The sequence below is a fragment of the Mycobacterium sp. 1164966.3 genome, from assembly GCF_001665395.1.
GTDB lineage: Bacteria > Actinomycetota > Actinomycetes > Mycobacteriales > Mycobacteriaceae > Mycobacterium.
In genome coordinates, this window is the sequence record NZ_LZSG01000029.1 from 1 (window position 1) to 57671 (window position 57671).

Annotated in this window: 48 protein-coding genes and 2 tRNA genes (1 of these 50 running past the window's edge); 25 read left to right on the forward strand and 25 right to left on the reverse strand. The window is 66.2% G+C overall.

The annotated features are described in order from the left end of the window. The first annotated feature begins 35 nt into the window (after positions 1 to 35). Positions 36 to 1025, forward strand: a complete 990-nt coding sequence (locus A9W99_RS09890; RefSeq protein WP_371514943.1) for a MinD/ParA family protein — start codon at positions 36 to 38, stop codon at positions 1023 to 1025. A gap of 11 nt (positions 1026 to 1036) precedes the next feature. Here the strand turns inward: A9W99_RS09890 and sigI are convergent, their stop codons facing one another. Beyond that, on the reverse strand, positions 1037 to 1936 hold the full coding sequence (gene sigI, locus A9W99_RS09895; protein ID WP_067376305.1) for an RNA polymerase sigma factor SigI: 900 nt from the start codon (positions 1934 to 1936) through the stop codon (positions 1037 to 1039). A gap of 125 nt (positions 1937 to 2061) precedes the next feature. Here sigI and A9W99_RS09900 point away from each other — a divergent pair, with 125 nt between their 5' ends. Both A9W99_RS09900 and A9W99_RS09905 read left to right on the forward strand, forming a co-directional pair. After that, positions 2062 to 2907, forward strand: coding sequence for an NAD(P)H-binding protein (locus A9W99_RS09900; RefSeq protein WP_067376553.1), 846 nt, complete (start codon positions 2062 to 2064; stop codon positions 2905 to 2907). Positions 2908 to 2920: 13 nt separating this feature from the next. Further along, the gene (locus tag A9W99_RS09905; protein WP_067376307.1) at positions 2921 to 3367 is read left to right on the forward strand and encodes a nitroreductase family deazaflavin-dependent oxidoreductase; all 447 of its coding nucleotides are present in this window, start codon (positions 2921 to 2923) and stop codon (positions 3365 to 3367) included. 82 nt (positions 3368 to 3449) lie between these two features. Here A9W99_RS09905 and eccA read toward each other — a convergent pair whose 3' ends face one another. The 11 genes from eccA to A9W99_RS09960 all read right to left on the reverse strand — a co-directional run bounded on the left by eccA (position 3450) and on the right by A9W99_RS09960 (position 16956). Then, positions 3450 to 5303: a type VII secretion AAA-ATPase EccA gene (eccA, locus tag A9W99_RS09910; protein WP_067376308.1), complete on the reverse strand. Its 1854-nt coding sequence runs from the start codon at positions 5301 to 5303 to the stop codon at positions 3450 to 3452. Then, positions 5300 to 6838 carry a type VII secretion protein EccE gene (gene eccE, locus A9W99_RS09915; RefSeq protein ID WP_067376310.1) on the reverse strand — a complete coding sequence of 513 codons (1539 nt, stop codon included), beginning with the start codon at positions 6836 to 6838 and terminating at the stop codon, positions 5300 to 5302. Before eccE ends, eccA begins: the two co-directional genes overlap by 4 nt. Next, positions 6835 to 8484 carry a S8 family serine peptidase gene (locus A9W99_RS09920; RefSeq protein WP_067376312.1) on the reverse strand — a complete coding sequence of 550 codons (1650 nt, stop codon included), beginning with the start codon at positions 8482 to 8484 and terminating at the stop codon, positions 6835 to 6837. The genes eccE and A9W99_RS09920 overlap by 4 nt, the downstream gene beginning before the upstream one ends. Next, positions 8481 to 9980, reverse strand: coding sequence for a type VII secretion integral membrane protein EccD (eccD, locus tag A9W99_RS09925; RefSeq protein WP_082929936.1), 1500 nt, complete (start codon positions 9978 to 9980; stop codon positions 8481 to 8483). Before eccD ends, A9W99_RS09920 begins: the two co-directional genes overlap by 4 nt. Further along, positions 9980 to 11008: a MinD/ParA family protein gene (locus A9W99_RS09930; protein ID WP_067376313.1), complete on the reverse strand. Its 1029-nt coding sequence runs from the start codon at positions 11006 to 11008 to the stop codon at positions 9980 to 9982. Before A9W99_RS09930 ends, eccD begins: the two co-directional genes overlap by 1 nt. Positions 11009 to 11042: 34 nt before the next feature. Next, positions 11043 to 11885 (reverse strand): ESX secretion-associated protein EspG, encoded by an 843-nt coding sequence (locus A9W99_RS09935; protein ID WP_067376558.1) that lies wholly within the window; start codon positions 11883 to 11885, stop codon positions 11043 to 11045. Between the two features lie 60 nt (positions 11886 to 11945). Further along, positions 11946 to 12233 (reverse strand): WXG100 family type VII secretion target, encoded by a 288-nt coding sequence (locus A9W99_RS09940; RefSeq protein ID WP_067376315.1) that lies wholly within the window; start codon positions 12231 to 12233, stop codon positions 11946 to 11948. Between the two features lie 52 nt (positions 12234 to 12285). Continuing rightward, complete coding sequence (locus A9W99_RS09945; RefSeq protein WP_067376317.1) at positions 12286 to 12612, reverse strand: WXG100 family type VII secretion target; 327 nt, start codon at positions 12610 to 12612, stop codon at positions 12286 to 12288. A 174-nt stretch (positions 12613 to 12786) separates the two neighbouring features. Next, positions 12787 to 14826, reverse strand: coding sequence for a serine/threonine-protein kinase (locus A9W99_RS09950; protein ID WP_253869723.1), 2040 nt, complete (start codon positions 14824 to 14826; stop codon positions 12787 to 12789). 150 nt (positions 14827 to 14976) lie between these two features. Next, positions 14977 to 15486, reverse strand: a complete 510-nt coding sequence (locus A9W99_RS09955) for a pullulanase (protein WP_067376320.1) — start codon at positions 15484 to 15486, stop codon at positions 14977 to 14979. A 24-nt stretch (positions 15487 to 15510) separates the two neighbouring features. Then, positions 15511 to 16956, reverse strand: coding sequence for a CCA tRNA nucleotidyltransferase (locus A9W99_RS09960; protein ID WP_067376322.1), 1446 nt, complete (start codon positions 16954 to 16956; stop codon positions 15511 to 15513). Positions 16957 to 17186: 230 nt separating this feature from the next. Here A9W99_RS09960 and A9W99_RS09965 point away from each other — a divergent pair, with 230 nt between their 5' ends. The 8 genes from A9W99_RS09965 to A9W99_RS10000 all read left to right on the forward strand — a co-directional run bounded on the left by A9W99_RS09965 (position 17187) and on the right by A9W99_RS10000 (position 28344). After that, positions 17187 to 17921 carry an NUDIX hydrolase gene (locus A9W99_RS09965; RefSeq protein ID WP_067376323.1) on the forward strand — a complete coding sequence of 245 codons (735 nt, stop codon included), beginning with the start codon at positions 17187 to 17189 and terminating at the stop codon, positions 17919 to 17921. Further along, positions 17918 to 20308: a DUF6049 family protein gene (locus tag A9W99_RS09970; protein ID WP_067376326.1), complete on the forward strand. Its 2391-nt coding sequence runs from the start codon at positions 17918 to 17920 to the stop codon at positions 20306 to 20308. The genes A9W99_RS09965 and A9W99_RS09970 overlap by 4 nt, the downstream gene beginning before the upstream one ends. Before the next feature lie 149 nt (positions 20309 to 20457). Continuing rightward, the gene (locus tag A9W99_RS09975; RefSeq protein WP_371514944.1) at positions 20458 to 23961 is read left to right on the forward strand and encodes a lipid II flippase MurJ; all 3504 of its coding nucleotides are present in this window, start codon (positions 20458 to 20460) and stop codon (positions 23959 to 23961) included. A 65-nt stretch (positions 23962 to 24026) separates the two neighbouring features. After that, positions 24027 to 24614, forward strand: coding sequence for an RNA polymerase sigma factor SigM (gene sigM / locus A9W99_RS09980; protein WP_067376332.1), 588 nt, complete (start codon positions 24027 to 24029; stop codon positions 24612 to 24614). Between the two features lie 46 nt (positions 24615 to 24660). Next, entirely contained in the window at positions 24661 to 25410 is a 750-nt protein-coding gene (locus A9W99_RS09985) for a hypothetical protein (RefSeq protein ID WP_067376335.1), read from the forward strand. A gap of 112 nt (positions 25411 to 25522) precedes the next feature. Beyond that, positions 25523 to 26533: a thioredoxin-disulfide reductase gene (trxB, locus tag A9W99_RS09990; protein ID WP_067376338.1), complete on the forward strand. Its 1011-nt coding sequence runs from the start codon at positions 25523 to 25525 to the stop codon at positions 26531 to 26533. Next, a complete protein-coding gene (trxA, locus tag A9W99_RS09995; protein ID WP_067376341.1) occupies positions 26530 to 26880 on the forward strand; it encodes a thioredoxin in 351 nt (116 codons plus the stop codon). The genes trxB and trxA overlap by 4 nt, the downstream gene beginning before the upstream one ends. A gap of 246 nt (positions 26881 to 27126) precedes the next feature. Continuing rightward, positions 27127 to 28344, forward strand: coding sequence for an N-acetylmuramoyl-L-alanine amidase (locus A9W99_RS10000; protein WP_067376344.1), 1218 nt, complete (start codon positions 27127 to 27129; stop codon positions 28342 to 28344). Here the strand turns inward: A9W99_RS10000 and A9W99_RS10005 are convergent. From A9W99_RS10005 to rpmH, 9 genes are all read right to left on the reverse strand, one after another. Next, positions 28341 to 29087 (reverse strand): acetyltransferase, encoded by a 747-nt coding sequence (locus A9W99_RS10005; protein WP_067376347.1) that lies wholly within the window; start codon positions 29085 to 29087, stop codon positions 28341 to 28343. The two genes, A9W99_RS10000 and A9W99_RS10005, sit on opposite strands and share 4 nt — an antisense overlap. A gap of 296 nt (positions 29088 to 29383) precedes the next feature. Next, complete coding sequence (locus tag A9W99_RS10010; RefSeq protein ID WP_067376350.1) at positions 29384 to 30376, reverse strand: ParB/RepB/Spo0J family partition protein; 993 nt, start codon at positions 30374 to 30376, stop codon at positions 29384 to 29386. Next, positions 30373 to 31380 carry a ParA family protein gene (locus A9W99_RS10015; protein WP_371514942.1) on the reverse strand — a complete coding sequence of 336 codons (1008 nt, stop codon included), beginning with the start codon at positions 31378 to 31380 and terminating at the stop codon, positions 30373 to 30375. The genes A9W99_RS10010 and A9W99_RS10015 overlap by 4 nt, the downstream gene beginning before the upstream one ends. Then, positions 31377 to 32084, reverse strand: a complete 708-nt coding sequence (gene rsmG, locus A9W99_RS10020) for a 16S rRNA (guanine(527)-N(7))-methyltransferase RsmG (protein WP_067376352.1) — start codon at positions 32082 to 32084, stop codon at positions 31377 to 31379. Before rsmG ends, A9W99_RS10015 begins: the two co-directional genes overlap by 4 nt. A 79-nt stretch (positions 32085 to 32163) precedes the next feature. After that, positions 32164 to 32772 (reverse strand): R3H domain-containing nucleic acid-binding protein, encoded by a 609-nt coding sequence (locus A9W99_RS10025; RefSeq protein WP_067376355.1) that lies wholly within the window; start codon positions 32770 to 32772, stop codon positions 32164 to 32166. Between the two features lie 49 nt (positions 32773 to 32821). After that, positions 32822 to 33955 carry a membrane protein insertase YidC gene (yidC, locus tag A9W99_RS10030; RefSeq protein WP_156623040.1) on the reverse strand — a complete coding sequence of 378 codons (1134 nt, stop codon included), beginning with the start codon at positions 33953 to 33955 and terminating at the stop codon, positions 32822 to 32824. Beyond that, positions 33936 to 34235, reverse strand: coding sequence for a membrane protein insertion efficiency factor YidD (gene yidD / locus A9W99_RS10035; RefSeq protein WP_067376361.1), 300 nt, complete (start codon positions 34233 to 34235; stop codon positions 33936 to 33938). Before yidD ends, yidC begins: the two co-directional genes overlap by 20 nt. Further along, a complete protein-coding gene (gene rnpA / locus A9W99_RS10040) occupies positions 34232 to 34594 on the reverse strand; it encodes a ribonuclease P protein component (RefSeq protein WP_067376364.1) in 363 nt (120 codons plus the stop codon). The genes yidD and rnpA overlap by 4 nt, the downstream gene beginning before the upstream one ends. Before the next feature lie 23 nt (positions 34595 to 34617). Continuing rightward, complete coding sequence (rpmH, locus tag A9W99_RS26015) at positions 34618 to 34761, reverse strand: 50S ribosomal protein L34 (protein ID WP_082929939.1); 144 nt, start codon at positions 34759 to 34761, stop codon at positions 34618 to 34620. Positions 34762 to 35337: 576 nt separating this feature from the next. Here rpmH and dnaA point away from each other — a divergent pair. The 10 genes from dnaA to A9W99_RS10085 all read left to right on the forward strand — a co-directional run bounded on the left by dnaA (position 35338) and on the right by A9W99_RS10085 (position 47702). Further along, positions 35338 to 36894: a chromosomal replication initiator protein DnaA gene (dnaA, locus tag A9W99_RS10045; protein WP_067376368.1), complete on the forward strand. Its 1557-nt coding sequence runs from the start codon at positions 35338 to 35340 to the stop codon at positions 36892 to 36894. A 471-nt stretch (positions 36895 to 37365) separates the two neighbouring features. After that, complete coding sequence (gene dnaN / locus A9W99_RS10050) at positions 37366 to 38562, forward strand: DNA polymerase III subunit beta (protein WP_067376371.1); 1197 nt, start codon at positions 37366 to 37368, stop codon at positions 38560 to 38562. Continuing rightward, positions 38563 to 39711, forward strand: a complete 1149-nt coding sequence (gene recF / locus A9W99_RS10055) for a DNA replication/repair protein RecF (protein WP_067376377.1) — start codon at positions 38563 to 38565, stop codon at positions 39709 to 39711. After that, on the forward strand, positions 39708 to 40262 hold the full coding sequence (locus tag A9W99_RS10060) for a DUF721 family protein (RefSeq protein WP_253869725.1): 555 nt from the start codon (positions 39708 to 39710) through the stop codon (positions 40260 to 40262). The genes recF and A9W99_RS10060 overlap by 4 nt, the downstream gene beginning before the upstream one ends. 254 nt (positions 40263 to 40516) lie before the next feature. Next, positions 40517 to 42550 (forward strand): DNA topoisomerase (ATP-hydrolyzing) subunit B, encoded by a 2034-nt coding sequence (gene gyrB / locus A9W99_RS10065; RefSeq protein ID WP_067376563.1) that lies wholly within the window; start codon positions 40517 to 40519, stop codon positions 42548 to 42550. 24 nt (positions 42551 to 42574) lie between these two features. Further along, positions 42575 to 46357: an intein-containing DNA gyrase subunit A gene (gene gyrA, locus A9W99_RS10070; protein WP_067376380.1), complete on the forward strand. Its 3783-nt coding sequence runs from the start codon at positions 42575 to 42577 to the stop codon at positions 46355 to 46357. Positions 46358 to 46422: 65 nt separating this feature from the next. Next, a complete protein-coding gene (locus tag A9W99_RS10075; RefSeq protein WP_067376385.1) occupies positions 46423 to 47343 on the forward strand; it encodes a DUF3566 domain-containing protein in 921 nt (306 codons plus the stop codon). 64 nt (positions 47344 to 47407) lie between these two features. Beyond that, positions 47408 to 47481 (forward strand) — tRNA-Ile (locus tag A9W99_RS10080). A gap of 26 nt (positions 47482 to 47507) precedes the next feature. After that, the gene (locus tag A9W99_RS27545) at positions 47508 to 47639 is read left to right on the forward strand and encodes a hypothetical protein (RefSeq protein ID WP_256389946.1); all 132 of its coding nucleotides are present in this window, start codon (positions 47508 to 47510) and stop codon (positions 47637 to 47639) included. Then, positions 47630 to 47702 (forward strand) — tRNA-Ala (locus tag A9W99_RS10085). The genes A9W99_RS27545 and A9W99_RS10085 overlap by 10 nt, the downstream gene beginning before the upstream one ends. A 91-nt stretch (positions 47703 to 47793) precedes the next feature. Here the strand turns inward: A9W99_RS10085 and A9W99_RS10090 are convergent. The 3 genes from A9W99_RS10090 to A9W99_RS10100 form a co-directional block, all read right to left on the reverse strand. After that, on the reverse strand, positions 47794 to 50484 hold the full coding sequence (locus A9W99_RS10090; RefSeq protein ID WP_067376388.1) for an adenylate/guanylate cyclase domain-containing protein: 2691 nt from the start codon (positions 50482 to 50484) through the stop codon (positions 47794 to 47796). A gap of 64 nt (positions 50485 to 50548) precedes the next feature. Further along, a complete protein-coding gene (locus A9W99_RS10095; RefSeq protein ID WP_067376392.1) occupies positions 50549 to 51712 on the reverse strand; it encodes a PPE family protein in 1164 nt (387 codons plus the stop codon). A 7-nt stretch (positions 51713 to 51719) separates the two neighbouring features. Further along, the gene (locus A9W99_RS10100; RefSeq protein WP_067376395.1) at positions 51720 to 52019 is read right to left on the reverse strand and encodes a PE family protein; all 300 of its coding nucleotides are present in this window, start codon (positions 52017 to 52019) and stop codon (positions 51720 to 51722) included. 448 nt (positions 52020 to 52467) lie between these two features. On the opposite strand from A9W99_RS10100, the gene A9W99_RS10105 reads away from it, so the two are divergent. From A9W99_RS10105 to A9W99_RS10115, 3 genes are all read left to right on the forward strand, one after another. After that, entirely contained in the window at positions 52468 to 52770 is a 303-nt protein-coding gene (locus A9W99_RS10105; RefSeq protein ID WP_067376398.1) for a hypothetical protein, read from the forward strand. 267 nt (positions 52771 to 53037) lie between these two features. Further along, complete coding sequence (locus tag A9W99_RS10110; RefSeq protein WP_067376401.1) at positions 53038 to 55653, forward strand: LuxR C-terminal-related transcriptional regulator; 2616 nt, start codon at positions 53038 to 53040, stop codon at positions 55651 to 55653. Between the two features lie 103 nt (positions 55654 to 55756). Beyond that, positions 55757 to 56992 carry a cytochrome P450 gene (locus tag A9W99_RS10115; RefSeq protein WP_067376403.1) on the forward strand — a complete coding sequence of 412 codons (1236 nt, stop codon included), beginning with the start codon at positions 55757 to 55759 and terminating at the stop codon, positions 56990 to 56992. Positions 56993 to 57005: 13 nt separating this feature from the next. Here A9W99_RS10115 and cwsA read toward each other — a convergent pair whose 3' ends face one another. Continuing rightward, the gene (gene cwsA / locus A9W99_RS10120) at positions 57006 to 57431 is read right to left on the reverse strand and encodes a cell wall synthesis protein CwsA (protein WP_067376406.1); all 426 of its coding nucleotides are present in this window, start codon (positions 57429 to 57431) and stop codon (positions 57006 to 57008) included. A gap of 95 nt (positions 57432 to 57526) precedes the next feature. Here cwsA and A9W99_RS10125 point away from each other — a divergent pair, with 95 nt between their 5' ends. Continuing rightward, positions 57527 to 57671 carry the start of a peptidylprolyl isomerase gene (locus tag A9W99_RS10125; protein ID WP_067376566.1) on the forward strand. The gene runs 404 nt beyond the window's last position, so only the first 145 of its 549 coding nucleotides appear in the window; its start codon is at positions 57527 to 57529; the stop codon falls past the right edge of the window.

Here is a 57671-nt window from a genome sequence, read left to right on the forward strand (position 1 = left end):
AGCCTGGGCCGCCCCCGGGCCCGCCCCGCCAGCCGGTGCACCCGCCCGGTCCGCCACGCGCGCCGGCCCCGCCGCCGGCACACCGGCCCGAGGCGTCCTTCGGGCCGCTCTACATGACCCCGCCACTGCCCCCCGACCACGGCTGGCGACGACTTGTGCGGCGGGCCACCTTCGGCCTGGTCAAGCCTGGTCCGTCGGCGGTCCAACGCGAAGAGGCGCAGTTCCGGGCAGCCATCCAGGTCCCGCTGCGCGGCAACCACAAGGTCGGAGTGCTGGGCAAGGGCGGCGTCGGAAAGACGTCGGTGGCCGCCAGCGTCGGATCGATCCTCGCCGAACTGCGCCAACAGGACCGCATCGTGGCGATCGACGCCGACACCGCGTTCGGGCGGCTGAGCAGCCGCATCGATCCGCATGCCAACGGCTCGTTCTGGGAACTGACCGGAGACGTAAACCTGCACTCCTTCAGCGACGTGATCGCGCGAGTCGGCCACAACGCCGTCGGCTTGTACGTGCTCGGCGGTGAACCGGCGGCAGGCCCGCGCCGAGTGCTCGATCCGGCGATCTACCGGGAAGCCGCGCGGCGGCTGGACCGGCATTTCGCGATCTCGATCATCGATTGCGGCTCCACGATGGATTCCGCGGTCACCCAGGAAGTGTTGCGCGATCTGGATGCGCTGATCGTGGTGTCCTCGCCGTGGGCGGACGGGGCGTCGGCCGCCGCCAAGACCATGGAATGGCTGGCCGATCACGGCCTGGACCGGTTGCTGCACCACAGCATCGTGGTCCTCAACGACTCCGACGGCCACGCCGACAAGCGCACCCGGGCGTTGCTGGCTCGCGAGTTCGTCGATCACGGGCGGCCGGTGATCGAGGTGCCCTTCGATCCGCACCTACGGCCCGGCGGCGTCATCGATGTGCGCCAAGAGATGGCGCGCGCAACACGGCGCAAGTTCATGCAGGTCACCGCGACCGTCACGGGCTACTTCGCGGCGCGGCCCGCCACCCACGACCGCGCAGTCCGCTGAGCCGCGGCGCCTTAGCTGGGTACCGCTCCGGCCCGGGCCGCCGGGTCCGCGATCGCCTCGATCTTGGTGACCAGCTGGCCGGTGATGCTCAGTACCACGGCGGCGAAGAGCCGGCGGTCGGCGAATGCCAGCACGACCGGCTGCCCGACCGGACCGCAGACGAGTGTGACGCCCGGCCCCAGATACCTCAGCAGGTTGGTGGCCACCGCGTCCGGGCCGTGGTTGACCTGTGGCGGCGGCGCTGGATGGGCAAGTACCGTCCCCACTCCCCACACCGTCGGATCCAGGACCGCGGCCAGCGCGGCGATGTCACCGTTGGCGCACGCGGTGATGAATTTCTCGGTGACGAGCTGGTGCTCGGCTGAGGCCACCTCACTCAGCTTCGGTTGTGCCTCAGTGAATTTGCCGCGGGCGCGGCGCGCCAGCTGACGGCAGGTGCCAACGGGACGGCCGACGGTCGCTGCGATCTGGTCGAACGGCAGCCCGAACACGTCGTGCAGCACGAACGCCACCCGCTCACCCGGGGTGAGCCTGCGCAATACCTCCAACAGCGCCGTGCTCACCTGGTCATCGAGGGTCACCCGGTCAGCCGGGTCGGCCCGCAGCGATTCGTCGACCAGGGACTCGCGGCCCTGCACGACATCACGACCGGGGTCACCCGGGCGTTCGTAGCGCGCGCGAGCCGAGCGCATGTGATCCAGGCACAGCCTGCTGGTGACGACGGTGAGCCAGCCACGGACGTCGTCGATTTGGTCCGCGTCGACCCGGGAAAGCCGCAGAAACGCTTCTTGCGCAACGTCTTCGGCGTCGCCGACGTCTCCGATGATCTGATAGCCGAGGTTGACCAGATATGGACGGTGCTGCCGCCAGGCGTCCGTGACCTTCTCGCTGACTGACTGCGGTTGGTTCATACATCACCGACGATCTGGCGCGGGAAAAAGTTACCGATTTCGACTGTAACTTTCCGCCGTTGTGCGCCGTCCTTGTGTGCAGAGTCTGGCGAACAGCACCGGCTCAGCACATGAAGGAGCTGCACATGACGATCGTGGTAATCGGAGCAACCGGCAACGTCGGTAGTCCTCTTGTCGCCCAACTCGCGGCCGCGGGCGCCCGGGTGCGGGCGGTTACCCGCACACCGGGGGCGGGCGAGTTTCCTGCCGGAGTCGAGGTATTCGGCTCGGTATCAGAGGCGCTGCCTGGGGCGACGGCGGCATTTCTCAATTCCCGTGCGCTGGGCCCGGACATCGCGGCCATGTCGGCCGTGATCAGTAGGGCCAAGGAGTCCGGCATCACGAAACTTGTTGCCCTGTCGGCGATCAACGCCGATGACGACTATGCCCGCCAGCCGTCCCGCGTTCGTGGCGACCGGAACAAGGAGATCGAACAGCTCGCCGTCGATTCCGGCCTGGACTGGGTTAGCCTGCGGCCCGCGATCTTCGCGACGAACTTCGTCGGCATGTGGTCGGCACAGCTGCGCGCCGGCGACGTGGTGGCCGGGCCGTATGCCGCGGCTTCCAGCGCACCGATCGTCGAGAGCGACATCGCAGCGGTGGCGGCCCGGGCGCTGCTCACCGACGACCTTGTCGGCCAGCGCATCCCGTTGACCGGTCCCCAGTCGCTCACCAACGCCGAGTTGGTGGCAGTGATCGGCACGGTGCTGGACCGTCCGCTGCAATATCTCGAAGTACCTGCCGACGCGGTGCGGCAACGCTTCATCGGTATCGGCTTCAACGCCGACTTCGCCGACGCGTATCTCGCCATGCTCGCCGAGACGCTGGACAAACCCGCCCTCGTCACCCACGACGTGGAGAAGATTCTGGGCCGCCCGGCCCTGACGTTCGCGGACTTCGTGTCGCAGCGTCGTGACCTGTTCAGCAAGTAAGGAGGCAGTTTTCATGTCCGAACCACGTCCACCGCGCTACCTCAAGCCGATGAACAAGCTGATGATGGCCGTGCAGAAGCTCGGGATCCCGACGGGCCCTGCCATGGTGCTCACGGTGCCAGGCCGCAAGTCGGGTCAGCCGCGCAGCACCCCGATGACGCCCTTCGAATTCCGGGGCGGCCTCTACGTGGTGGCCGGCTATCCGGGCGCGGACTGGGCGGCGAACGCGCGCGCCGCGGGCGTCGGCACCCTGGCCAGAGGACGCAGGGCCCGGCGGGTCAGGATCGTCGAACTCAGCCCCGCCGAAGCGCGGCCGGTGCTGCGTGCCTTCCCCAGCGAGGTGCCGGTGGGCGTGGCGTTCGCCAAGCGCTCGGGAATGGTCCGCGACGGCACCTCCGACGAGTTCGAGGCGCTGGCGGGGCGGGTCGCCGTCTTCCGTTTCGAGCCCGTCGCGTCGTAGTTCTTGGGCGCGAGCGTGCATGTTTGTACGCGACACGCCGACAGTGGACGGCATTTTGCGCACGCTCGCGTCGGGTCGTGGCTCAAAGTTGGATCGGCACATGCTTTTCCGCGCAGGCTTCGCGGACCGCGTCGGTCACGTCCTGAGCGCGCAGCGTTTGTAAGTCCTCGACGGTCACCGAACCCTTGTCGTTGCGGTGCTGGGCGGCCACGCGGGAATCGCGCAGTCGCTCAGCACGTTCGACCACGTTGCGGGCAAAGCGGCCGTTGTGCATGACGTCGATGCCGTGCTCGCCGTCGGACGCGCGGTAGCCGCGCAACGTCGCGCAGGCGGCGCTGAGCGCCTCGCACGCGGCGGGCTGCAGAACGGTGGCCCGCGGCTTGCCGTAGCGGACAGCGATCTCCACCAGCTCGTCGGGCGTGTAGGACTCGAACCGCAACTTGCGGTTGAATCGGCCCGCCAATCCCGGGTTGACAGTGAGGAATTCGTCGACTTGCTGTTCGTAGCCTGCCCCGATGAAGCAGAAGTCGAAGCGATGCGCCTCGAGTGCGACCAGCAGCTGGTTGACCGCCTCCATGCCGATCATGTCGGGCCGGCCGTCCTGGTGGCGCTCCACCAGGGAGTAGAACTCGTCCATGAACAGGATGCGGCCCAGCGAGCGGTTGATCAGTTCGTTGGTCTTCGGGCCCGAGGCGCCGATGTGTTCGCCACAAAAATCGGCCCGCTTGACTTCGAGGATCTCCGGGTGGCGCACGATGCCCAGGCCGGCATAGATCTTGCCCAGGGCCTCGGCGGTGGTGGTCTTACCGGTTCCCGGTGGTCCCACCAGCAGCATGTGGTTGGTTTGATTGGCCACTGGCAAACCGGCCGCCAGCCGAAGCGCGCGGACCTCGATCTGGTCCTCGAGTTCGGCCACCGCCCGTTTGACTTCGCCCAACCCGACTTGGTTGTCGAGCAACGCGCGGCCCTCTGCCAAGAGTTGGGCCCGTCGCTCTTCGTGTTCCTCATCGCGACGCTGCTGCGCGGACCTCTCGGTGCTCACATCCCACTTGTCGGTGCGGGAGCTGATCGCATCCTCGTCAGTAATCGCGAGTTGCAACGACGGGTCGGTCAACGCCTGTTTGGCAGATTCGATCAGTGCGCCGTTGATCGTCGCCTTGGACAACCAGATCTGCGCCTCATGTTCCTCGCCGAGCTGGCGATGCGCCATCCCCCGCACGTAAGCCAGGTCTGCCGCGATCAGTGGAAAGTCGGTGGGATCTATTGCGGTGACAGCGCTTTCGTGATGGCGCCCGTTCGGTCGGGCATGTCCGTTACGCAGCTCGACCCGATCGGTCCAATCCAGGGCGACGCGCGCCTGGCCGAGATGGGCTGCGGCATGGGCCGCCAGGGCGCAGGTTGCCGCGGTGACCGCCGACATGATGATGGCCTGTGGCGGCAAGATGACCGCGGCCACCGAGATGACATCCGGCCACCGCTGGGTCGCGAACATCAGGTAGACCTTGAGGTACTGCTGCCACTGGTGATTCTCCCAGGTGTCCAACAGTGCCGAATCGGCAAGCAACGTCTCGGCTTTCTGGTACTGGCGGTCGTCGATGAGCGCACTGGCCAGCGCCAGTCCCGCATGCGAGGCTTCGGTCACCGAAATCGATAGATAGGGCCCGGCTTTGATCGGCGCCGACAGGCGCACACCGAGCCGGTTGGTTTCCCGATGCAACCGGCCGCCGTACTCGTACAGGTGCTGCACCGTCGACAGCGTTTCGTCGCCCGCGGCGATGCGGCCCAGCCAGGCATCTGCCATCGATGCGTCGATCTCGGTGGCCTCCCGGAACCGCGCTCCGGCTGCGGCGATATCGGCGTGGCCGTCGGCGGTCAGTAAGGCCATCGCCTGGTCGAACCTCTTGCGCGCGGCGGCAATTCCGGTGGTGCTCGTCATAACGGCTCCGCCCCTGCCAGCTCAAGGCTTCGCAACATCGTCGGCTCAGCGGAGACGTAGCGGTTCTCCGCACGGAACAACTCGATCTCCACCGTGTGTACTTGTCCGGCCGCGCTGACTTGCACCGTCGCCGCACCTGTCTGGGTGATGAGCACGTCGGCGGTTCCGCGATAGGGCTCGCCGGGTTCCCCTACGGAGATCAGGGTGTTAGGGCGGGGAGCGGGTGTCAGCGTGCCGTCTACCACGCTGACCGTCGTTCCCGGGACCGGCTTGGGCTGGTCGACGACGGCGATATCCGGCATCCGAACGCTGTTCCACCGCTGCAGGTTTCGGGTGTGGACCGTGATCCGTTCGCCTGCAGCTGCCATGCGGATCACGATCCGCTTGGCCAGCGAATCCTCGGCGGCGATATGCACCCGGCTGAACTCCCCCGCGTCGTCCAGCGGCAGCATCATTCGGTTGCCACCACTGACCTTCCCCAGCAGCACCCCCGATGGCCCGATCGGGACGACGAGCGGGCCGTTCAACGTGGCGCGCCGAATGCCGAGCAACCGCGGCATCGGACCACACAGATTGGCCGCGACGGCAGCCAACTGCTCACCGGGCAACGTTTTCAGCATCGTGCTCGGCGGACCCGTCGGTGGTTGCGCGCTGCGGACTGTCACCGTGGCGGTGACGCCTGCGCCAGGAAACAACGTGATGTTGTGGACGATTCCGTCGGCCCGCATGGACCATGCTTGCGCCAACTTCTCGGCGGTGATGTTGTCGGGCTGGTACCAGTAGGTTGTCAGCCAGCCGTGGTCCCCGCGAACTGAACGCCAGCGTCCGTCGGGCGCGTCCAGCGCGGACCGGCCGAACCGTCGCTCCATCTCGACGATGTCGGTGGCCGTCGCCACCTTCGCGCGGATGCCCTGCTGCCGCATGGCAGCGGTGATTCGCTGACCGGCCGCCAGCGTCGCAGCGCCGAGCGAACGACGCCAGCGCAGCGCTTCGGCGTTATGTAGAGCCGAGATTCGTACGACCAGCCAGGTCTCCCGCTGTCCGGCATACGGTGGCGTGCCGATCAGGGTGTCATACACCCGTGGGTAGTCACCGGTGCTGCGCCGCCGCGCCCCACCGCTGATCAGGCTCAGCGAATCGACCGTCAGGCCCAGGCTGTGCCTCAGCATCGGCACCAGATCCCTGACGTCAAGCGCATTTTCGGTGTGCGTCGCGGTTGATCCGGTGAACAGCGTTGGGCTATGCGCCTTCCCCAGCAGCTGCACCGCGACCACCGCCACGCCGTCCTGGTATCGAATTCCGCCCCCGGCACGGTCATTGACCACCGTCAGCGGTTCCGGCCATGCGATCGGTCGGCGGCGCCGCACCCACAGAGCCAGCCAGGACCACACCTGCTGCCCCCGCCACTTGATCGCTCCCAGTCCGATGCTGATCACCAAACCTACTGCGGCACCGGAGTATTCACCTACAGCCCAGCCCAGCAGGACGGAGAGGAACACGCCGCCGATGATGGTCAGTCTGGTGGCGGTCATCATCGTTCGCGCCGTACCCGCAGGATCAACGAGCCCACCATGATCAGGGCCACCACCCCGCCGGCGAACACCAGCGCCGCGGTGCGGGCACGGTGGTCCGGCGCGGGTGCCGGTGGGGCGGGCCTGATCACCCGACTGGCCGCCGATGGCGGAAGTCGTTCTCCCGCAGGCACATCGAAGGTCAGCGCGGCTACCGGGTCCACCACGCCGTAGCCGACTTGATTGTCGACTCCTCGTGGTGGATTGTGCGCGGTCTGCAAGATCCGGTTGACGATCTGGTGGGCAGACAGCCCAGGGAACTTGGCACGCACCAATGCGACGACCCCACTGACGTACGCCGCCGAGAAACTGGTGCCCCAGATCGGCATGTTCTTCTCGCCCGGACGAATTGGCGGGTAGGCGTTCACCGGGTTACCCGTCTCCGGCGACAATCCCATGATGCCGACACCCGGTGCCGCGGCGGCTACCCAAGGTCCGGCGAGGCTCTTGCCGATCGGTGCGCCGGTGTTGTCCACGGCGCCCACCGACAACACGTAGTCGGCGAACCACGAGGGAGACGACACGGTTTTGACTTGATGCCAATCACGCGGATCGGATGCGTCAAGCGGGTCGTACGACGGGTTCTGGGCGCAATTGTCTTCGCTGTCGTTGCCCGCCGCGGCAACGATCACGGCGTCTTTCACGGTGGCCGCGTACCAGACCGCGGCGCCGATGGCGCCCTGATCCAACGGGTCGGCCGCCGACAAGCATGCGGTCACGCTGACGTTGATCACCTTGGCGCCCACGTTGGCGGCGTGCACGATGGCGCTGGCAAGCGTCGCGATGGTGCCCGCCTTCTTGCGCCCCTCCATGTCGCCCGGGCCGGCGTTGACCGGTTCGAAGGCCCGCGACGACTGGCGGATCGAAACGATCACGGCGTGCGGAGCGACGCCCACGACGCCGTCCGGCGCGCCTGACGGCGGGGGCGGCACTTCCGGGTCGTCAGGGTGCTCGGCGCCGGGATCGCCCGGCCCGTTCGACGGCACATCCTCCGGCGATGGCGGCGGTGGCGGTGGCGCCGACACGGTTTGGGTGATGGTCACCGGGGACGGCGGTGGCGGGGGTGCGGGCGGCGGCGGCGGACCACCGGGCGGCGGTGCAGCGATATCGATCGCGGGCGGTCCGGCCGGAGGCGGGAAGGCCGGCTTGCTCGGCATCCGTGCGGGCATCGGAATGCCCTGCGGCGCAGCGCCGATGACCGACGCGACAATGGTGCCGTGCGCATCGCAGTCGGTCAGCCCGTCACCGGCCATGATGTAGTCGCCGCCGGCGACCACCGGCAGGCGTCGACTGGGATTGATACCGGTGTCGATGACGGCGACCGGTACTCCGTTACCGGTCGAATACTGCCATGCCTTGCTGATGTTCAGCATGGTGAAACCCGGCGCGGTGACCGTCACGTTGGGATCCGCGACGGTTATCGTCCGCGCGCAGGCGAAGCTTTGCCGCATCGGCTGATCCGGGCCCGGTTTGCCGTCCGCCGGCACCCGGCTGGGATCGACGCTGGGCGGCGGAATCGCATGCGCCGCAGGAAGGCTCGTCGCGGACGCGACCAGCAGACCGGTCAGCGCAAGCGAGAAGGCCCGCTGTCTTCGCGTCACTCGCGTCATCGCATCCGCACCCAGGTGAACAATCCGCCGATCCAGGCAGCCAGTGGTAGCGCCGCAATGATCGCTGCGATCTCCACCCATTCGGCGGTCATGCGCACCAATGGGGTGAACCTGGTGATCGGCACCAGCAGCGCCGCCAGCAAGCCGGCGCCACCGAAGCCGGCCAGCACCAGTGCGCCCCACAGCACTGCGTAGGCTGAACCCGACTCGTGCACAACGAATTTGAGCACGCCGGCGCAGACAGCTGCTGCGGCGCCGCAGACCAGCGCGGCGGCCTGCCACTTGTCGGCGAATGCCCTTCCCCGGCTGATGAAAATCACCACGAACAGCGCTGCCAGCACGGCGGCCGGCACGCTGCGCTCACGACCCGGCATCAACGTGACCCATACGGCGCCCGGTAGCGCCAGCCCGGCTCCCACGCAGATACCGGTCAGCACGCTGTTGGCACGTACCGCCGCCGCCGCGATCAGCTCGCCGCGAGGAGTGGTGTCCGGATTCACGTCCTCGTCGGCATTCTCGGCGTCGTCGTGTACGGGCGCCACCACATCCGGGGGCAGACCGGCGCTGCGGCGGAACAGATCGCGTCCGGTGATCGACCCGAAGTACGGGGGGCGGATCCGCGCGACCCAGAGCGCGATCGTCGGCGCCATGGTCAGCACCAGCAACAACGCGACCAACGCGCACATGCCCAGCCACTGGGCCGGAATCGGCCGCCACATCCGCGCGGCCGCGACGGCACCGGAGAGTCCACACAGCGTCACGACGGCGGAGGCCACCTTGGTGTGGTGCCGCGTGGCTGCGGCGATTCCACAGGTCAGCACTGCGGCGGCCAACGCAGCAATGAACACGTGTGCGGAGCCGAGCTTTCCGGGCGGCCCGCCCGCGAGGCTTGCCACCAGGAGCGGGACCGCTACCCACCCCAGTCCGTCGATCATGTCGGTGCGGCGCGGCCACCACCGCCACACCGCGGCCGCGCCACCGGCGGCCAGCAGGCCGGCGCCGCCGGTCACCATGCTCGGCAGCAGCGAATCACTCGCCCAACGCTGGCGGACGGCCAGTCCCAGCACCGTCGCCGCCACCATCGCCAGCATGAAAAGCGCCGTATGCGAGGCGGTTCGGACCGTAACCGGTTCGAACAGCTTCTTGCCGATCCGGGCCAGTCCGGTGGATAAGGACTCGTACTGCGGCTCGAAAGACTCGCCGTGCCCCGCGGGCACCAGGGCGAGGGTGGCGCCATCCTCGACGCCGAGTTCGTCGAGCGTCTTGGTGACGTCCAGCCGCACACCGTTGGCCCTGTTCAATTCGTAGCCGACGCCGGGTTCCAGCCCGCCGAAACCGCGGCGCTTGAGCTCGTCGTTGAGCAGCTCGACGATGTCGTCCAGGAAAACCTCGATCGGCACGGATGCCGGATACACCTGCGAAACCAGGTGCTCACCACAGACGACCGCGACCGCGCAACGCGCCGGAAATGAGACTTTGCCCAGCACCGGGGTCATTAGCGCGGCCTGTCGGCATCTGGAATGTATTTGTCGGCCAATGTCGCAGTGATCTCAAATAGCCGTAGCCGCGTCTTTTTCTTCAGCTCATGCTGAGTATCGATAATCCCGCCCTTGGCGAGATACGGATCGTAAGGCATGAACTCGACCGTCGCGCCCGACTGGCCAAAGCGCTCGGTGAGATACGACCGTGCATCTTCGTCGTATTTGTTGCGGCTGTCGTTCAGAATGACCATGCTGCGGGACACCAATTCGTGATAGCCCAACGACCGCAGCAGATCGATCGCGCGAGTGACCGGCAGCGACGTGTCGACAGTCATGCCGGATACGAATACCAGGGTGTCGCAGGAGTCCAGGACCGCCTTCATCACCGGGTGCTCGAGGTCGTCGGACGTGTCGACGACAATGACCGTGTGCGTTCTCCGCAGCCGTGACAACACGCCGGTGAACATCGAGGGTACCAACGGTCGCGGCTGGTCCGAGGCCCGGTTCCCGGCCAGCACGTCGAGGCCGATGTTGTTCTGCCCCAAGTGCTCTCGGATGTCCGCATAGCCTTGCACGTCAGTGTCGTTCAGCACGGCCGCATAGTCGCCCGGCGGCGATTCGTCGATGCGTCCGGCCAGCGTCCCGAAGCCGGGCGCCGCGTCCACCGCCACCACGTTCTCGGGACGGCACTCGCGGAACGCCGCACCGATGCACGCGGTCATCGTGGTCTTTCCGACGCCGCCCTTGCCGGAGACCACCCCGATCACATACTGCTTTCGGATGTGGCGCCGTATCCTCTCCTGCAATTCCCGATAATGCCTCTCCGCGGGCGATTCGCCGAAGTTAAGGGTCTTGAACGACAGGCGATACACGCCTTTACGCCAGCCCGAGCCCGGCGGAATTTTGCGTGGCGCGACCATATCGGAGATACGCAATGTGCCGGATACCGAATCCAGCCTTTGATAACGCGCGGAAGGTGTTTCTCTACTGACCTGTCCGCCCTTTTCGGCAGAATCGGGTGATGTGGTCCACGGACTGGTCACGATGCCGCTACTAACATATTGCGATACCTCTCGACTACACGACTTTGCGGTACGAATACCACTCTTGATCGGCGGGCAGCCGCCGCATCAACCGGTTGAGCGCAGCAGCGACGTTGCTCCTGGTGCCCGGGGCGATGATCATCCATTTCTTGCCGCCGGCCCCGCCCGAGTAGGCGTGCTCGGCGACCAATCTTCCCTGTGGAGTGTCGATGATCGTCACCACGCTCGGCTCGACGTATGCGCGGGTGGGTCGGCCGGTCTCCACGCCGGACTGGATCGCGACGATCGAGGCCTGGGCTGAGCGCTCGGGGTCGGTGGCCAATGCGAGCGTCTGCATCTGGTCGGCCTCCAGTCCCTGGCTGTCCAGGAATCTGCGTAGTTCCGTCCGGCTGGTTGCGGCGGTCTGCATGGCGTCCGCGTCCAGCGTGACTGGTCGCAGTGCGACGGGTTCCTTCGTCCCGCACAAGCGCTCAATCTGTGTGCTCAGCGCAGCACTGGCCGCGGCTTCGGAGCTGGCCGTTCCCGCCCCGCTGATCCGTACCAGGTCCGCCGACCGTTCGATCGCCACCCACCATTGCGCGAAGCGGGCGAGCAGCACCCGCGCCGGTTCATCGGCTTCTGGTGCACCGATTTGCATGAGCAGCGCGATGTCGCGACGGGAGAGTACGGTCAGCCACTCCACCACGGCAGTGTCGACCGTGTCCGACGCGTCGATGACGCCGGCCGCCCGAAGTTCGGCCGTCACCGGGTGCTCGAGCGCCAACCGCTTGGGCTCGACGCTGGGCAGGTGTGGCCGCAAGCCCAGCTCGGGCGCGAGAACTTCGATACCCGTGAGCACCTGAAGAGCCCACAGGCCGTCGACTGTGGTGGTTAACACGTTGTCCAGACCCAACCAGGGGGGCGCACGCAGCGCGTGCGCCCCCAATTAGCTTGCGGTTTAGATGAAGAAGCTTTGGACGTTGGCGTCGGTGACTTGGGCGCTTTCCATCGTGCCGTCCACCACCCGGTGATGCTGGGTTATGTGATGGGCCAGGTTCTCCAGCCCGTCCAGCATCTGCCGTTGCGCATCGAAGTAGGCCGTCGCGCCCTTGCCCAAGAAGTAATCGGCCAGCGCCTGAGTCCGCTGGAGGATGTCCTGATGGATTTCCATCAGATGCGCTGCCCGCTGAGCGGTATCGGAGGAGAAAGCTCCGATGGCCGCATAGTTGTAGGTGATCTCACTCATGTACTGCTCCCTAGGGTGAAGTTTTGAATTGGATTCCGGCAGACGGTTCGTTCTAGGTCGTTGCGGCGCCGAACAGACTCTGTATGCCGTGCGCGGCGTCGTCTTCGTGATGCTCGAAGAGCACTGCGGTTTTTCCGAGGCCGGCGGTCAGGCGTTGACCGCCGGTGATGGTCTGCGTGAGGTCGTGGTGAATTTGAGCAGCCGTCGCGAGGGAGGCGGTACTGGCCTGGCCACTCCATGACGAGACGTTGACGACGTCCTCGTGGCCGTGCAGGTACTCGTTTGCGATTGCCGTTGCGGTCTGCAGCGCCGACTCGATGTGCTGCTGAGTGGTCCGCAGCAATTCCGTAAACGCCTTCGTCGTACCGCCGTCTGCCATGTGTTTCTCCTCGATTTCCTAAGCTCCCGGGGCCGGGTTCTGCGTAAACGTAGATCGGCTGTCGCAGGCTGTCACTTCACTGTCCGCGGAGGCTCGCGCGCAAAACGGGCGGTTCAGTGGACAACAGGATGCCCCACGTGTCAAACGGAAGATCGCTTGGGTAGCGGGCGTTGCTTAGTCGCCGGTGCGGGTGAAGCTCTCGTCGTAAGCCTGACTGCGGCATTTCGACCCGGGCGCCAGATCCGCGTAGCCGTGCCCGGCGAGCTTCGGAATGGGGTCCTCGGCCGGTTGCGGAATCTGCAGCGAGGCCGTGCTGGTGACGTGGGCGGTGCCGCCCAACGAGCAGGTGGAGTCGAACTCGGTATTGCGGGTCCAGGTTCCGTTCGCGAAGACGAACACCTGGTCGGTGTCGTTCTTCGTGTCGAGGAAGGCGCTCACACACCGATCGCCGGTGCGCAGGCAGTCAGTCCGCACACCCAATTGGTCGACCCACTTGTCGCCGTTGGCATAGATGGTCGTGCTCTCGTAGCGGCCATGCAGTCCACCGGCTGGCGACACCACGCGTCGCGGCAGGCTCGCCGGGTCGGGCAGCAGCGTGGTATCGGTGTCGGCTGTTCGGGTGAACGTCACGCTCCGCTTGAGAAAACACCCGTTGGTCGTGGCTTGGGTGTATTCACCGGTCATGGCTCCTTCGGCCTGCGGCTGGACCGAGATCACGTTCCACGCCTCGTCGTTGTCTCGGTTGCCGCACTTTCTCCGCGACGTGGTGACGGCGAGCCAGCCCGCACCGACCTTGTCGAAAACCACGTCCTTCGCGGGATACCGGCCGCCGCTTGCCGCCGTAGCCACGCAGTTGGCGTCGCTACATGCCGACCGAAGCCGCCAGGACTCCGAAAATGCTCCCGCGTCAGCGTCCTGAGCAGGGGTTCCACTCGACAGGGCCGCGGGACCCAGCTCTGCGGTGAAGGTGCCGGTGAAGGGACCGGTGTTGGGATTGGCAGACGCTGTCGGACCAGGGTGCGGACCAGCACCCTCGTCGTCGGAATTGGACAAGACGAGCGCTACCACCCCGCCTACGACGACGACCGCCGTGCCGATGCTCGCGAGCGCAATGAGCGGACCCTTGCGGGATTGCTTGGGCGCCGGCGGGGGCGCGCCATAGAACATCGGCCGGTACTGATTGAGGTCAGCAGGACCGCTGGGCGGCGGCATGGGCGATTGCTGGGGAGCCGACGGGGGCTGGCCGTACGGCATCGGCCGGTACTGGGCGGGGCCGACGGACGATGGACCGCTCGGGGGCGCCGCATGGTTGACGTGGCCGTATTGCGGTTGCCAGGTGGACCGGGTGTGCGCGAAATGTCCAGCGGCCGTCGGTGCTGGAGGGTTGGGTATCGTCACCGGGCCGGTGGCAGCGGCTGTCGCGGCACGTGCCAGTTCGCGTGTGGTGGTGTATCGGTCGTCGGGTCTTTTGGCCATTCCCTTGGCGATCACCGCGTCCAGCTGTGCGGGTACGTCCGGACGCCGTTCGGACGGGCGTGGCGGCGGCAGGCTGAGATGCCCGCCCATTTGTTGCTCCAGGCTGTTTCCTGGGAAGGGCTGGCTGCCGGTCAGGCACTCGTAGAGCACGCAGGCCAGCGCATAGATGTCGGCTCGCGCGTCGGTCTGGTCGGCGGTGATCCGCTCTGGAGCCAGGTAGGCCCAGGTGCCGATGACGTGGGCGGTCCCCGTCAGGCTGCTTTGACCGGCGGCGCGGGCGATCCCGAAGTCGATCAGATACGCGAAGTCGTCATCACAGACCAGGATGTTGGACGGCTTGACGTCTCTGTGCACGAGGTTGACCTGATGCGCGGCGTGCAGTGCCGAGGCGACCTGGTCGATGATTCGCACCGCCCGTCCCGGGTCCATCCGCCCCTCGCTCAGGATGCCCTGCAGGTCGCGTCCCTTGATCAGTCTCATCGTCACGAAGAGCCGCCCGTCGATCTCGCCGAAGTCGTAGATCGGCACTACGTGCGGCTCATCGAGCCCCGCGGCGGATTTGGCTTCGCGGCGGAAGCGTTCCTGGAACACCACGTCGTCGGCGAACTCGGTGGGCAGGACCTTCAGAGCCACTACTCGCTCGGTGACGGTGTCGAACGCGCGCCACACCTCGCCCATGCCGCCCCGGCCCAGCAGATCCAGCAAACGGTAGCGTCCGAACGGCGTCCCGCTTTCCAAGGCCGCCTCCAAGCAACGGGTCAGCAACTCTTAGCCGGAACGATAAACCCCCGAAAGGCAAACCACTAAAGAACGCCGCTGTTGCAAAACTCGCTGTAGTTATTGAAGCCTGCTGCCAACCTCCTCGGTTCAGTCGCAACGACGCGCCCGTTACAGACCGCTTGCGCCGTCGGCGAGGCCGTCGCCATCGCTGTCTGTAAGCCGCACATTCCAGTGACCGTCGCCATCGGTGTCGACGTATCCGGTGACCCCGTTTTCGCCGGCGCACAACACCCGGTCGGCCACACCATCGCCGTCCGCGTCGAGCAACCGGTCGTCGAGTTGGCCCTGACCGTCGAAGTCGATCAGCGGGCCGCCGGTGTGTTCGGCGCCGTCGAGACCGAACCACCGCAGCTGGCCGCTACGGTCCACGGCCACCGACCACGTCCCGGATCCGTCATCGGTGAAGTAGCTTTCCGGGGTGCCGTCGTCGTCGAGGTCGACCACGGCGTGATCAGCCACCCCGTCGCCGTCGAGGTCGGCCAGGGCATCATCGTGCCTACCGTCGCCGTCGACATCCAGGCCGATCGCGTCGAGGCGGCCGTCGCCGTTGAGGTCCAGGTCGAACGGACGATTCCAGATTGACGCCGTGCCGTCGGCGCCGCCGATGCAATACTCCATGCATTGTTAGATGGTTCGCGACGGCTAGGGGTTCCCCTTCGATTTCCACCACGAGAGCAGTTCGGCCGTTGCCTCGTCGCGGGAAAGCGGTCCGCGGTCCAGCCGTAGCTCTTTGAGATAGCGCCACGCTTCGCCCACTTGCGGGCCCGCAGGGATGCCGAGCAGCTCCATGATCTGGTTACCGTCCAGGTCGGGGCGGACCCGGTTCAGATCCTCTTGGGCGGCCAGTTCGGCGATCCGCGCCTCCAGCCGGTCATAGTTGGCCTGCAGGCGAGCGGCCCGGCGCTTGTTTCGGGTAGTGCAGTCGGCGCGCACTAGCTTGTGCAGCCGCGACAGCAGCGGTCCCGCGTCGGTGACGTACCGGCGTACCGCCGAATCGGTCCATTTGCCGTCGCCGTAGCCGTGGAACCGCAGATGCAGGTAAACCAGCTGAGAGACGTCGTCGACCATCTGTTTCGAGTACTTCAGCGCCCGCATCCGCTTGCGGACCATCTTGGCGCCGACCACCTCGTGATGGTGGAAGCTCACACCGCCGTCGGGTTCGTGCCGGCGGGTGGCGGGCTTGCCGATGTCGTGCAGCAGGGCGGCCCAGCGCAGCACCAGGTCCGGACCCGCATCCTCCAGCGCGATCGCTTGGCGCAGCACGGTCAGCGAATGTTGGTACACGTCCTTGTGTTGGTGGTGTTCGTCGATGGCCATCCGCATGCCGCCGATCTCGGGCAATACCACCTCACCCATTCCGGATTGCACCAACAGGTCGATGCCGGCGACCGGGTCGTCCCCCAGCAGCATCTTGTCCAATTCGGCGGCCACCCGCTCGGCGCTGATGCGGGCCAGTTGAGGAGCCATCTGCTCGATCGCGGTCCGCACCCGCGGCGCCACGGTGAACCCGAGTTGGGACACGAACCTCGCCGCGCGCAGCATCCGCAGCGGGTCGTCACCGAAGGACCGCGATGGCGCCGCCGGGGTGTCCAATTCCCGGGCGCGCAGTGCCGCCAAACCGCCCAGCGGGTCAAGGAACTCGCCCGGTCCGCTGCCCGTGATGCGGACAGCCATCGCATTGACCGTGAAATCGCGGCGCACCAGGTCGTCTTCGAGGCGGTCGCCGAAGCAGACCTCTGGATTGCGCGACACCTGGTCGTACCGATCGGCGCGGAACGTGGTGATCTCCAGCCGGTAATTGTCTTTGCCGACGCCGACTGTGCCGTATTCGATCCCGGTGTCCCACAGCGCATCGGCCCACCCCTGCAGCGTTTGTTGCACCTGCTCGGGGTGTGCGTTGGTGGTGAAGTCCAGGTCCGGAGAGTTCAACCTGCCGAGCAAGGCATCGCGCACCGACCCGCCCACCAGATACAGCTCGTGGCCTGCGGCGTCGAACGCCGAGCCGAGCCCGCGCAGCACCGATGAGTGCTGATTCAGCGCGACCGCGGCTTTGGTCAGCAGTTCGGCATCCTGGGCGAGTTCAGGCACGTTCGATCAGCCTAGTCGGGTGACGACGCGGGCCGGGACGGGCCGCTGAGGAGCCCGACCATCCCACACCGCGGGTGACGACGCGGACCGGGACGGGCCGCTAAGGAGCCCGTGTGACTCGACGGCCCGCCACCCCATACCGCACCACCAGATCGGCCCGCCACCATCGCACGTCCCACAACCGGCGAGTATGTCCAGGAGACAAGTCCGTCCCAGCTACTATCGCTTGAGTGTCGGACGGCGAACAGGCGAAACCACGTCGGCGCCGGGGCCGGCGCCGCGGTCGTGGCGCTGCAGGTTCCGCCCAGAACCACGTGGACAACCAGCCGACCGGTGACGCAGCGTCGACGAAACCGCGCAGGTCTCGCTCACCGCGCCGCGCGCCGGAGCGGCTGCGCACGGTGCACGAAACATCCGCCGGCGGACTGGTCATCGATGGCATCGACGGGCCCCGCGAGTCACAGGTAGCGGCGCTGATTGGTCGCGTCGACCGGCGTGGCCGGATGCTGTGGTCGCTGCCCAAGGGCCACATCGAGATGGGCGAAACCGCCGAACAGACCGCCATTCGTGAGGTCGCCGAGGAAACCGGGATCCGCGGCAGCGTGCTCGCCGCTCTCGGGCGCATCGACTACTGGTTCGTCACCGACGGCCGTCGCGTACACAAGACGGTGCACCACTATTTGATGAAGTTCTCCGGTGGCGAGCTCTCCGACGAGGACCTCGAGGTCGCCGAAGTGGCCTGGGTCCCAATGCGCGAGCTCCCGTCGCGGCTGGCCTACGCCGACGAACGCCGGCTGGCCGAGGTGGCCGACGAACTGATCGACAAACTTCAGAGCGACGGCCCGGCCGCGCTTCCGCCGCTACCGCCCAGCTCCCCGCGGCGACGACCACAGACACACTCGCGCACCCGCCACTCCGAAGAACGCGCCGCGGGCCCGAGGAACGGCCGCGAGCCGGGGCCGTGACTGCGCCGCGAACCTGGTGGGCCGGCTTGGTGCGCCTCGCCGCGGTCATCGGCATGGTGGCCGGCTTTTCCGTGGTATTCACCGGATCAGTCGCTGCGCCGCGGGCGGTCGCCGGCGAGCCCAGCGCGACGCCGTTCATCCATGTCCGCATCGACCAGGTGACGCCCGACGTGGTCACCACCACAAGCGACCCGGTCGTCACCGTCACCGGGATGGTCACCAACGTCGGCGACCGGCCGGTGCACGACGTCATGGTCCGGCTCGAACACGCGGCGGCCGTCGTTTCGTCAGCCGGTCTACGGACCTCGCTCGACGGCGGCACCGACGAGTACCAGCCGGCCGGGGACTTCGCCACAATCGCCCCCGAACTGCAGCGCGGCCAGGAGGCCGGCTTCGTCCTCACCGCGCCGCTGCGCTCACTGACCAAGCCGTCGCTGGGCGTCGGGCAGCCGGGGGTCTTCCCGATACTCGTCAACGCCAATGGCACACCCGACTACGGCGCGCCCGCCCGTCTCGACAACGCGCGCTTCCTGCTGCCGGTCGTGGGTGTCCCCCCCGACAAAGCCGACGACCTGAGCGGAGCCGTCGCACCCGACACCTCCAAACCGGTGTGGATCACCATGCTGTGGCCGCTGGCCGACCACCCCCGGCTGGCCCCCGGCGCCCCCGGCGGCACCCTTCCGGTCCGCCTGGTCGACGACGACCTGGCGACCTCACTGGCCACGGGCGGTCGGCTCGACATCCTGCTGTCCGCGGCCGAGGTGGCCACCAGCCACGATGTCGACCCCGACGGCGCCGTCGGGCGAGCGCTGTGCCTGGCGGTCGACCCGGATCTGCTGGTCACCGTCAACGCGATGACCGGCGGGTATGTCGTGTCCAAACCTGCCGGCGGGGCCACTCAACAAACCCATCCCGGCACCGGCCAAGCGTCGGCGACCACCTGGCTGAACCGGCTGCGTGCACTGGCCCACCGAACCTGCGTGACGCCGCTACCGTATGCGCAAGCCGATCTCGATGCCCTGCAACGCGTCAACGACCGCGGGCTGAGCGCGATCGCCACCCACAGCGGCGGCGACGTCGTCGACCGCATCCTCGACGTCACCTCCACCCGGGCAGCCACCGTGTTGCCCGACGGCCCGCTGACCCACCGCGCGGTCGATCTGCTCAATGCCAACGACAGCACCGTCGCGGTCGCGGCGGCCGACTTCTCGGCTCAAGACACGGCGCGCGGATCCCACGCCGCCGACACCGTGCCGCGGCGCCTGTCCCCGCACGTGGTGGTCGCGCCGTTCGACCCGGCCGTTGGCGCCGCGCTGGCCGGGGCGGGCAACAGCCCGCTGGCTCCCACCTATCTGGACCCTTCGTTGTCGGTGCGGCTGACACATGACTCGGTTACCGCGCGCCGGCAGGATGCGCTGGGCTCCATGTTCTGGCGCAGCCTGGACCGCGACGCCGCGCCGCGCACCCAGCTACTGGTGCCGCCGGCATCGTGGAACTTGCAGAGCGATGACGCGCAACTCATCCTGACCGCGCTGGCCACCACCATCCGGTCCGGCCTGGCGGTCCCGCGTCCGCTCACCGCGGTCATCGCCGACGCCGCCGCGCAGATCGGGATCGGCGCACCGGAACCGCCTGGCCCCTACCCCTCGCCGCGCGGCCAGTTCAGCGACGAGGTCACCGGCCAGATCGCCGGCCAGGTCGGCCGGCTGTGGGGCCTGACCTCGGCGTTGATGACCGATGACCGGACCGGGTTGACCGGCGTCCAGTACACCGCGCCGCTACGCGAGGACATGCTGCGCGCGCTCAGCCAGTCCCAGCCGCCGGACACCCGCAACGGGCTGGCCCAACAACGCCTCGCGGTCGTCGGCAAGACGATCAACGACCTGTTCGGGGCGGTGACGATCGTCAACCCGGGCGGCTCCTACACCCTGGCCACCGAGCACAGTCCGCTTCCGCTGGCCTTGCACAATGGCCTGGCCGTGCCGATCCGGGTGCGACTGCAGGTCGACACTCCGCCGGGGATGAGCGTCACCGACGTCGGCCAGATCGAGCTGCCGCCGGGATACCTGCCGCTGCGGGTGCCGATCGAAGTGCGCTTCACCCAGCGCGTTGCGATCGACGTATCGCTGCGGACCCCGGACGGCGCCCGGCTGGGCGAGCCGGTCCGGTTCTCGGTGCACTCCAACGCCTACGGCAAGGTGCTGTTCGCGATCACACTGACGGCGGCGGCCGTGCTGGTGGCCCTGGCGGGGCGGCGGCTGTGGCACCGCTTCCGCGGCCAGCCCGACCGCGCCGACCTCGACCGTCCCGACCCGCCGTCTCATCACACGAAGGCCGATCCGCCGCCGCGGGTCGATGATCGGGTCGACGAACAGCACAGAGTTTGATGAAGCCCGCCTCTCGTCGGCCCGAGCGATCACCGCAGCGACGCACAGCACCCGCTCGGGTCGTAAGTCCGCCCCGCCTGCCGGCGCCTGAGCCGGCCGCGCGGCGACCCGAACTGTCCGATGCCGCGCTGGTATCGCGGTCCTGGGGGATGGCGTTCGCGACGCTGATCAGCCGGATCACCGGCTTCGCCCGCATCGTGCTGCTCGCCGCGATCCTGGGTGCGGCGCTGTCCAGCGCCTTCTCGGTGGCCAATCAGCTGCCGAACCTGGTCGCCGCTCTGGTGCTGGAGGCGACGTTCACCGCGATCTTCGTTCCGGTGCTGGCCCGCGCTGAGCAGGGCGACCCCGACGGCGGCGCGGCGTTCGTGCGGCGTCTGGTCACGTTGACGACTACCCTGCTGTTGATCGCCACGGTGCTGTCGGTGCTCGCTGCGCCGGTGCTGGTGCGACTGATGCTGGGCCGCAATCCACAGGTCAACGAACCCCTGACCACCGCCTTCGCCTACCTGCTATTGCCGCAGGTCCTCGCCTACGGCCTGACATCTGTCTTCATGGCAATCTTGAACACCCGCAACGTTTTTGGGCCGCCGGCGTGGGCGCCCGTCGTCAACAACGTGGTGGCGATTGCCACGCTGGTGGTGTACCTGCTGGTACCGGGCGAGCTGTCGGTCGACCCGGTCCGGATGGGGAACACGAAACTCCTGGTCCTCGCGGTCGGCACCAGCCTGGGGGTGTTCGCGCAGACCGCGGTCCTGCTGGTGGCGATCGGTCGCCAGCACATCAGCCTGCGTCCGCTGTGGGGAATCGACGAGCGGCTCAAGCGTTTCGGCGCCATGGCCGCCGCGATGGTGCTGTACGTGGTGATCAGTCAGCTCGGTCTGGTGATCGGCAATCAGATCGCCAGCACGGCGGCGGCTTCCGGACCAGCGATCTACAACTACACGTGGCTGGTGTTGATGCTGCCCTTCGGCATGATCGGGGTCACCGTGCTGACCGTGGTGATGCCGCGGCTGAGCCGCAACGCCGCCGCTGACGACACCCGGGCGGTGCTCGCCGACCTGTCGCTGGCCACCCGCCTGACAATGATCACGCTGATCCCGATCGTGGCATTCATGACCGTCGGCGGCCCGGCGATGGGCAGTGCCCTGTTCGCCTACGGCCACTTCGGCGGCGTCGACGCCGGCTACCTGGGTGCGGCGATCTCACTTTCCGCGTTCACCTTGATTCCGTACGCACTGGTGCTGTTGCAGCTGCGGGTGTTCTACGCCCGCGAGCAGCCCTGGACGCCGATCGTGATCATCCTGGTGATCACCACCGTGAAGATCGCCGGCTCGGTGCTGGCTCCACACGTCACCGGCGACCCCAAGCTGGTCGCCGGCTACCTCGGGCTGGCAAACGGCCTGGGCTTTCTGGCTGGCGCGATCGTCGGCTACTACCTGCTGCGGCGTGCGCTGCGCCCGCGCGGTGGCCACCTCGTCGGCGCGAACGAAACGCGGACCATCCTGGTGACGACCGCCGCGTCGCTGCTGGCGGGCCTGCTCGCCCACGTGGCCGACCGGCTGCTGAAACTGGGCTCACTGACGGCTCACTTCGGCGGCGCGGGCTCGCTGTTGCGGCTGCTGATATTGGCGACGATCATGCTCCCGATCATGGCGGTGGTGATGCTGCGCGGGCAGGTTCCCGAGGCGCATGCGGCGCTGGGCGCCATCCGCCGCCGGATCCGCGGGCCTGCACCGCTGCGAAAAGCCCCGGTACCGGTTAAATCGTCTCGCAGCGGCCCCGTCACGTACCCTGAGCAGAGGAATTCGACCCCGCCGGGGCCAGATGCGGTCCAGGAGCCGATCCGGCGCAGACCTCCCGAGCGCGGCACCAGAGCCGGAATAGCGAAAGGACTGGAGGTGAGCGACCGCCCATTGGAGAGCACCTCGCCCGATTTCGCATCCGGCTCCGCGCGCGGTCACGACGTCCAGCGCCCGGTTGCCGACGACTTCCACCCCGACATTCCCGACACGCCTGATGTTCACGAGCCCGGTCCCAAGTCGCCACCTCGCTCGTCCGACGAGCTGAACGGCGACCTGTCCCCCGATCCCACCCGTCAGCCGCTTGCCTTCGACGCGCCCCGCGAACCCGGGCCCGAATCGTCGGCGGCATCCGACGACGTCCATTTGGTGCCGGGCGCTCGTATCGCCGGTGGCCGCTACCGGCTGCTGGTCTTCCACGGTGGCGCACCCCCCTTGCAGTTCTGGCAGGCGCTGGACACCGCACTGGACCGGCAGGTCGCGCTGACCTTCATTGACCCGGACGGGGCGCTGCCCCCCGAGGTGCTCCAGGAGATCTTGGCCCGTACCCTGCGGCTCAGCCGGATCGACACGCCCGGTGTGGCGCGGGTGCTCGACGTCGTCCACACCGGCGCGGGTGGCTTGGTGGTTTCGGAGTGGATTCGGGGCGGCTCGCTGCAGGAGGTCGCCGACACCGCACCGTCACCCGTCGGCGCCGTCCGGGCAATGCAGTCGCTGGCCGCGGCGGCCGCGGCCGCTCACCGTGCCGGTGTCGCGCTGTCGATCGACCATCCCGCGCGGGTGCGCGTCAGCATCGACGGCGATGTCGTTTTGGCGTACCCGGCGACCATGCCCGACGCCAACCCGCAGAACGACATCCGCGGAATCGGCGCGGCGTTATATGCGCTGCTGGTCAACCGGTGGCCACTGCAGGAGTCCGGGGTGCGCAGCGGGCTGGCGCCGGCCAAGCGGGACGCAACTGGCAACCCGCTCGAACCCACCGTCATCGAACCCGACATCCCGTTCCAGATTTCGGCGGTGGCCGCTCGTTCCGTTCAAGAGGACGGCGGGATACGCAGCGCCTCAACGCTTCTGAACTTGCTACAGCAGGCGACCGCGGTAGCCGACCGCACCGAGGTGCTCGGCCCGATCGACGATTCCGACGCCATCGACGAACCGCCGACCTCAGCGTCGCGGCGCCCGTCGACGGTTCGTGACGCCGGACCCCTGGGTAATCAGCGCCGCAACGTGCTGATCGGTATCGGCGCCGCAGCCGTCGTCATCGTCGTGACCCTGCTGGTGATTGCCCAACTGGTGAACAAGATCTTCGGTGGCGTCGGCGGCGGCTTCAGCAAGGAAGAGCTCGGCCTGAACACCCCGACGTCGGCGACGGCGTCGGCCTCGCCCAGCAACGCGCCCGCCGGCAGCGTGGTCAAACCGACCAAGGCGGCGGTCTTCTCCCCCGGCGGCGAAGCCGACTCTCCGGGCACGGCCGGCAACGTGATCGACGGCAACGCGGGCACCTCCTGGGAAACCGACGTCTACAGCGACCCGGTCCCGTTCCCCGGCTTCAAGAACGGCGTCGGCCTGATTTTGCAGCTGCCGCAGCCCACGGTCGTCGGCGCGGTAACCATCGACGTCGCCAGCACCGGCACCAAGGTCGAGATCCGCTCGGCCAACACCGCGACGCCGGCGAAGCTCGAGGACACCACGCTGCTGACTGGAGCCACAGCGCTCAAACCCGGCCGCAACACCATCTCGGTGAAGTCCTCCTCGCCGACGTCGAATCTGCTGGTGTGGATCTCCACGTTGGGCACCCTGGATGGCAAGAGCCAGGCTCGCATCTCCGAAATCACGGTCCAGGCGGCGTCATAACCCGGCCCTAGCCGGCGCGACGGGTGAAGTGCCGCGCGGCACCCGATTGGCTACTGTCCCGGCTCGTGGGCTTCGGGCGAAACATCAAGCGAGACCGCACCGATGGCGAGTTGCTGGCCGCCCACGTCGCCGGCGACCGGTACGCGTTCGACGAGCTTTTCCACCGCCACCGACGACAACTGCATCGGCTCGCTCGGCTCACCAGCCAAACCCCCGAAGACGCCGAAGACGCGCTGCAGGATGCCATGCTCTCAGCCCACCGCGGCGCGGGTTCCTTCCGGAATGACGCCGCCGTGCGCAGCTGGCTGCACCGCATCGTGGTCAACGCCTGCCTGGACCGTCTGCGGCGCGCCAAAGCCCATCCCACCAGTCCGTTGCAGGACGTCCATTGGGTAGCCGATCGGACGGCGCAGGTGGAGACGGCGATCCTGGTGCATCGAGCGCTGATGCGGCTGCCCGTCGAGCAGCGCGCAGCGGTGGTGGCCGTCGACATGGAGGGCTATTCGATCGCCGATACCGCCCGGCTGTTGGGCATCGCCGAGGGCACGGTCAAGAGTCGGTGCGCTCGTGCTCGCGCCCGGCTCGCCGACCTGCTCGGTTACCTGAACACCGGCGTCGGCGCCGCGTCGGATCGACCGGCCAGTCAGTGCTGACCCCTGTGCGTAGCCATCGAACTGTGCATCAAGGACACTGGGGCGGATGGGTGCACCCGATAGTGATCCGCCGCAGCACGGTGAAAGCGATGCCGACCCGCCGCTGACCGTTGATCTGCTCGCCGACCTGCAGGCCGGCCTGCTCGACGACGACGTTGCCGCTCGAGTGCGCAGCCGGGTGCGCGCCGATCCCGAGGCCGAGGACATCCTGCGGGCCCTGAACCGGGTGCGTACCGATTTGGGCGACCTGGGCGCCGACTCGAACTCGGCTGCGCCGCCCGCAGGCGTCACCGCGGCTCTCAGGTCATCGGCCGCCGCCCACTCCGCCCGTCCCCCAATCCGTCCCGGCCGCTTGATCGCGGTCGTCGCCGGTTCGGGTGCGCTGATCGTCGCCGTCGGTCTGGGTACTTCAGCGCTGTTGAACGCGCCCCAGCCGACGTCCAGCACGCAGGCGACCGCTGACCACATCACGGTGCCGGGCCCGGCCACCGGCGCCACAGCCGCGCTTCCGCTGTCGCAGGCCCAAATCCTCGAACTGCTCGACCACAGCCCCGACTACGGCAGCCATGGCGCTCTCGAGGATCCACCGCGGCGAGCATCATGCCTACGCGGCCTTGGCTATCCACCGTCCACCTCGGTCTTGGGTGCGCGGCCGGTCGAGGTGAACTCACGTCCGGCGGTGCTGCTGGTGCTGCCCGGTGATACGCCGCAGGACTTGGCCGTCTTCGCTGTGGGACTGAACTGCAGCGCGGTTGACACCGGGTTGCTGGCCAGCACGCAGGTTCCCCGCTCATGAGCGGCGTTCAGGGTGTTGTGCGACTTGCGCGGGAACAGCCGCGCCTACGCTGGCGTTCGAAGGCTTAGCTCTTGTCAGTGCTTTTATCAGTGCCCGTACCCGAAAGGCTCGCATGACTGCTTCTGCTGATGACACTGTCCACGAAGTAATCGTTATCGGTTCGGGCCCCGCCGGATACACCGCGGCTCTCTACACCGCGCGCGCCCAGCTTGCGCCGCTGGTTTTCGAAGGCACCTCGTTCGGTGGCGCGCTGATGACCACCACCGACGTGGAGAACTATCCCGGCTTCCGGGACGGCATCACCGGCCCGGAGCTGATGGACGAGATGCGCGAGCAGGCGCTTCGTTTCGGTGCGGACCTGCGGATGGAAGACGTGGAGTCGGTGTCGCTGGATGGGCCGGTGAAGTCCGTCGTCACCGCTGAGGGGGAAACTCATCGCGCCCGCGCCGTGATCCTGGCGATGGGCGCCGCCGCCCGTTACCTGCACGTTCCGGGCGAGCAGGAGCTGCTGGGTCGCGGCGTCAGCTCCTGTGCCACCTGCGACGGCTTCTTCTTCCGCGATCAGGACATCGCCGTCATCGGCGGCGGTGACTCGGCGATGGAAGAGGCGACCTTCTTGACCCGGTTCGCGCGCAGCGTCACGCTGGTACACCGCCGCGACGAGTTCCGGGCCTCCAAGATCATGCTCAATCGGGCCCGCAGCAACGAGAAGATCAAGTTCCTCACCAACCACACCGTGGTGGCGGTCGAAGGCGATACCACGGTGACCGGACTGAAGGTGCGCGACACGGTCAACGGTAAGGAGACCACCCTGCCGGTGACCGGCGTGTTCGTCGCGATCGGCCATGAGCCGCGTTCCGAACTGGTGCGCGATGCCGTGGAAGTCGACCCGGACGGTTACGTGTTGGTCAAAGGACGCACCACGAGCACCTCGCTGGAAGGTGTGTTCGCGGCCGGGGACCTGGTGGACCGCACCTACCGGCAGGCGGTCACAGCCGCGGGCAGCGGCTGTGCTGCGGCCATCGACGCCGAGCGTTGGCTGGCCGAGCACGCAGACTCGGCCCACGAGGGCGAAACGGCTGGAAACGCTGGCAGTACCGATTTGATTGGAGCACCACGATGACCGACACCGAAAACGCCGGGGCCACAGTAGAAGTGTCCGATGCGTCCTTCTCGACGGAGGTGTTGTCCAGCAATAAGCCTGTGCTGGTTGACTTTTGGGCAACATGGTGTGGACCTTGCAAGATGGTGGCCCCGGTGCTCGAGGAGATCGCGGCCGAGCAGGGAGGGCAACTCACCGTCGCCAAGCTCGACGTGGACGCCAACCCCGAAACTGCGCGCGATTTTCAAGTGGTTTCGATACCCACGCTGATCCTGTTCAAGGATGGTCAGCCGGTGAAACGAATCGTGGGCGCGAAGGGTAAGGCTGCGCTGTTGCGCGAGCTTTCCGACGCGGTACCCGGCCTTTAACGCGGCGATCGCAAGCGCGGCGCAGCCGGAGGAAGCGCGTCGCCGCCATCGATAACAGCGGCGATCGCAAGCGCGGCGCAGCCGGGGGAAGCGGGTCGCCGCCATCGATAACAGCCTGGTCTGGTTCGGCACACCACACGCTCGATTAGCCTGGGGTTTTCCGAAAATCGTCAAGGATCTGCGACAATACCGGCTAACTGTTATGCATTGACTAGCGAGATCAGGTAGTCCCGGAGGGCCCTTGGTATGTCGAGTTCGCGCCGCGAAGCCGGCGACGCGTTGCGCGCTGGTGACCGTGGCGCCGCTGTTACCGAGATTCGGGCTGCGCTCGCCGCGCTGGGAATGCTTGACAACCCCGACGAGGAACTGAACACCGGCAGGCATCTAGCGCTCGATGTCTTCGACGACGAGCTCGACGAGGCGGTTCGCGCCTTCCAGCAACATCGCGGACTGCTCGTGGACGGCGTCGTCGGCGAGGCTACTTACCGGGCGATCAAGGAGGCCTCCTACCGGCTTGGTGCCCGTACGCTGTATCACCAATTCGGTGCGCCGCTTTACGGCGACGACGTGGCAACGCTACAAGCCCGGTTGCAAGACCTCGGTTTCTACACCGGTCTGGTGGATGGGCACTTCGGCTTGCAGACGCACAACGCACTGATGTCCTACCAACGTGAGTACGGTCTTGCCGCCGACGGTATCTGCGGGCCAGAAACGTTACGCTCCTTGTACTTTCTGAGTTCGCGGGTTACCGGGGGTTCGCCGCACGCCATCCGCGAGGAGGAACTGGTGCGACGGTCCGGGCCGAAATTGTCTGGTAAACGGATCATTATCGATCCGGGCCGCGGTGGCGCGGACCACGGCCTGATCACCCAGAGTCCAGATGGTCCGATCAGCGAAGCAGACGTGTTGTGGGACTTGGCAAGTCGTCTTGAGGGCCGAATGACTGCCATCGGCATGGAGACGTTTCTGTCCCGGCCGACCAATCGCAGCCCGTCCGACGCCGAGCGGGCAGCCACCGCCAACAATGTCGGTGCCGATCTGATGATCAGCCTCCGCTGCGAGTCCCAGGCCAGTCCCGCGGCCAACGGCGTCGCATCGTTTCACTTCGGAAACTCGCACGGTTCGGTTTCCACCATCGGCCGCAACCTCGCCGATTTCATTCAACGGGAAGTCGTGGCCCGCACGGGTTTACGCGATTGCCGTACGCATGGCCGGACGTGGGACCTGCTGCGACTAACCCGGATGCCGACCGTTCAGGTCGACATCGGTTACATCACTAACCCGCGCGATCGCGGGATGCTCGTCTCGACGCAGACCCGCGATGCCATCGCCGAAGGCATTCTCGCTGCGGTCAAGCGCCTGTACCTCTTGGGCAAGAACGATCGCCCTACTGGCACATTCACTTTCGCTGAGTTGCTGGCCCACGAATTATCCGTGGAGCGGGCCACCCGAAGCGGTTCCTAACTTTCCGGCGCGTGCGCGCTGGTGGCTGTTGCCCCAGCCCCAACCGGTTGTTGCAGTTGAGCATTCGCCAACAATCGCTCCAGCGCGGCCTCGACTTCTGCTTTCCACCCCAGGCCCTTGTCGAGTTCGAGCCGCAGCCGCGGGAAGTACCGGTGTGGTGCGACCACAATGAAACCCATGTCCTGCAAGAAGTCCGCGTCGATGATGCAGTGGTCCACCGAGCAGTCGCCGAGCGCCTCCAGCACCGGCTGCACGTCGGGATCCACCTTGCGGGGATCCTGCAATTCGGAGGCGGCTGGGGTACGGCCGAAAGCCTCCAGCGCCCGCACTCCGCGACGCACCAACTCGTCGATCACCCGCGCGATCAGGCTGTGTGGCAGGTCGTCGGCGGCTTGCCCGACTTCGATACCCATCGACGTCAGCAACACGGCGTCGGCGGACACCGGCGCGGTGGGAAACCGGTGCGCACGCGGTACCGCCCCGGGTGGAGCGTAGAGGACATACCCCAGGCAGGGCGGTTCGGCGTTGCTGCGCTCGTCGGGGATCGCGGTCGCAACCTGTCCGCACGATCCCCATTCCAGCATCACCATCGACAACCAAGCCTCTTTCTCGAACTCCGGATCGGCGAGGTGGTCTCGGTTACCGAGCGTCGCGGGGTCGACCTCCCAGAAGACGCAGCGCCGTGCGTGCTTGGGAAGCTGCTCGAAGGCTTCGAGCCGCAGCGGTGTGATTCGAGCAGACACTAGTCTCCTGGCCTCCGTGCGGTACTGCGGCCCGGCTGCCCCCAGGCCGGGCTGCACCGGCAACCTCTCCAGAATAAGAGAGTTTCGGAGCATCGGGCCAGTTTTGCCGGCTCCGCTCGCGCGCTGGCGCCACGACGATCTCCGCAACTCCCCCACCGCCCACTGCCGTCCCGGAGAGAACGCCGAAATAGCTTGACGCACAGTACGTCTCGGTTGCAGTTCGGTGACAGGGCGGGGTGTCGTGCCACGCCGAACCGGCACAATGTCACAGTGACGTAATTACAGCGTATGCCGGATCATGCTTTGGGCGCGGTCATCATGTCGATGATGCGCTGCAGATCGTCTACCGAGGCGAACTCCACCACGATCTTGCCCTTGCGTTTGCCGAGGGTGACGGTAACCCGCGTGTCGAAGGCGTTCGACAGTCGTTCAGCAACGTCTTGCAGGCCTGGCATCTGAATCGGCTTGCGCCGCGGATGTGCCGGCTTGGCCGCGCCGCTGCGATTGGCCTCGTGGTTGGCGACGGTGACGGCTTCCTCGGTGGCCCGCACCGACAGGCCCTCGGCGACGATCCGGCTCGCCAGCTCCTCCTGCGCGTCGGGTCCGGCCTCCAACGAGAGCAGCGCCCGCGCATGACCGGCGGACAGCACCCCCGCGGCCACCCGGCGCTGCACGGGGATGGGCAACTTGAGCAGCCGGATCATATTGGTGATCAGCGGACGTGACCGCCCAATGCGGGCGGCCAGTTCGTCGTGGGTGACCCCGAATTCGTCGAGCAGTTGTTGGTAGGCCGCCGCCTCTTCCAAGGGGTTCAGCTGCACCCGGTGGATGTTCTCCAACAGGGCATCGCGCAACAGGTTGTCGTCACCGGTCTCGCGCACGATGGCCGGGATGGTGGCCAGGCCCGCCTCCTGAGCCGCCCGCCACCGCCGCTCCCCCATCACTAGCTGGTAGCGGGCGCCGCTCTGGGAACCGCTGACCGCCCGCACCACGATCGGCTGCAGCAGACCGAACTCGCGAATGGAGTGCACCAGCTCGGCCAAAGCCTCGTCGTCGAACACCTGCCGCGGCTGGCGGGGATTGGCCTCGATGTCAGCGGGGGCGATCTCCCGATAGACCGCGCCGATAGCTCCGATAGCCCCAGCATCCGGCGCCGGTCCGCCGATGACGACATCGGCGGCGGCGGAGCCCATCTTCGGCCCGAGGCCGTCGGCATCGGTGGGTCCGGTGGGGATCAGCGAAGCCAGCCCGCGGCCGAGGCCGCCTTTCCTGCGTGACGGCTGCGTCATTCTCGTCCCTTCGCGGATGATGGTCGGTCGCGTTCGGCGAGCTCCCGGCTCGCGTCCAGATAGCTCATTGCCCCGCGCGAGCCGGGATCGTAATCAATGATCGTCATGCTGTAGCCCGGGGCTTCGGAGACCTTGACGCTGCGCGGGATCACAGTACGCAACACCTTGCTGCCGAAGTAGCGGCGCACCTCCGCGGCCACCTGGTCGGCGAGTTTTGTCCGGCCGTCGTGCATGGTCAGGATGACGGTGGTCACGTCGAGTTGCGGGTTGAGGTGGGCCTTCACCATCTCGATGTTGCGCATCAGCTGTGACACGCCCTCCAGGGCGTAGTACTCGCATTGGATCGGGATCATCACCTCGGGCGCGGCGACGAGCGCGTTGATCGTCAACAATCCGAGCGACGGCGGGCAGTCGACGAAGACGTAGTCGAAGTCGAAGTTGTCGAGTGCCGCCAGCGCGGTGCGCAAACGGTTCTCACGGGCCACCATGCTGACCAACTCGATTTCGGCGCCGGCAAGGTCGATGGTCGCCGGCACGCAGAACAGTCGATCGCTGTGGGGGCTGCGGCGCAGCGCGGCGTGCAGTGGCACCTCGCCGAGAAGCACCTCGTACGACGACGGCGTACCCGACTGTCGGTCGGTGATGCCGAGCGCGGTGCTCGCGTTCCCCTGCGGATCGAGGTCGATCACCAGGGTCTTGAGCCCTTGGACGGCGAGGGCGGCGGCAAGGTTGACGGCAGTCGTCGTCTTACCCACACCGCCCTTTTGGTTCGCGACGGTGAACACGCGACGATGTGGCGGCCGCGGCAGGGGTTCGTGAACGGTGTGCAGTACCCGCATCGCGCGTTCGGCGGCGGCGCCGATCGGGGTGTCGTGTTCGTCCGATGTTTCACGTGAAACATCGGGGTTTCCGCCCGGCATTTGTCCATGAACGGGCTGCGCGGCTTCGGGCGGCACTTGGTGTGGTGCCACCGCCGGGCCGCCCGACGAGGTTGGACCGCTCATCGCGACCGCCTGCTGATGGGGCGCATCTGCCTCGCCCGTCGCGCTGAAACCACGGTTGCGGGTGGAGCCAAATAGTTCGCGCCACATGTGACCACCCTGACATCTACCGCCCCGGCCGCCGCCATCACACGCCGGTGCTCGCGGACTTCGTCGTGAGCGCGTTCGCCTTTGATCGCGAGCATTCGGCCCTCCGGTCGTAGCAACGCCATACTCCACTTCGTCAACTTGTCCAACGCCGCCACGGCACGCGACACCGCGACGTCCTGGCCGCCGATACGCTCGCGCACCTGCCGCTCCTCCGCTCGGCCGCGGACCACCTCGACGGGCAACCCGAGCTCGGCCACCACCTCGTGCAGGAACTCGCTTCGCCGCAGTAGCGGCTCGAGGAGCACCATCTCGACATCGGGTCGCGCGATTGCCAGCGGCAATCCGGGCAATCCCGCCCCGCTGCCGATGTCCACCACTCGGTCGCCGGACTCGAGCAGCTCGGCGACGACGGCGCTGTTGAGTAGGTGTCGTTCCCACAACCGATCGACCTCGTGGGGGCCGAGCAATCCACGCTCCACTCCGTCACTCGCCAAGATGTCAGCGTAGCGCTGTACGACCGGAAGTTTCGCCCCGAATACCGCGGCGGCTGCATCGGGCGGGTCCCCGCCCGTCACCGCCGCCCGCTCGCAAGAACCGCCATGTTTCACGTGAAACATTCCTCAATTCTCGGGCCTCCGGCTGGCCTCTTCGGAAGCTCCCGGACCGCGGCTGGTTATCAGGGCGTGCCCGTCGGCGTCAGTCTCGAAGGACTACGACCCGGCGAGACGGCTCCACGCCTTCGCTCTCGCTACGGACTCCGGCGACGGCGGCGACGGCGTCGTGCACAATCTTTCGCTCGAATGGCGTCATCGGCGACAGCTCTTCTCGCTCACCGGTCTCGAGGACCCGGCGCGCCACCTTGTCACCCAGGGCGGCCAATTCGTCCCGTCGCCGGCGCCGCCAGCTAGCTATATCGAGCATCAACCGGCTCCGCACACCCGTCTTCTGGTGCACCGCCAAACGAGTCAGTTCCTGCAGGGCGTCGAGCACCTCTCCCCCGCGCCCGACCAACTTGTTCAAGTCGTCGCTGCCGTCGATGCTCACAACCGCACGGTTGCCCTCGACATCGAGGTCGATGTCGCCGTCGAAATCGAGCAGATCCAACAACTCTTCCAAGTAGTCGCCGGCGATCTCCCCCTCGGCGACCAACCGCTCCTCGAGGTCATCGGACTGGTCGGTCTCCTCGGTCTCGTCCGCTGCGTTGTCGGCTTGCTCGTCGCGGCTGTCCGCCGCCGCATCCGGCGCAACCTCCTCGGCCGGCAGGTCGCTTTCGGCGGCGCGCTCGGTGGTGTCGGCATCCGTCATGGCTTTGTCTCCCTTGCCTGTCTTTCGGTCTCGCCTGTCTCGGACCGCGTCAGCGCTTGCGCTTCTTCGGACGTGCGCCAGGGCGTGGTGTGCGGTTGCTTGGGCCGTTATTCCGTCCGGCCGAATTCGGCTTCTTTGCTTGCGGCTGGGCCACTTCGGTCACCTGGCCGTCGGAACTCTCCGGTCCCGATTCGGCTTCCCCGTCGGACTCGGTCGCTGATCCGGCCACCACTTTCGGCGGCCGTTTGGGCTTGGCGCCCGGCGCCGGCGCGTTGGCCGACCGCCGGGCAATGGCTTCTTGTCTCTTGACTTCGTCCTCTTTTTCGATCATCCCGAACACGTAGTGCTGCTGACCGAAGGTCCAGATGTTGTTCGAGAACCAGTACAGGATGATCGCCAGCGGAAGAAACGGCCCGCCGGCCACCACGCCGAACGGAAACACGTACAGCGCCAGCTTGTTCATGATCGCGGTCTGCGGATTCGCCGCCGCTTCCGGGCTCTGCCGTGCCACCGATGCCCGGCTGTTGAAGTAGGTGGCGATGCCGGCCAGGATCATCACCGGTAGCCCGACGGCTATCACCGCGGGCCGGGAGAATGCGCCGAAGTCGGTAAAGGCCTTGATGCCGGTCGTCTGCGTCATCGTCGCCCCGATGGGTGCACCGAAAAGGTTCGCGTCCAGGAAATGTCCGACATCGCTCGGGCTGAAGACATAATTGCGCGTTGCACGGTTCTGGGCGACCGTCATCTGCGGTCCACCCACCCCGCCGAACAAGCCGCCGGTGGCTGTCCGGTTGAACGAGCGCAACACGTGATACAGGCCGAGAAACACCGGGAGTTGGGCCAGCATCGGCAGGCAGCCGAGGATCGGATTGAACCCATGTTCGCGCTGCAGCTTCTGCATTTCCAAGGCCATGCGCTGACGGTCCTTGCCGTATTTCTTTTGCAGCGCTTTGATCTGCGGTTGCAACTCCTGCATCTGCCTGGTGGTGCGGATCTGCTTGACGAAGGGCTGGTAGAGCAGCGCCCGCAAGGTAAACACCAGAAACATGACCGAGAGTGCCCAGGCAAAAAAGTTCGACGGTCCCAGCACCGCGGCGAACAGCTTGTACCAAACCCACATGATCGCCGACACGGGGTAGTACACGAAGTCGAGGCTGAAAGGATCAAACGGCAAAAGACTCACTCCTGGTGTCCACGTGTTGCGCACGGCATTCGCGGCGCTCGGGTATCGGATCCCATCCTCCCCGGTGCCATGGTCCGCACTTGGCGAGTCTGGCGGCGGCCAGCCAACTACCCCGAATCAAGCCGTACTCCGTCAGGGCGTCCACGGCGTACTGGCTACAGGTCGGAATGAAACGGCAGGTCGCCGGCCGCAACGGCGAAACCATGTGCCGGTAAAGCTGAATGAGGAAAATCAGGCCGCGCGCCCCAGCCCGGCCCAGCCCGCTCAGCGAGCCCTTCACCGGCCGATTCCCGCCAACTCGAAAGCGCGCCGCAGCCCGGCGCGCAACTGTTGCTCGAGCCAAGCCGACGACACGTGCCGGCTGCTCGGCAACGCACGAATCACCACCAGGTCCGATCGATCGAGATCCCCCAGCATCGTCCGCGCGATGTGGCGCAGTCGGCGCGCGACCTGGTGTCGCTGCACAGCCGAGCCCACCGACTTGGCGATGATCAGCCCAACCCGGGGACCGTTGCCGCTCCCCTGATCGCTGCCGCGCCGCACATGCACGATGAGGTCGGACTGCACGGTACGCATGCCGTACTTCACCGTCTCGTCGAACTCGGTTGACCGCCTCATGCGGTTATTTGCGGGTAGCACCGCCCAAGGACCTGGTGTTGCGTTCAGGCAGACAGCACACGCCGGCCTTTACGGCGGCGGCCGGAGACGATCGAACGCCCGGCGCGGGTGCGCATCCGCAGTCGGAAACCATGCACGCGGGCTCGGCGCCGGTTGTTGGGCTGGAAGGTCCGCTTGCCCTTGGCCACGGCGTTCTCCTCGTTGTGTCCGGCTCGAGTGTCCGAGCCATCCGGCCGCACGCACTTTGCAACTGGGTTGGTCCGCTGGGCGCCCGGGATTGGTTGGGGCTTGTCTTGCTACTGGCCGGCGCGGTCCCCTGGCTGTCATTTCGGCGTCAGTTCGGGTCGCAGCCGTATCGCCGACTTTCGGGCGACTTTTTGAGGGTACTGACGTCCGTTCGCCGGGTCAAACCTGGCCTCTCCCAACGCACGACCTGCATTGGCTGCCAACCAAACCCACGCCCGCCTGGCACGACCCAAATGAACCTCGGCGTAATGTTGCGAAACTGTTGGCAGCCGCACAGAAAACTGTTAGCTTCGGTCTCGGACTGGAGCGGCGGTCGACAACTCAGCAAGGATGGCAGAACGACGGGCGCCTAGACGACCTCCACGGGTTGTCTCCAGAACGAAGTCGTAAGCCGTCGCCGAGCGGCTAGTTTATGATCGTCCTGTCCACAGCTGTGGATAAGCATGTGGACAGTTGCTCCGGTCGCTAAAAGCGGTTGTACCCAGCCCTAAATTTGCGAGAACCAGGGAGATGCGTCGTTGACCGATGATCCCGGTTCCGGTTTCACAAAGGTGTGGAACGCGGTCGTATCCGAGCTCAACGGTGAGTCAGATCCAGACGGCGGGCCCACCAGCGGTACAACTCTTGTCACCCCGCTGACTCCCCAGCAAAGAGCCTGGCTCAACCTGGTGCAACCACTCACGATCGTGGAGGGGTTTGCTCTGCTGTCGGTGCCTAGCAGTTTCGTGCAAAACGAAATCGAACGTCACCTGCGAACCCCGATCACCGATGCGCTCAGCCGACGACTTGGTCAGCAGATCCAACTGGGGGTGCGGATCGCGCCGACTGCCGAGAACGACGCCGACGACACCCCGTTCACGCCCGCCGACGCATTCCCCCAAGTTGACGAGATCGCTACCGACACCGGCATCGACAATCGTCTGGACGGCCTCGAAGGTCTTGACGGTGACGAAGGCTACGAGAACGGTGAGACGCTCGGCAGCGCTCACCAGAGCTGGCCGACCTACTTCACCAAGCGTCCCGCCGAATCCGGCAACGGCAGCGGGACGAGCCTCAACCGCCGCTACACCTTCGACACGTTCGTGATCGGCGCCTCCAACCGGTTTGCCCACGCGGCGGCGCTGGCGATCGCCGAAGCACCGGCGCGCGCCTACAACCCGCTGTTCATCTGGGGCGAATCCGGGCTGGGCAAGACGCACCTGCTGCACGCGGCCGGCAACTACGCCCAACGACTCTTCCCTGGCATGCGGGTCAAGTACGTCTCCACCGAAGAGTTCACCAACGACTTCATCAACTCGCTGCGCGACGACCGCAAGGTCGCATTCAAACGCAGCTACCGCGACGTCGACGTGTTGCTCGTCGACGACATCCAGTTCATCGAAGGCAAGGAAGGTATCCAGGAGGAGTTCTTCCACACCTTCAACACGTTGCACAACGCGAACAAGCAAATCGTCATCTCATCTGATCGGCCGCCCAAACAGCTGGCCACGCTGGAAGACCGGTTGCGGACGCGGTTCGAGTGGGGGCTGATCACCGACGTGCAGCCGCCGGAGTTGGAGACGCGCATCGCCATCTTGCGCAAGAAGGCGCAAATGGAACGGCTCGCGGTCCCCGACGACGTACTCGAGCTCATCGCCAGCAGCATCGAACGCAACATCCGGGAGCTCGAAGGAGCCCTGATCCGGGTCACCGCGTTCGCCTCGCTGAACAAGACTCCGATTGACAGAGCGCTGGCGGAGATCGTGCTCCGTGACCTGATCGCCGACGCCAGCACCATGCAGATCAGCGCGGCGACCATCATGGCCGCCACCGCAGAATACTTCGACACCACGGTCGAAGAGCTGCGCGGGCCGGGGAAGACCCGGGCGCTGGCGCAGTCGCGACAGATCGCGATGTACCTGTGCCGGGAACTCACCGACCTGTCCCTACCGAAGATCGGCCAGGCGTTCGGCCGCGACCACACCACGGTCATGTACGCCCAGCGCAAGATTCTCTCCGAGATGGCGCAGCGACGCGAAGTCTTCGATCACGTCAAAGAGCTCACCACCCGCATCCGTCAGCGGTCCAAGCGCTGATCCGGGCCCTTCAGCCGTCGTATTTTTCAAAAAACTTTTCGCACGCGCGTCACAGCCGTCACACCGATGGGCTGTGCACAGCGCTGTGCAGACACCACGTAAATACCCCGCGCTCATTCGCAGGGCCGTGTACATCCGCACTTCATCCCCATCGGCCCAACATGAACCACACACCGCCCACGCTTGTCATCCACAACCCTGCCGCTCCCCTAGCTGCGCCGAGGCCGATCTGTCCACAACATGCACACCCCTTATTACTGTTACTGAATTGTCTTCGTCGTTTGTTCTTCGAAGAACAGGCTTGGGGACACGCAGCGAAACCGGCCTCACAGGTGGCTTGACTGCCCGCGTTGTCACCCTTGCCGTTTAGCTTTCAAGTTGGGGCCAGAGGCTCTACGGTTGTTCTTCGACTGCCTATCGAGAACATTGCGGGGCGGCTAGCCACTGAACTCGAACTGGTGAAGGGACGCTATGGACGCGGCGACGACGAGAGCCAGCCTCACCGACTTGAAATTTCGTTTGGTCCGAGAGTCTTTCGCAGACGCCGTGTCCTGGGTGGCCAAAAATCTGCCTACCAGACCTACGGTGCCGGTACTTTCCGGAGTGTTGTTGAACGGGTCGGATGACGGACTGACCATCTCGGGATTCGACTACGAGGTGTCCGCCGAGGCGCAGGTTGCCGCCGAAATCGCTTCGCCTGGAAGCGTTTTGGTCTCTGGTAAGTTGTTGTCGGATATCACCCGGGCGCTCCCGAACAAGCCTGTCGACTGTTATGTCGACGGCAACCGGCTGTCGTTGACCTGTGGCAGCGCCAGGTTTTCGCTGCCGACCATGGCGGTTGAGGATTACCCCACCCTGCCGGCGCTGCCCGAAGAAACCGGGACCTTGCCTTCGGATTTGTTCGCCGAGGCGATCAACCAGGTCGCCATCGCCGCCGGCCGCGACGACACATTGCCGATGCTGACCGGCATCCGGGTCGAGATTTCGGGTGACACGGTGGTTCTGGCCGCCACCGACAGGTTCCGGCTGGCGGTGCGCGAGCTGACGTGGTCGGCGTTGTCGCCCGACATCGAGGCCTCGGTGTTGGTGCCGGCCAGGACGTTGGCCGAGGCCGCGAAGTCGGGTATCGACGGCTCGGACGTGCGGCTGTCGCTGGGTGCCGGGATGGGCGTGGGCAAGGACGGGTTGCTGGGGATCAGCGGCAACGGCAAACGCAGCACCACCCGGCTGCTGGACGCGGAATTCCCGAAGTTCCGCCAATTGCTACCGGCTGAACACACCGCGGTGGCCACCATCGATGTCGCCGAGCTGACCGAAGCGATCAAGCTGGTGGCGTTGGTCGCCGATCGCGGTGCGCAGGTGCGCATGGAATTCGGCGACGGCATGCTGCGGCTGTCCGCCGGCGATGACAATGTCGGCCGCGCCGAAGAAGACCTGGCCGTCGACTTCGCGGGCGAGCCGCTCACCATCGCGTTCAACCCGACGTATCTGACCGACGGGCTGGGGTCGGTGCACTCCGAGCGGGTGTCATTCGGTTTCACGACCCCCGGCAAGCCCGCTTTGCTGCGTCCCGCCTCGGAAGCGGACCATCCGACGGGCAACGCGCCGTTTGCCGCCCTGCCGACGGAATACGTCTATCTGTTGATGCCGGTTCGATTGCCGGGTTAGGTGTACGTCCGGCATTTAGGACTGCGCGACTTCCGGTCCTGGGCGCACGCCGACCTCGAACTGCATCCGGGCCGGACGGTGTTCGTCGGTCCGAACGGTTTCGGTAAAACGAATTTGATTGAAGCACTGTGGTATTCGGCCACACTGGGTTCGCACCGGGTGGGTACCGACATGCCGATGATCCGAACGGGCGCCCCCCGAGCGGTGGTATCGACGATCGTCGTCAACGAAGGCCGCGAATGTGCGGTGGATCTGGAGATCGCGACCGGGCGGGCCAACAAGGCCCGGCTGAACCGCTCGCCCGTGCGCAGCACCCGTGAAGTGATCGGCGTGCTGCGCGCAGTGCTGTTTGCTCCGGAAGACCTGGCCTTGGTGCGGGGCGATCCGGCGGAGCGGCGGCGCTATCTGGACGACCTGGCGACCCAGCGCCGGCCGACCATTGCCGCGGTCCGCGCCGACTACGACCGGGTTTTGCGGCAGCGTACGGCCCTGTTGAAGTCGTTGTCCGGGGCACGTCACCGCGGTGACCAAAGCGCACTGGACACCCTGGACGTGTGGGACAGCCGGTTGGCTGAGCACGGCGCTGAACTGATGGCGGCGCGCATAGCCTTGGCCGACCAGCTGGCGCCGCAGGTGGAGAAGGCCTACCAGCTGTTGGCGCCCGGATCGCGATCGGCCTCGCTCGGCTACCGCGCCAGCTTGGAAATTGGGTCCGAACCCCAGCCCGACCGGGAATACCTCGAGGCCGCCCTGCTGGCTGAGCTGGCGGCGCGGCGTGCCGCCGAGCTGGAGAGGGGCATGTGCCTGGTCGGGCCGCACCGTGACGACCTGGAGTTGCGGTTGGGCAGTCAGCCCGCGAAAGGCTTTGCCAGCCATGGGGAATCGTGGTCGTTCGCGGTGGCGTTGCGGTTGGCTGCTTACGAGTTGTTGCGCACCGACGGCGGCGAACCCGTGCTAATACTCGACGACGTCTTCGCCGAACTCGACACCGCCCGCCGTCGGGCGCTGGGCGCGGTGGCCGAATCCGCGGAGCAGGTGCTGGTGACCGCCGCGGTGCTGGAGGACCTGCCAGCCGGTTGGGATGCTAAGCGGGTGGCCATCGAGATGCGCGACGACGATTCCGGCCGAATTTCGGTGGTGCAATCGTGACCGAGCGCGATGCGGGCCAACGGCCGGAAGTTCCGGGTGAACTGACAGGCATCGACTTGGTGCGCCGGACTCTGGAGGAAGCGCGGGCTGCGGCGCGTGCACAGGGAAAGGATTCCGGACGCGGGCGTGCGTCATCGCCGACGCCGCGCCGCGTCGCGGGCCAGCGACGCAGCTGGTCGGGCCCCGGGCCCGATGTGCGTGATCCGCAGCCGCTGGGCAGGCTGGCGCGCGACCTGGCGAAGAAGCGCGGCTGGTCCGCCTACGTCGCCGAGGGCACGGTTCTGGGTCAATGGCGGTCGGTGGTCGGTGTGCAGATTGCCGACCACGCCACCCCGACCGGATTGAACGACGGGGTGCTCAGCGTCGCGGCCGAATCGACCGCGTGGGCAACGCAGCTACGGATGATGCAAGCCCAGCTGCTGGCGAAGATCGCCGCGGCGGTGGGCAACGGTGTGGTGACGTCGTTGCGTATCACCGGTCCGGCCGCACCGTCATGGCGCAAAGGTCCACGGCATATCGCCGGACGGGGTCCGCGCGACACGTACGGATAGGGAACCCAGCGGCCTGCGGCGACGTCCAACAGGTGTAAGGGCGCGGCAGGCTCAGAGCCGCTAGAACGAAACGGACACCCTTGGCAAACGTCCGGACGCGACCAGAACGGAGATGTCAAGCACACGGCGCAATCAGATAGGTAGAAACGCGCCCAGAAAATCGGTGCTGACGGTCGCTCACGGTAGAGTGGACGGATGCGACCGCTGCGGTGACTGAACCGCTCGCATGCAACCCCAAGGAGAGCATTCCGACCGTGGCTGCCCAGAGGAAGAAGACCCAAGCCAACTACGGCGCTGAACAGATTACCGTCCTTGAAGGTCTGGAGGCTGTCCGCAAACGCCCGGGCATGTATATCGGGTCCACCGGCGAGCGTGGTTTGCACCACCTCATCTGGGAGGTGGTCGACAACTCGGTGGACGAGGCGATGGCCGGCTATGCCAATCAAGTCGACGTGCGTCTGCTCGACGACGGCAGCGTGGAGGTCACCGACAACGGTCGCGGCATTCCGGTGGCCATGCACGCGACCGGGGCCCCGACCGTCGACGTGGTGATGACCCAACTGCACGCCGGCGGCAAGTTCGGCGGTGAGAACAGCGGCTACAACGTCAGTGGTGGCTTGCACGGTGTGGGTGTGTCAGTGGTCAACGCGCTGTCGACCCGGCTGGAAGTCGATATCAAACGCGACGGGTACGAGTGGTCGCAGTTCTACGACCATGCCGTGCCCGGCACGCTCAAGCAGGGTGAGGCGACCAAGAAGACCGGTACCGCCATCAGGTTCTGGGCCGACCCGGACATCTTCGAGACCATCGAGTACGACTTCGAGACCGTGGCGCGCCGGCTCCAGGAGATGGCGTTCCTCAACAAAGGCCTGACGATCAATCTGACCGACGAGCGGGTGGAGCAGGATGAGGTTGTCGAGGAGGTCGTCAGCGACACCGCCGAAGCGCCAAAGTCGGCCGAGGAGAAGGCCGCCGAATCGACTGCGCCGCACAAGGTCAAGCACCGCACCTTCCACTACCCGGGCGGTCTGATCGATTTCGTGAAGCACATCAACCGCACCAAGAGCCCGATCCAGCAGAGCGTCATCGCTTTCGAGGGAAAAGGCGAAGGGCACGAAGTCGAAATCGCGATGCAGTGGAACGGCGGATATTCCGAATCGGTGCACACCTTCGCCAACACCATCAACACCCACGAGGGCGGTACCCACGAAGAGGGCTTCCGCAGCGCGCTCACTTCGGTGGTGAACAAGTACGCCAAAGACAAGAAGTTGCTCAAAGACAAAGATCCCAACCTCACCGGGGACGACATCCGGGAGGGATTGGCCGCGGTGATCTCGGTGAAGGTGGCCGAGCCGCAGTTCGAGGGCCAAACCAAGACCAAGCTGGGCAACACCGAGGTGAAGTCGTTTGTGCAGAAGGTCTGCAACGAACAGCTCACGCACTGGTTCGAAGCAAACCCGACCGAAGCGAAAACCGTTGTGAACAAGGCGGTGTCGTCCGCGCAGGCCCGCATCGCGGCGCGTAAGGCGCGAGAGTTGGTGCGCCGCAAGAGCGCCACCGACCTCGGTGGACTGCCGGGCAAGCTGGCCGACTGCCGATCCACCGACCCGCGCAAGTCCGAACTATATGTGGTGGAAGGCGACTCGGCCGGCGGCTCGGCGAAAAGCGGGCGCGACTCGATGTTCCAGGCGATTCTCCCGCTGCGCGGCAAGATCATCAACGTCGAAAAGGCCCGCATCGACCGCGTGCTGAAGAACACCGAAGTCCAGGCCATCATCACCGCGCTGGGCACCGGGATCCACGACGAGTTTGACATCACCAAGCTGCGCTACCACAAGATCGTGCTGATGGCCGACGCCGACGTCGACGGCCAGCACATCTCAACGCTGTTGCTGACCTTGCTGTTTCGCTTCATGCGGCCGCTCATCGAGAACGGACACGTATTTCTGGCGCAGCCGCCGTTGTACAAGTTGAAGTGGCAGCGCTCTGATCCTGAGTTCGCCTACTCCGACCGTGAGCGCGACGGTTTGTTGGAGGCCGGGTTGAAGGCGGGCAAGAAGATCAACAAGGAGGACGGCATCCAGCGTTACAAGGGTCTGGGTGAGATGGATGCCAAGGAATTGTGGGAGACCACGATGGACCCGACGGTGCGGGTGCTGCGTCAAGTGACCCTGGACGACGCCGCGGCCGCCGACGAGCTGTTCTCCATTCTGATGGGCGAGGACGTCGACGCCCGACGCAGCTTTATCACCCGCAATGCCAAGGATGTTCGTTTCCTGGACGTGTAACCACGTCCACTAATCGAGGAACACATGACTGATACCACGCTGCCGCCAGGAGATGAACCAGTCGATCGCATAGAGCCGGTTGACATCCAGCAGGAGATGCAGCGCAGCTACATCGATTACGCGATGAGCGTGATCGTGGGCCGCGCGCTGCCGGAGGTGCGCGACGGCCTCAAGCCGGTGCACCGCCGGGTGCTCTACGCGATGTTCGACTCCGGGTTCCGTCCGGATCGCAGCCACGCCAAGTCGGCGCGGTCGGTTGCCGAGACGATGGGCAACTACCACCCCCACGGCGACGCCTCGATCTACGACACGTTGGTGCGCATGGCGCAGCCGTGGTCGCTGCGGTATCCGTTGGTCGACGGGCAAGGTAACTTCGGCTCACCGGGCAACGATCCTCCGGCCGCCATGCGGTACTGCGCCTCGGGAGATGCCTTGGTGCGCTTGCCATTTGGACAATCAGTGCGGATCGGCGACGTCGTTCCGAATGCCAGTTCAAACTCGGACAATGCCGTCGAGTTGAAGGTGCTTGACCGGCATGGCGACCCCGTTGTTGCCGACCGACTGTTCCATTCGGGCGAACATGAGACGTACACCGTGTGCACCGCTGAGGGCTACGAAGTCACCGGCACCGCGAACCACCCATTGCTATGCCTGGTCGATGTCGCCGGTGTGCCCACGCTCTTATGGAAGTTGATCGAAGAAATCCGCGCCGACGACTACGTCGTACTGCAGCGCACCCCGCCAGTGGAGTTGGGCCCCGCCGACTGGCACGACGTGCTAGAGGCGCTCCTGTTGGGAGCCTTCATCAGTGAGGGCTTTGTATCCGAGTCGCGCGCCGGGTTCAACAACCTCGATCGCGACTATTTCAATATGGTCGTCGGCGCGTACGACGCGGTCGTCGGAGGACGGCGGTACGTGTCGTCGCGGACCATCGCCTCCGGGTCGACATTGCTCGAGCTCGATATCCAGAACCTCACGGAACTGAAGAAGACCCACCTTTGGGAGATGTTGGGACAACGGTCAGCCGACAACGTGGTCCCTGAGTGGCTATGGCACTCCCCCGCCGCCGTCAAGCGTGCTTTCCTGCAGGCGTTGTTCGAAGGCGACGGGTCATGTTCCGTCCTGCCGCGCAACACGATTCAGATCTCGTACTCAACTCGCAGTGAACGGCTTGCCAAAGACGTCCAGCAGATGCTGCTGGAATTCGGCGTGATCTCAAGCCGCTACCGCCACGCCGTCGGCGAATACAAGGTCGTCATCACCAACCGTGCCCAAGCCGAATTGTTCGCCACCCAAGTTGGTTTCGGCGGTGCCAAGCAAACGAAGCTGACCGGGATCCTGTCGTCCATGCCGCCCTGCGCCGGAATGGACACCGACCACGTACCGGGGCTGGGGAAGTTCATCCGCAAGCACTGCGGCAGTCGTTGGGTCGACAAGGATTGGCTGAACCGACACAACATCGACCGCATCCAACGGTGGCGCACCCGCGGCGCTGAGATCCTCTCGCGCATCGCCGATCCCGATGTCCGCGCCATCGCAACCGACCTCACCGACGGCCGGTTCTACTACGCGAAAGTCGCCGTCGTCACCGATGCGGGCGTGCAGCCGGTGTACAGCCTCCGCGTCGACACCGAGGACCACGCCTTCTTGACCAACGGCTTCGTCAGCCACAACACCGAAGCCCGCCTCACCCCGTTGGCGATGGAGATGCTCCGCGAAATCGACGAGGAGACAGTCGATTTCATCCCCAATTATGACGGCAGAGTACAGGAGCCGACGGTCCTGCCCAGCCGGTTCCCCAACCTGCTTGCCAACGGATCCGGCGGCATCGCGGTCGGCATGGCGACCAACATCCCGCCGCACAACCTGCGCGAGCTTGCAGATGCGGTGTTCTGGTGCCTGGAAAACCACGACGCCGACGAAGAAACCACCCTCGCCGCCGTCATGCAACGGGTCAAAGGCCCCGACTTCCCCACCTCTGGGCTGATCGTCGGATCCCAGGGCATCCACGACGCGTACAAGACCGGCCGTGGCTCCGTTCGCATGCGCGGAGTCGTTGAGGTGGAAGAAGATTCGCGCAGCCGGACTTCTCTGGTCATCACCGAGCTGCCCTATCAGGTCAACCACGACAACTTCATCACCTCAATCGCCGAGCAGGTTCGCGACGGCAAACTGGCCGGGATCTCCAACATCGAGGACCAATCCAGCGACCGGGTCGGCTTGCGCATCGTTATCGAACTCAAACGCGATGCGGTCGCCAAGGTGGTGCTCAACAACCTGTACAAGCACACCCAGCTGCAAACCAGTTTCGGCGCCAACATGCTGTCGATCGTCGACGGGGTGCCACGCACGCTGCGCCTGGATCAGATGATCCGCTACTACGTCGAACACCAACTCGATGTCATCGTCCGGCGCACCACTTACCGGTTGCGAAAAGCCAACGAGCGCGCCCACATTCTGCGTGGTCTGGTCAAAGCCCTCGACGCGCTGGACGAGGTCATCGCGCTCATTCGGGCATCCGAAACGGTCGACATCGCCCGCCAAGGCCTCATCGAGCTGCTCGACATCGACGAGATCCAGGCCCAGGCCATTCTCGACATGCAGTTGCGGCGCCTGGCCGCGCTGGAGCGTCAGCGCATCATCGACGACCTAGCCAAGATCGAGGCCGAGATCGCCGATCTGGAGGACATCCTAGCCAAGCCCGAGCGGCAGCGCGGCATCGTGCGCGACGAACTGGGCGAGATCGTCGAGAAGCACGGCGACGACCGTCGTACCCGGATCATCGCGGCAGACGGCGAGGTCAGCGACGAGGATCTGATCGCCCGCGAGGACGTCGTCGTCACCATCACCGAGACGGGATACGCCAAGCGCACCAAGACCGACCTGTACCGCAGCCAGAAGCGCGGCGGGAAGGGCGTGCAGGGCGCCGGGCTAAAGCAGGACGACATCGTGCGGCACTTCTTCGTCTGCTCGACACACGACTGGATCCTGTTCTTCACCACCCAGGGCCGGGTGTATCGGGCGAAGGCCTACGAGCTGCCCGAGGCCTCTCGCACCGCGCGGGGCCAGCATGTCGCCAACCTGCTGGCCTTTCAGCCGGAGGAGCGCATCGCCCAGGTCATTCAGATCAAGAGCTATGAGGACGCCCCTTACCTGGTGCTGGCCACCCGAAACGGTCTGGTGAAGAAGTCCAAACTGACCGACTTCGACTCCAACCGCTCCGGCGGAATCGTCGCGGTCAACTTGCGCGGCGAGGACGAGCTGGTCGGGGCCGTATTGTGTTCGTCCGAGGATGACCTGCTGCTGGTTTCGGCCAACGGCCAGTCGATCAGGTTCTCGGCCACCGACGAGGCGTTGCGGCCGATGGGCCGGGCCACCTCCGGTGTGCAGGGCATGCGCTTCAACGCCGACGATCGCCTGCTGTCGCTGAACGTCGTCCGCGAGGGCACCTACCTGCTGGTCGCCACGTCGGGCGGCTACGCCAAACGGACCGGGATCGAGGAGTACCCCGTGCAGGGCCGCGGCGGCAAGGGTGTGCTGACTGTGATGTACGACCGCCGGCGTGGCAGGCTGGTTGGTGCGTTGATTGTCGACGACGACAGCGAGCTGTACGCCATCACCTCCGGGGGCGGCGTCATCCGCACCGCGGCTCGCCAGGTCCGCAAGGCTGGACGGCAGACCAAGGGCGTTCGCTTGATGAACTTGGGTGAGGGCGACACACTGTTAGCCATCGCCCGCAACGCGGAGGAAAGCGGCGACGACGGCGGGGAAATCGACGGTGCGGAGGAGCCGGGTGGTCGGGCCTGAGCCCGGCTAGGAATAATGCGACTGCACTGCCCAGGCTGGCCTGGGTACACAGGTTAGGAGTCGGGGTGAACTCACCGAACGAGTCGGGCTCCCCCAATACGGGCGATAACTCGAATGGAGATGGCGCGGTCGAACGGACCGGTAGCCACCGGGCGGCGCCGGGGTCGACGGGCCGCAGCCCAGAGGCCGGAGACTCGCCGCCGTGGCAGCGGGGTGCCACACGCGCCGGTCGGTCCGCGCCGGACGCACCGGCGGAGCCGCGGTCGTCGAACCCGACCAGCGGGATCGACGCACGACTGAACCGCTTCATCTCGGGCACTGCGGCCGGTTCATCGGCCGGCTCATCGAACCACGCCAAGAGCGAGACTCAGGATTTCGACGCCGGGCCGGCCCGCGGCGCCGGGCCGCCGGCCGAGGCTTACGCCAGCGAGTTGCCGGATCTGTCGGGTGGCCTTCCCCGGACCGCGCAGCGCAAACCCGCTTCGGAGACGTCGACTGCGTCCGCTACCGCGCGCACGCAGACCACCGAAAGCCGGGAGGCTCGCGAAGCCCGAGAGGCGCGCGAAGCCCGGGAAGCGCGCGAAAAGCGCGAAGGCCGGGTGCACGTGTCACGACGGGCGCGGGGACCGGTTCGAGCCAGCATGCAGATCCGCCGGATCGATCCGTGGAGCACGTTGAAGGTGTCGCTGCTGCTCTCGGTGGCGCTGTTCTTTGTCTGGATGATTGCGGTCGCGTTCCTCTATCTGGTGCTCGGCGGCATGGGTGTATGGGCGAAACTCAACAGCAACGTCGGTGACCTGCTGAACAACACCAGCGGCAGCGCCGGGGAGCTGGTTTCCAGCGGGACCATCTTCGGCGGCGCCGTGTTGATCGGCCTGGTCAACATCGTGCTGCTGACCGCGATGGCGACCATCGGCGCGTTCATCTACAACCTGGCCACCGACCTGATCGGCGGCATCGAAGTGACCCTCGCCGATCTGGACTAGTCGAGCAGCTTTTGGGAGTGGGGAGTCGATTGCGGTAATCTCGTCGCTCGGCCGTACGACGTACGGGCCTATAGCTCAGGCGGTTAGAGCGCTTCGCTGATAACGAAGAGGTCGGAGGTTCGAGTCCTCCTAGGCCCACAACCATGTGCCTATCAAGACATTGTGTGAGGCTCGCACTGCCACTGGCCGCGCTCGCAGTGGTGGCGGCGGTGGTGCGGTCCCGACGTGGTGTCGAGGTGTGGCATGTGGCGGTGACCGATCCACCCGATGACCCGCCCGGCGTCGAGGGGCCTTAGCTCAGTTGGTAGAGCACTGCCTTTGCAAGGCAGGTGTCAGGGGTTCGATTCCCCTAGGCTCCACTTTTTGCCTCCACTTTGCGTCTACGGCGCAAGAATGCGAGTGGCTGACACCCTCAGCGCAGAGTCAACACCGGACGGCCCTCATATGTGCCTAGTCCGAGACGACATTCAATTCCGCTCGGGCACGGTCGATTTGGTCGTAGGCGTACGTCACCATTTCGGCGCTGGTCATCGTCTCACCCTTGTGGGCGAGCGATTCGTAAGCCTGGTCGCCGAGAACCTCGCGGAGGTGGGCAATTGCTGTGCCGAGTTCGGGCAAGGACGTTGCGGCCATGGAATTGACCGTTGCGAAACCGACGATGGTGGCCGCTGGTTCGTAGCGTCCGAGCCGGTCGAGAACGTGGGCCAGGATGGCCAGCGGGATATGCAGCATGCCGATGTTGCCCGACTCGTGGTTATGGCGGATGGCCAGGCCGAGGTAATCCAACGCAGCTACCCGGTCCCCTTGCTCGGCCTCAAGTGCGGACCGCCAGTACGAGAGCTGGGTCTCGAGGAAACGGTTGCCGCTTTCCTGCGTGATGAGCACGCTGCGGCGCATCGCCTCGAGGGCGCGGTCTGGAACAGTGTCGCGGAAGGTGTACCCGCACGCGAAAAGTGTGTACGCAAGCACCCACGCATTGCCCCTAGCTTCGGCGGCCTCGATGAGCCCGTCAGCGGTCACCATCGCCTCGTCAGTCGAACCGCAGACGGCTAAGGCGAACACGAGGTTCGCCCTGGCCCATGTGTTGGCGTCGCCACTACGCGTCAGCTGGGCGCGGCACAATTCGGCATACCGTTCGGGCTGGCCGACGAACAGGTGCGCACTGCCCAGAAAGGGTTCGCCGAAGTTCGACACCTTATCGCTCGCGGTGGCAATAACTGTCTGGCCGACTCGGCTATAACGCACAGCCTCTTCGAAGCGTCCGACGAGACAGCACAGCGAGGCGCCCACGCATACGGCGGCGAGACGAGGATGGTCGACGGCGCGGAGGGGCTCAATCAATTCTTCGGCCCAAGTTATCGGTTCGAAGTTCTCGAGAAAGGGACCAAGAAGGCCGGCATACGCCGCGATGCCGGCGCCCGTGTCCAGGTCGCCGTGGTCGATGGCCCAGCGGAAGGCGGTGCGCAGGTTCGCCATTTCGTTGGTGAACCAGTTATAGGCCTCGCGCTGGCGTGGGCTGTCCCACAGGTCCATGACGGAGGCTTCCCGTCCGGCGAAGTAGCGCGCGTGCGCTGTCCGGACCGCTTCTGCGGCACCGGATGTGACGAGTTGTTCTTCGGCGAATTGCCGGATGGTCTCCAGCATCGAGAACCGGGTTCGCCCCGAAGACCGGTCGGCGAGCAGGAGCGACTTGCGCACCAGAGCGTCGAGAATCTCGAGGACGCCGTATTCGTCCAACACTTCAGAGTCGCTGAATCCGGCTACCGCGCAGGCGCTTTGCAGGTCGAATCCGCCCGCGAACACCGAACAGCGGTCCAGCACCGCCTTTTCGGTGTCATCGAGCAGGTCGTAGGACCAGGCCACGGCGTGACGCAACGTGTGATGGCGTTCCAGGCCGCGCCGCGAACCGACCAGCAGCCTAAACCGGTGATCAAGGCGATCACGCATCTCACCGGCGGTCATCGACGCCATGCGCGACGCCGCCAGCTCGATCGCCAACGGAATCCCGTCCAGGCGCTGACAAATCTCGGTGACTGCGGCGGCTTCCTCGCCGTCGATCATCGAGAAGCCCGGTGCGATGCCGTGGGCGCGTTCGACGAACAGGCGCACCGCCGCCGAGTCGGTCCCCGCCGCCGCGTCCAGCGAGCGCAGCGGCCGAACCTGCTCGTCGGGGACACCGAGTCCTTCGCGGCTGGTGGCCAGGATGCGCACCGTCGCCGAGCGGGCGAGGATGGCTTCGATCAGGTCGGCGGCGGCGATCAGAACGTGCTCGCAATTGTCGATCACCAACAGCCGGACCCGCCCCTCCAACGCAGCGCCAACCGACTCAGTGACGGTCTTGCCCGGCTGCTGGATGATGCCCAGCACCGCGGCCACCGCATCGGGCACCGCGGCCGGATCAATCACCGCGGCCAGCTCGAAAAGCCATACGCCGTCCGGAAACTCATCAGCAAGCCGCGCCGCGACTTCCACTGCCAGGCGGGTCTTGCCGACCCCACCCACGCCGGTCAGCGTCACCAACCGATGCGCCTTGACCGCGGCTTGGATCTCGGCGATCTCGGACTCGCGTCCGATCAAGCTCGTGGTCGCCGCCCGCAGATTTCCCGGAGTGGTGTCGAGCGCCCGCAACGGGGGAAACTCCGCGCGAAGCCCTGCTGCCTGGACTTGAAACACCCCGACCGGCAGCGGTACATCCCGCAACCGGCGCGGTCCGAGATCGAGAAGGTCCACTGCGCTGAGCAGACCTGCCGTCGAGTCCGCCACCAGGATCTGGCCGCCGTGGCCGGCGGCCATCACGCGCGCCGCACGGTTGAGCACTGTGCCGAAGTAGTCGCCGTCGCGCAGTTCGGCTTCACCGGTGGCGATACCCATCCGCACCGGTAACTGCAGCTCGCGCTGCGCGGCCACCGCTGCATCCACCGCGGACCTGGGCGAGGCGAACGCCGCGCACACCCCGTCACCGGTGTGCTTGAACACAAAGCCCTGGTGCGCCTCAATCGCCTGACGCAAAACCTGATCGTGGGCGGCCAGCGCCGCTCGCATCGTCTCGGCGTCGGCTTCCCACCGACGGGTCGAGCCCTCCACGTCGGTGAACAGAAAGGTCACCACCCCGGTCGGGGCAACCCCGGCGGCCACCCGCACAGGATGTCACACAAAGCCCTGCTCAGGAGCCCACTTTTCGCCGTTGATGGAACGCCGACCCTCGTCACCCTGCTGCCGGCGGCCTCGCCATCACCGAGGGTTTAAAACCGTAGGTCGGGAGGATGCGTCCGTAGCGGGTTTGCCCCATCGGCCCCAATGGCGCCATCGGCAAGCCGCCCATACCTTCGGCGGCCGGGACCGACACGGTATTGACGAGAGCCGCAGCCCCGGGGTTGGTCACCGCATTCACTGGAGCCCAGCTCGGGGGCACCGACAACGCGCCCAGCGGAAGTGCTCTTCCCACCCCTGCAGCCACCCCGCCTGCGCTCGCAGCCGGCCCTGCGGCCGAGCCGGCCGCCTGCGCCGCGCCTTCGATCGCCTTCGCCGCCGGAGCCAGGCCCTTCGCGAAGGTGCTCATCGCTGTGATTCCGTTGCTGACCTGACCGAACGACTGCGTCGACTGAATCATCGACTGCGCTGTTGACACGTAAGGAACGACGTACTTGCTGTACAGCGAGACCAAGTCGTCCAGCGGGGTGTAGGTCGTGAGGAATTTGTCGATGTCTGTGCCCGTGATCGGCGTGGTCAGCTGGGAGAAGTTGATCGCATCCAAACGCGTCGAAACTTCCTGCAGGGCCGTCTTGACTGGGTTGTCCGTCGCCGCCGAGACTGCGGCGGCTTGCCGCGCTACCCCGGACGAATCGGCCACCTCGGGCGGCTCCTGGAACTCGGTCAACTGTGACGCCGCCAGCGAGGCACCTGCATAGGCGTACATCGCCGCCGCGTCCTGGGCCCAGAACTCGAAATACTCGGCCTCGGTAGCGGCGATCGCCGGCGTGTTCTGTCCAAGGAAGTTGGTAGCGACCAATGCCGCCAACAGTGCCCGGTTGGCGGCGATCACCGGTGGCGGCACTGTGGCCGCGAATGCCGTCGCGTGGGCGGTCGCGGCGGCAGCCGCCTGGCCGGCGGCCAGCTCGGACTGCGTCGCGCTGCCCTGCAGCCACGCCGAGTGCGGAGTAGCTGCCGCCGCCAGCGACGCCGACGCGGGACCTAGCCAGGGCCCGCTGGTCAGAGCGGAGATCACCGATTGAAAGCCGGCCGCGGTGGAATGCAACTCGGCGGCGAGTTCGCCCCAGCCGGCCGCGGCCGCCAACAACGAACCGGCGCCCGGTCCGGTGTACATACGCCCGGAGTTGATTTCCGGTGGCAACAGCCCGTAGTCGATCATCTGCCGCTCAGCCCGCGGTAGCCGCGTTCGCTGCTTCGGTTTCCGCGTAGGAGGCCGCGCTGGCCGCCAACGTGGCCACCAACACGTGGTGGATCGCTGTCGCCTGAGCACTCAGCGCCTGATACCGCTGTGCATGAAGTGCGAATTGCGCGGCCGTCAGCGCGGAGACCTCGTCGGCGGCTGCCGGAACGACGCCGGTGGTCGGTCCGGCGGCGGCGGCATTACCGGCGCTGAATGCGGCGCCGATCGACTGCAGATTGCTGGCCGCGGCAGCGAGCTTCTCTGGATACGCAATTACAAAAGACATTTCGGATTCCCTTTCAACGATGCGCTGTTGTCAGGGAAAGATATGCGCAGGCCAGCGCCATATTGAGCGGACCGAATCGCCGTGAACCGGCCCTGATCATTGTATTTGGCTAAGATTCAAGTTGATCTTAACCATAAATACAAAATAATGGTCGTCACATTTGTAAGTATGAATCCAACATGCATTTTTCAGGGCGGCGGGCGCGGACGAAAATTACTCGCATCGACTATATGAGTTCGCCATGAGCTGACAGTATCCAATTGTCAAAAAGATAATGCCGCATCGTGAACTTATGTCTTTCGCATGGCGGAAACAGCTGAGCCTCCCGCGTAGCTGCAAACCGAAGTTCGCGTAGTCCACTACGCGGTACATGCCGCTCTGCGGGAGCCAAGCTGAACGCAATAGCAGGCAGCCCATCGACTGACCGGAAACCACAAGGAGGCCCGAAATGACCGCAACGGCAGAAACCCTGGCCCTCGCCGCACCGGACACCAAGTCCAGCCCCGAAGTCGGGGTGCCGGCGCCGGTATTGATCACCGTGCAAGAGGTTGCCTTCAGCACTGCGGCGGCGATGCCAGTGCGACAGCGGACCCGGCGCCACTCGGCCGGAGCTGCCTCGGTTGTCATCACCGCAATGCGCAGGATGCTTGCGACCTCGACACCTGAGGCGCGCCCATCCCGCGGGGCCTATCCGAGGCGCTATTCCTTCCTGGAGAACGCCTGCATGTCGCGAGAGATGGATCGCCTGTAACCATCGCCGCTGTCCGCGGCGCACTCGGGCAGCGTAGCGCGCCGCTTCAGCTCTAATCGCTCGCGAAGGGGGAGGCCGTGAACGCCGCCGTTGTGGTAGCGCTAGTTCTGATCGGGGCGCCCGCTTTCGCTGTGGGTGTCAGCCAGCTGCAGGCGATGTTGGAGCGCTGGGACTATCGGCGCCGTGCCCAAGACTGATGAGCCGGCGCCGCCAGAGACTTGAAATTGTGGTCTCGTTTGGTGGCTGGCGCACGGTTATAGTCGCCGTGTGATCAGCGGAGATCCGTTGACAGGGCGGGGCAGCGAACTAGCCGCCATTCACCGGGCGCTAGGCGGGGCGGGCCGGTACTCGGGCGTCGTAATCGTCGGGGCCGCGGGCGTCGGCAAGACGGCGCTCGCCCGCGAAGTCCTTCGCCGCGCCGAAGCCTCCGGCGAGCGCACGAACTGGGTCGTCGGCACGGAATCGGCGCGCCCGCTGCCGCTGGGGGCGTTCATCGGAGCGCTGGGCGACGGGATGGGCGATCCACTGACCAACGTGCGTCGAGTCACCAATTCCTTTGTCGCCCAACAAGGCCGGGGCCGCGTTCTGGTGGGGGTCGACGACGCGCACCTGCTCGATGGATTGTCTGCGCTTGTTGTACACCAGCTGGCGCAGTCGCGCGGGACTCGCCTGGTCGTCACGGTGCGCACGGGTGGTGACGAGCCCGACGCGGTGACTGCGCTGTGGAAAGACGGCCTGTTGGCTCGTCTGGATCTCGCGACGCTGTCCGAAGAGTCCACGCGCGGCTTGATCGAAGGCACGCTTGGCGGAGCGGTCGATTCGCGCAGTGCCCATCGGTTGTGGAAGCTCACCGCAGGCAACGCATTGTTTTTGCGCCAGCTGTTGAGTGCCCAGCTTGCGGCGGGACGGATCCGGCAAGTGGCCGGGGTGTGGATGTGGGACGACGACGTGGCGGTTTCGGCGAGCCTGCACGACGCGGTTGGGCGCCAGCTCAGTTGTCTCACCCCGCAATTGGCGTTGGTTGTCGACACGTTGTCGCAGTGTGAGCCCTTGGCGGTTGACGTCTTGTGCGACCTGGTGGGCCGCGACGAGCTGGAGGCCGCCGAGCAGATGCATCTGGTGAGCGTCGAGCGTACGGGCGACACGCTGATGACCCGCCTGGCGCACCCGCTGCTGGGTGAACTTCGCCGCGCAACCGCAGGCGAGATTTATTTGTCCAGAATTCGGGGCAGGTTGGCGCAACGGCTGGCCGAGGACCCGGACGCCGACATGCGCGCAACGGTGCGCCGGGCGCTGCTCACCCTCGAGTCCGACCTGGACCCCAACCCCGAGCTGTATCTGGAATCGGCGCGGCATGCGATGACGCTGCTCGACCTCACCCTGGCTGATCGATTCGCAACCGCCGCTACCGAAGCGGGGTTAGCCGACGCTAGGGGAGTTCGGGCGATGAACCTGGTACTGCTCGGTCGCGGCGAGCAGGCGGAAAAGGCCCTGCGAGACATCGGTACTCGTTGTGGGGATCCGCACCATTGGGCGACGGTGCGGGCCGCCAACCTGGTCTGGATGCTTGGCCGGCCCAACGACGCCGCAGCGATCCTGGACGGCTTGGCGCTGATGCCAGAGACTCGCCCGCAGCAGGCGGAGCGCATCGCCGTCGAAGCCTGCGTTGACGCGGTGTCCGCGCGCTGTGTATCAGCCGCTGAAAAGGCCAGAGCCGCACTGAGTTCCGCGGATCTGCCGGATTTTCACGCCATGATGGCATCGCTGGCGCTGATCATGGCAATGGGCGCGCTGGGTGACGTGGATGACCTCACCTCTGTCGCCGAGCAGGCATTGCGTCGCGCTACCACGTCTTTCCAGGCATCGCACATGCGGTTCTGGTTCGGTGCCGTATACGGCCGGGCTTGCCGATTGACCGGCCGCATCGACGAATTCGTCTCTGCCGCAAAGCAGCTCGCCGACTCGGCGCGCGATGTTCCTGGCCTTGCCTATGCAAACCTGGCATTCCTGTTGGGCCAGGCCGAGCTCGTTCGCGGCGCCGCTGGCGACGCGGTGAAACTCCTTCACGAGGCGCAGGCAGGGGTGCAAAGGCACAGCGTCACAACGGGCCTGCACCCGGCTAGCTGCTTCGCGTTGGCTGAGGCACATGCCAAGCTGGGCCAGCCCGAGGAAGCCAATGAAGCGGCAGCCAAGGCCCGGTCGTGTGTGCCGCCCGACTACCTGTTCATGCACACGGGGTTGGCTCTGGCGAACGGTTGGGCGTTGGCGACAAGCGGTTGCCTGACCGACGCTGTCGAGACCGCGCGGGCCGCGGCTGCGCAGGCGCGCGAGCGTTCTCAGCCTACCCACGAGCTCGCTTGCATCCAGGCTGCGGCCCAGTGGGGCGATAGCTGCGGTGCGGAACGCGCGCGCGAACTGGCCGAGGCGTTGTCGTTGCCGCTAGCCAATGCCGTTGCGCAACACACGGAATCGCTGCGAGCCAACGACGGCGATGGGCTGCTGGCAGCGTCTTCGGAGTACCGGGCCATCGGTGATCGGGCCGCGGCCGCCGACGCCGCAGCGCAGGCGGCCGCCATGTTCACCCGCAATGAGCGAAGCAAGCGCGGCCTCTATGCGGCCGCGCTCGCGCGGGAACTGGCCGACGAATGCGGTGGGCTGGACACGCCGGCAATGCGCAGCCGCGTGGGTCTTCCGCTGTCGGGCCGCCAGCGCTGCGTCGTCGAACTCGTTGTCGCCGGCCTTTCCAACCGCGAGATCGCCGAACGGTTGGTGATGTCGGTGCGCACCGTCGAGGGCCACGTGTATCGCGCGTGTCAGCGGGTGGGTGCCCAATCTCGCGAGGAGCTGGCGTCCATCCTGAGCGCCGGCCGCGGCGCACGCTGAGAGGGCACTCCCGCAACACAAGTAGTCGACTACGCTATTGGGCTTTTGCGCGCGTCCCGAGTATTGAAGGCGTCGAAAATCGTCGTGATTCGGGGAGGTCGCCATGAGTGTCGCTGCCATCGGATTGAAAGCGCCGAGCGTGTTCGAAGCCGACCTTCCTGTCGTCGCATACGAAGAGGCCCCGAGTCCCGACGAGGCTCACCGAAACCTCCGCAAAGCGCTTGAGCAGAGCTCCATCGCGATGGGGCCGCACGGTCCCGAGATACTGAGCTACGACCTGGTGCACACCACATTGCGCGACCATCGGTTCAGTCCACCCCCCGGGCTCGGCCTCGAAACACAGGGCATCACCTCCGGCCCGCTGTGGTTTCGCACCAGCACCAGCCTGCTGGCCATCAACGGCGCCGATCACACCCGGCTCCGCCGACTCGTGTCGAAGGCGTTCACGCCGCGGTCGGTAGCCCGACTTGAGACCACGATCACGGACATCCTCAACGAGTTGATCGACCCGCTAACGGCCACCGGACGCTGCGAGATCGTCGGCGATATCGCTCGGCCGTATCCGGTTCCGGTCATCAGCGCGCTGCTGGGTGCTCCTCGCCAGGATTGGCAGCGCTTTTCCGCATGGGCCGACGACTTCTTCAAGCTCTTCACCTGGAACGTCGCGGCATACGAGCGCGACATCCTCACGGCGTGGGAAGAACTCGACGCGTACATCGACGACATGGTGGCCGATCGGCGCCACTCACTCACCGATGATCTGATTTCCGAACTGATCCGCGCCGAGGACGACGGCGACCGACTGAGCATCGAAGAGCTGCGGATGCTCGCGGCCGGCATTCTGATGGCGGGCACCGACACGACGCGCAACCAAGTAGCCGCGGCGGTGGATGTCTTCTGTGACCATCCCGAGCAGTGGGAACTCCTCGCGGAAGAGCCCGAGCTGGCGATGAAGGCTGTCGAAGAGGTGATGCGTTATACGCCGGTGGTTTTCGGCGTGATGAGGATCGCGGCTGAGGATGTCGAGCTGGACGGGGTCATCATTCCGGCCGGCACCTTCGTCATATGCAACACGGCCGCCGCCAACCGCGACCCCAGCGTCTTCGACGAGCCGGATCGCCTCGACATCACGCGCAAGGGGGCGGCGCCGATGCAGACTTTCGGCGCAGGCGCGCACTACTGTCTTGGCGCGAACCTGGCCAGGCGCGAGCTTGCGGAGGCGCTGCGGGTGATGGCCAGCCGGATGCGGAATCTGCGTCACGCCGGACCGTGCGTGTGGAAGCCGATGGTCGGAATCACCGGCCCGGCAACGCTTCCGGTTCAGTTCGACGTCGCCTAAGCCTGCCAGGTCCTCATGGCCGCGGCTGGACGTCCACGCTCGGCGGCCGGGGCGACGGCTCTGGACGCATCGAGCGCCGCACGATGCTGAAGGTGACGGCGCCGACGGCCAGCGTCGCGGCGGCGGCCCCGGCGATCAGCCACGGCCGCTTGTTGTGACGTCGGGACTGACGCGCTTCCTGGAATGCCTGCGGCAGGTTGGTGACCACTTCCTGGGCGGCGGCCAGTTCCTGAGCGAGCGACTCCTGGGCGGCGGCGAGTTCTCTGGCCAGCCTGCCTTCTCGATAACGGCGGCGCAGCGACGAGGCGGTTGTCTGCGCAGATTGCAGCCCGATCCCGGCAAGGCCTCGCGTGACATCCATCGGCCCCACCGCCGAGTAAGTCAGGCCGCGGGTCAATCGCTCCTGAGGGGTTAGCCGGGCTTGCGTCTTCGCGCTCATTTGCCGCCTTTCTGTAGCCGCCGTTTCTCCAACATCCCCACAGACTGCCACCGTCGGGCCGCTCGTGACACCCGATGCGGCCGCGCACCGGCGTGATGGCAGACTGTGTTCCCGTGACCAACAGCCCCCATCAGACCGCCACCGCCACGCTGCACACCAACCGCGGTGACATCAAGATCGCCCTGTTCGGAAACCACGCGCCCAAAACTGTCGCGAATTTCGTCGGCCTGGCGCAGGGAA

What these genes read in the sequence shown, in the direction of transcription:
- sigI (WP_067376305.1), bottom strand. Translation starts at nt 1,936, where the DNA reads ATGAACCAACCGCAGTCAGTCAGCGAGAAGGTCACGGACGCCTGGCGG.
- A9W99_RS09900 (WP_067376553.1), top strand. Translation starts at nt 2,062, where the DNA reads ATGACGATCGTGGTAATCGGAGCAACCGGCAACGTCGGTAGTCCTCTT.
- A9W99_RS09905 (WP_067376307.1), top strand. Translation starts at nt 2,921, where the DNA reads ATGTCCGAACCACGTCCACCGCGCTACCTCAAGCCGATGAACAAGCTG.
- eccA (WP_067376308.1), bottom strand. Translation starts at nt 5,303, where the DNA reads ATGACGAGCACCACCGGAATTGCCGCCGCGCGCAAGAGGTTCGACCAG.
- eccE (WP_067376310.1), bottom strand. Translation starts at nt 6,838, where the DNA reads ATGATGACCGCCACCAGACTGACCATCATCGGCGGCGTGTTCCTCTCC.
- A9W99_RS09920 (WP_067376312.1), bottom strand. Translation starts at nt 8,484, where the DNA reads ATGACGCGAGTGACGCGAAGACAGCGGGCCTTCTCGCTTGCGCTGACC.
- eccD (WP_082929936.1), bottom strand. Translation starts at nt 9,980, where the DNA reads ATGACCCCGGTGCTGGGCAAAGTCTCATTTCCGGCGCGTTGCGCGGTC.
- A9W99_RS09940 (WP_067376315.1), bottom strand. Translation starts at nt 12,233, where the DNA reads ATGAGTGAGATCACCTACAACTATGCGGCCATCGGAGCTTTCTCCTCC.
- A9W99_RS09945 (WP_067376317.1), bottom strand. Translation starts at nt 12,612, where the DNA reads ATGGCAGACGGCGGTACGACGAAGGCGTTTACGGAATTGCTGCGGACC.
- A9W99_RS09955 (WP_067376320.1), bottom strand. Translation starts at nt 15,486, where the DNA reads ATGGAGTATTGCATCGGCGGCGCCGACGGCACGGCGTCAATCTGGAAT.
- A9W99_RS09975 (WP_371514944.1), top strand. Translation starts at nt 20,458, where the DNA reads ATGGCGTTCGCGACGCTGATCAGCCGGATCACCGGCTTCGCCCGCATC.
- A9W99_RS09985 (WP_067376335.1), top strand. Translation starts at nt 24,661, where the DNA reads ATGGGTGCACCCGATAGTGATCCGCCGCAGCACGGTGAAAGCGATGCC.
- trxB (WP_067376338.1), top strand. Translation starts at nt 25,523, where the DNA reads ATGACTGCTTCTGCTGATGACACTGTCCACGAAGTAATCGTTATCGGT.
- trxA (WP_067376341.1), top strand. Translation starts at nt 26,530, where the DNA reads ATGACCGACACCGAAAACGCCGGGGCCACAGTAGAAGTGTCCGATGCG.
- A9W99_RS10000 (WP_067376344.1), top strand. Translation starts at nt 27,127, where the DNA reads ATGTCGAGTTCGCGCCGCGAAGCCGGCGACGCGTTGCGCGCTGGTGAC.
- A9W99_RS10010 (WP_067376350.1), bottom strand. Translation starts at nt 30,376, where the DNA reads ATGACGCAGCCGTCACGCAGGAAAGGCGGCCTCGGCCGCGGGCTGGCT.
- A9W99_RS10015 (WP_371514942.1), bottom strand. Translation starts at nt 31,380, where the DNA reads ATGAGCGGTCCAACCTCGTCGGGCGGCCCGGCGGTGGCACCACACCAA.
- rsmG (WP_067376352.1), bottom strand. Translation starts at nt 32,084, where the DNA reads ATGTTTCACGTGAAACATGGCGGTTCTTGCGAGCGGGCGGCGGTGACG.
- A9W99_RS10025 (WP_067376355.1), bottom strand. Translation starts at nt 32,772, where the DNA reads ATGACGGATGCCGACACCACCGAGCGCGCCGCCGAAAGCGACCTGCCG.
- dnaN (WP_067376371.1), top strand. Translation starts at nt 37,366, where the DNA reads ATGGACGCGGCGACGACGAGAGCCAGCCTCACCGACTTGAAATTTCGT.
- gyrA (WP_067376380.1), top strand. Translation starts at nt 42,575, where the DNA reads ATGACTGATACCACGCTGCCGCCAGGAGATGAACCAGTCGATCGCATA.
- A9W99_RS10095 (WP_067376392.1), bottom strand. Translation starts at nt 51,712, where the DNA reads ATGATCGACTACGGGCTGTTGCCACCGGAAATCAACTCCGGGCGTATG.
- A9W99_RS10100 (WP_067376395.1), bottom strand. Translation starts at nt 52,019, where the DNA reads ATGTCTTTTGTAATTGCGTATCCAGAGAAGCTCGCTGCCGCGGCCAGC.
- A9W99_RS10105 (WP_067376398.1), top strand. Translation starts at nt 52,468, where the DNA reads ATGACCGCAACGGCAGAAACCCTGGCCCTCGCCGCACCGGACACCAAG.
- A9W99_RS10115 (WP_067376403.1), top strand. Translation starts at nt 55,757, where the DNA reads ATGAGTGTCGCTGCCATCGGATTGAAAGCGCCGAGCGTGTTCGAAGCC.
- cwsA (WP_067376406.1), bottom strand. Translation starts at nt 57,431, where the DNA reads ATGAGCGCGAAGACGCAAGCCCGGCTAACCCCTCAGGAGCGATTGACC.